Below are 43,968 nucleotides of genomic sequence, written 5' to 3' on the forward strand. Positions count from 1 at the left end.
GTAGCCGTTGTCGGCCACGGAGCGTTGCAGGGCGCGGAAGATCAACGCGAAGCGCTCGGACGGGTCGGCGGGCATGAAAGGCGCGTTCGAGATCATGGGGGGAGATAAACATAGAGGGCGGGGGGTGAGAAAGGGTTTTGTTAGGCAAGGCGTTAGAATTTGGGTTGTTGGGTGTGGCGGGGCTGGATTGCTGCGCTGCGCTCGCGATGACGGGGTGGGGTTGGGGGGTGAGAAAGGAGTTTGTTAGGTGGGGCGTTAGACTTTGGTTTGGTGGTGTGGCGGGGGTGGGATGGTGGGGATCATGGGATACGAATCTCACGCTGGCGCGCTGGATGTGCCGCCGCGCTGATCACGATTGCGTGGGTGGGCAGCCGATGCGGTGAACTTAATGCGACAATCAGCGGGGCTGATTGATATATGGATGATGATTTGTCGTGGCATTGCGCTGGTCTGTTGATCGATCGGCAAAAATCGGCCGATCCAGCGATGATCGAATTCGGTTGACATGATTTTATCCGTTCGTTATCGATAAAACACAATCAAACGACCGCTTCACCAGAAGCGGCAGAACGGAGGAAACAATGGACATCAGAAAGCTATTGCTGGCGACAACTGCTTTGCTCGGTACGACGGCACTGGCGAATGCCGCGGCGGTGCACCCTTCAAAAATCACGCAGGCTCAATCGAAGGCGGTGTGTATCAATCCGTCACCCTCGCATATCGATCTGTCAAAGTTGGTGGTGGGGTTTTCGCAATCTGAGTCGAATGCAAACCCGTTCCGGGCTGGCGAAACCAAGTCGGTGCGCGATGCTGCTGCCAGTTTTCATGTCAAGCACCTGATCTATACCAATGCCCATAGCGACGAAGCCCGGCAGGTCGCGGATGTTGAGAGCATGATCAACCAGGGCGCGCAGGCTCTGGTGATTGCGCCGCTCGATGCCACGGGGCTGCAACCCGCCTTTGCCCAGGCGGCGGCGAAGCATATTCCCATTATCACGCTGGACCGGCACACCGCCGGGACCATGTGCACCGATTATCTCAGTTTCATGGGGTCGAATTTCTACTTCAAGCAGGGCGAGATCGACGCGAAAGAACTGGCCAAGGCGACGGGTGGCCACGCCAAAATTGCTGAAATTCAGGGCGCTTACGGCAACTCCGTATCCGGGGATGAAAATCGTGACCGAGCAGACCGGCAACTGGTTCACCACCGACGCTGAGAAGGTGATGAGCCAGATCCTGCTGGCACATCCGGATGTCAATGCGGTGTATGCGCAGGCGGACACCATGGCGTTCGGGGTGATGACGGCATTGCGCGATGCCGGCAAAAAACCAGGTCAGGTCAAGATCGTTTCGATCGACGGGACCAAACAGGGCGTGCAGGACATTGTGAGCGGCTGGATCTATGCCGATGATGAAACGAATCCACGGTTTGGCCCCCTCGCATTCTATGAGCTCCAGAACTGGTTCGATGGCAAGCCGGTGCCCCAGCACGTGGTTTTGACCGATCATCTCTATACCAAGGCGAACGCCGCAGCGGCATTGAAGGATAACATTCCGTTCTGAAACATGTCGGCCCGGGCCGGTCGAAGCCATTCGACCGGTTCGCTGCGGCGGGTCATTAGAGGCGTGATTGACGATGCAAGAAACTGCGTTTATCTTTCAGTCCAGAACACGGTTCTGAATTATGGAACTATACGGATGGTCTGAGGCTGGGTCGGCGTGATCGTGTTCGCCCCGGCGGTTCAGGTTGTTCGATGCGGTTCGGTCGGGATAATTCTGCCTGTTCTTGCTGCCGCCAATAAACGGAGGAAACCAACAATGACCATCAAGACATCATGGGTCGTCACATCAGTCGCTTGTGCCGCAGCACTCGCGGGCGTGGCGCATGCCCAGTCGCCCTCGACGCACGCCGCGCAGATGATCCGCTCGCGCTCTAAGGCGGTCTGCGTCAATCCGCATCCCAACCATATGAAAATCTCGGCCATTGTCGTCGGGTTTTCGCAATCGCAGGGCAATGAAAATCCGTTCCGCGCGGAGGAGACCAAATCCCTCAAGGATGCGGCTGCATCGTTTCATGCCAAGCGCTACGTTTATACCAACGCACACAGCAACGAGGCCAAGCAGGTCGCCGATGTGGAGAGCATGATCAATCAGGGTGCCCAGGCACTCGTGATCGCGCCGCTGAACTCGACCGGGCTGCAACCGGCGTTCGCTCAGGCGGTCGGCAAGCATATTCCGATCATCACGATCGATCGCCACACCGCCGGCACTGATTGCACCGATTATCTCAGCTTCATGGGCTCGAATTTTTACAAGCAGGGCGAGATCGACGGCGAGCAACTCGCCAAGGCGACCGGCGGCCATGCGGTGATCGCCGAAATCCAGGGTGCGTACGGCAATTCGGTCGAGACCGCGCGCACCAAGGGGTTTGCCGCAGCAATCCATAAATATCCGGGCATGAAGATCATTGCGGCACAGACCGGCAATTGGTCGACGACCGACGCGCAGACCGTGATGAGCCAGATTTTGCTGGCGCATCCGAATGTCAATGCGGTCTACACCCAAAGCGACACGATGGCGTTCGGCGCGATCACGGCGCTGCGGGATGCCGGTAAAAAGCCGGGTCAGGTCAAGATCGTGACGATCGATGGCACCAAGCAGGGCGTGCAGGATATCGTCAGCGGGTGGGTCTATGCCGATGATGAAACCAATCCGCGCTTCGGGCCCATTGCGCTGCACGAGATCCAGAACTGGTTCGACGGCAAGCCCGTGCCGCAGACCATCGTGATCAAGGATCATCTCTACACGCAGGCCGATGCCAAATCGGCCCTCGCGAGCGATGCGCCCTACTAATTACGGAACTGATACGATCTTGTCCGATATCATCCTCGAAACCCGCGCCGTGTCCAAGCGCTTTGGCGCTGTGCAGGCATTATCCGACGTGTCGTTCGCCTTGCGGGCGGGCGAAGTGCATGGGCTGGCTGGCGAAAACGGTGCCGGCAAGTCCACGTTGATCAAGATCCTGACCGGGTTTTATCAGCCCGATGAGGGGGAGATTATCTTGAGCGGCACGGCGGTTCGCCTCGATAGCCCGCGTGCCGCGCAGCGCCAGGGGATTAGTGCGGTGTATCAGGAGATCAACCTGATTCCCGAGCGCAGCGTTGCCGAAAACCTGTTTCTCGGCAACGAGCCGCGCCGGTTCGGCGTGCTGATCGATCGGGCGCGGATGGAGCGATCGGCGGCCGAGCTGCTGGCGCGCTACGATCTCGCGATCGACCCGCGCGCACGGCTTGGCGCGCTGGGTCTTGGTTTGCAGCAGATGGTCTCGATCGCGCGGGGTGTCCGGCTTGGGGCTCGGGTTGCGATTCTCGATGAGCCCAGCTCCGCGTTGACCGGCACCGAGGTGGAAACGCTGTATCGTGTGGTCGACCGGCTGAAGGCCGACGGTATTGCGATTTTGTTCGTCAGCCATCGGCTTTCGGAATCCTATCGGCTATGCGACCGGCTGACGGTGCTGCGCGACGGCCGCGTGGTGGCCAGTGAAGCGGTTGCGGATTTGCCGCGCGCCGCGCTGATCGGCGCGATGCTTGGGCGCAATGCCGAGGCCATTCACGGCAATCGGCCCGCACGAACCCCGCGCGAGGGCGTCGCCGCGTTCGAGGCGAACGGCCTGCGCTGGCGCAACCGGGTGCGCGACGTATCGTTCGCTGTGCGGCCTGGTGAAGTCGTTGGGTTGGCCGGGTTGCTCGGTTCGGGCCGGACCGAGACGATGAAGGCGAGTTTTGGCGCCGAGACCAAAGAGGGCGGGGCAATCCGCGTCGGCGGCAGCTCTGTCCCCTCCCCCACACCCGGACGCTCGATTGCGGCGGGTCTGGCGTTTTTATCCGAGGATCGGCGTGCGGAGGGGATATTTCCCAAGCTGTCGGTCGCTGAAAATCTGACCGCGACCGCCCTGCCCCGCATTGCCCGGTTCGGCTTCGTCTCGCAGCGCAAGCAGGCGGCGATGGTTGCCGAATTCACCAAGGTTCTGGGCATCAAGACCGCCGGGCCGAATGCGCCGATCACCTCGCTCTCGGGCGGCAATCAGCAGAAGGTGCTGCTGGCGCGCTGCCTGGCCACGGCGCCGCGCGCGATCATGCTGGATGACCCGACCCGCGGCATCGATGTCGGCGCGAAGGCCGAGGTGCATGAGGCGATCAATCGGCTGGTCGAGCAAGGTTTGGGTGTGCTGGTGACATCGTCGGAGATGGAGGAATTGATGGCGCTGGCGGATCGGTTGATCGTGCTCACCGAAGGGGCGGTAACCGGTGCGACCAGCACCGACGGGCTGGAGGTGCAGGACGTGCTCGACATGCTGGCCCAGCCGCACGAGGCGGTCGCGCACCCATGAGCACCGGTTTGATGGCGCGGACCGGGCATGACAGCCCGATGGCTCTGCTGCGGGCGCAAAGTGTCTATGTGGCGTTTGCCGCGTTGATCGTGATCGATTTGATTTTCACACCTGGCTTTCGCAACGTGTTCGTGATCCGCAACCTGCTGTTCGAGGCGGCGCCGGTCATTTTGGTGACGCTGGGGCAGAGCCTCGCCATTGGTACGCGCGGCATCGATCTGTCGGTGGGCTCGACCATGGGGCTGGCCGCGGCGGTGATGGCACTGGCGCTGCCCGGCGGCTCATGGCTGGCGGTGGCGGCGGGGGTTGGCGCGGGGCTGGTGGTGGGGATGATCAATGGTGGCCTGATCGCGGCGCTTGACATCAATCCGCTGATATCGAGCCTGGCGCTGCTGGTTGCCGCGCGCGGCACCGCGGAAGCCCTGCTCGATGGTTCGCGCGTGAGCCTGCCGACCGGCGGGTTGTTCGATGCGCTGGGCATCGGCGCCGTTTGGATCGTGCCGACCGTCGCGATCATTGCCCTTGCGATTGCGGGGTTGGTCGCTTTTCTGGTCCGCACCACGATGTTCGGGCGATACGTGCTGTTCATCGGCGCGAACAAGGCGGCGGCGATGATTGCCGGGATCAAGGTGCGGCGCACGTTGTTGCTGGTCTATGCCGCAAGCGGCGTGCTGGCGGGGCTGGCGGGTGTGTTCGCGGCGGCTAGGCTTGGCGCATCCGACCCCAATTACATCGGCGTCAATTACGAACTCGATGCGATCGCCGCGGCGGTGATCGGCGGCACGCCGCTGTCCGGCGGGCGGATTTCGATTCTCGGCGGCGTGTTCGGCGTGCTGCTGTTGCAGGTGCTGGGGGCGAGTTTCATTATGAACGACATCAATTTCAGCTATGCGCAGATCCTCAAGGCGGTGTTTATCGTCGGTGCGCTGTATTTGCAGCGGGCGGGGGGTTGAGCGTGTCGGGCACAAGCGCGGCCGTACGGGCAGAAGGCGCCGCGCCGGAGCGACGGGCGCGGTTGATCGCGCTGATCCAGTCGCGCGGGGCGATTGGCGTGCTGGTGCTGGCGACGATTGTCGCGAGCCTGCGCTTTCCGTTTTTTCCGACGGTTGCGAATTTCGAGAACATCGGTACCGCGGCGAGCTTTCTGGGCCTGGTGGCGATCGGCCAGACCTTCGTGATCATCCTGGGTGGGTTCGATTTATCGGTGGGTTCGCTGATCGGCCTCGGGTCCGTGCTGGCGGCCTATGCGCTGCCCTATGGCTGGTGGGCGGCGTTGCTGGTGCCTGCGCTGGCCGGCGGCGCGGTGGGGTTGGTCGATGGCCTGTTGATCGCGCGCGCCGGGATGGCGCCGTTCATTGTGACGCTGGCGGCCCTGCTCGGCGTGCGCGGCATTGCGCTGGTGTTGGCGAAGAACAGCCTAGTGATTGCCACGCCCGGGGTGTTCGGCCTGATCGCGAACGGGCAGATCCTCGGGATCGATAATCTGATCTGGATTGTATTGATCGGGTTTGCGATCGCCGCCATCGTGCTCAACCGCACCCGGTACGGTGTGGCGGTGTTTGCGATCGGCGGCAACGAGGAAGCGGCGCGGATGCTGGGTGTGCCGGTGGCGCGCATCAAAGTGCTCACCTACGTGGTCTCCGGCACGCTCGCCGGGCTGTCCGGCGCGCTGCTGGCGGCGCATCTGTCATCGGGCATTTCCACCGCCGGTCAGGGTGAGGAATTGAAATCGATCGCGGCGGCGGTGATCGGCGGCGTGCTGTTGACGGGTGGCGTGGGCACCATGGCGGGCGCGCTGTCCGGTGTTCTGCTGCTCGGCCTGATCGAGAACGTGATCGATCAGATCGGGAATTTGAGCTCATATTATCAGAATTTGGCGAGCGGGGTGTTTTTGCTGATCGCCGTGCTGATCCAGACAGTGCTGACCCGGCGGCGCCGATAATCCGGGCCTGACGGCTTTGTGACGGGTTGATCGCGCGCATCCGTTGATCGCCGGTTGCGCCATCCCAATGTGGGCTGAGGCGCCGTGATGGGACCCGCCATGAGCGCCACGCATGCGCGCGGACATTATAGCCGCGCTGACGCAGGGGATGATTGCGATTTTGCAACTGAGGCATCGTGCAGATTTCATGAGGCGGCGATGCGGTTGGTTGCGGCTGTTGCCGCTGGCACTGTTGGCGTTGCTGTCTGGGTGTTCGGGGCATCAGCTCCGGCTGCTGCATCCGGATGGGCCGATTGCGGCGACGTCGTTGCGGTTGAGCGTGATCGATGTGCTGATCATGCTCTGCATCATTCTGCCGACCGGTATTTTCGTTGCGATATCGCTATGGCGTTTCCGGGCCGCGCGCAAGGCAAGCTACGACCCCGGCTTCACGCATTCGGTTCGGCTCGAGGTTTTGATGTGGGGCGTGCCGTTCGCCGCGGTGGCGGCGCTTGCGTATTTTTCGTGGCGGGGTGTGTTTCTGGTGAACCCCTATGCACCGACCGCGCTGGGGCAACGCAAGTCCTTGCTCGCCATGCCGGATCGGCTGGGGACAGCCAATCCGCTGGTGATCGATGTTGTCGCGACCGACTGGCAGTGGCTGTTTATTTATCCCGATCAGCACATCGCGACACTCAATACGCTGAGCCTGCCGGCGGGGCGGAACATTGAGTTTCGACTGACCGCGACCGATGTGGTCAATGATTTCTATATCCCGCAACTGATCGGCATGATCGACGTGATGCCGGGGATGCGGACCAAGGACATGATGCGGGCTGACCGGCCCGGCGTGTGGCAGGGGTTTTCGGCGGATATCAGCGGCGCGGGATTTTCGTGGATGCAGTTTCCGACCCGCGTGATGACGCAAGCTGGCTTTGCGGCCTGGGTTGCGAAAACGCAGGCGGCGCCGCGCCATCTCGACTACGCGGGGTTTCGATCGATCGCGCGTCCCACCATCGATTTACGCGGTGTCACGCGGAATTTTTCGGCGGTTCAGCCGCATTTGTTCAGCCGGATCGTGCACGCGGCGATGAACGGTGCGACCGACACGACGCCGATGTTTCTGACCGAGCATATGCGGCGCGACCTGGCGAGGCGCGCGCCGTATCTGTCGGGCTATCCGCATTCCTGAAAGTATCGAGGTTCAACAGTGCTGGTTCATCTTCAAGGTGCCTGGAACCCCTGGCTGGGGCGGCTGACGCTCTCGCAGATACCCTACGACAGCCCGATCGTGCTCGGTGCGTTTGCCTTTGCGCTGCTGGCGGCGGCGCCGATCGTTGGGCTGATGACCTATTATCAGAAATGGGGCTATCTGATCCGCGAGTGGATCACCACGCTCGACCACAAGAAGATCGGCGTGATGTACATCATCATCGGGCTGGTGATGCTGTTGCGCGGCTTCATCGATGGCATCATGATCCGCACGCAGCAATTATTGGCCGATGGGCCGCGATCGGCGGCGCATCTGCAGGCGGTGCATGGGTATTTGCCGCCGTTCCATTTTGATCAGATCTATAGCTCGCACGGCACCATCATGATCATCTTTGCGGTCACCGTGGTGCTGACCGGGTTTCAGAACATCATTGTGCCGTTACAGATCGGCGCACGGGATATGGCGTTTCCCTACCTCAATGCCGTCAGCCTGTGGCTGACCGCGGCGGGTGCGGCGCTGGTGATGATTTCGCTGTTCATCGGCGATTTCTCGCATGCCGGCTGGGTGGGCATCGTGCCGCTGACCGAACTGCCCTACAGCCCGGGCGTGGGGGTCGATTACTGGGATTGGGCGTTGCAGCTGAGCAGCCTGGGCACCACGCTCGGCGCGCTGAACCTGATCACCACGATCATCATGATGCGCGCCCCGGGCATGCGCTGGTTTCGGATGCCGTTTTTCACCTGGGCGACGCTGAGCACGCAGACCATCGGGCTCACCGCATTTCCGGTGCTGGGGGTGGCGCTCGCGTTGTTGAGCTGTGATCGTTATCTCGGCACGCATTTCTATACTGCGGGTCTGGGTGGCAATTTGATGTTGTATACCGATCTGTTCTGGATCTGGGGGCATCCTGAGGTCTATTTCATCATTCTGCCGGCGTGGGGCATCATGTCCGAGGTGATCCCGACGTTTTCGGAGAAGGCGCTGTTCGGTTATACCGTGATGGTTGCGGCGACCTTGTCGATCGCTGGGCTGTCGTGGGCGGTCTGGCTGCATCATTTTTTCACGATGGGTGCGGGGCCGGGCGTCAATCTGGTGTTCAGTGTCTCGACCATGCTGGTCGGCATTCCGACCGGCGTGAAGGTGTTCAACTGGTCGCTCACGCTGTATCGCGGCCGGCTGCGCTTTGAGACGCCGATGTTATGGGCGATCGGCGCGCTGTTTCTGCTGCTGGTCGGCGGGTTGACCGGGATGATGCTGGCGATTCCGGCGATCAACTACACGGTGCATAACAGCGTGTTTGTGGTGGCGCATTTCCACACCATGTTCCTGGTCAGTGTATTCGGTATTTTTGCAGGGCTGATGTACTGGTTTCCGAAAGTGTTCGGGTTTCGGCTCGATGAGCGGAGCGGCCGGCGGTTTTTCACGTTTTTCTCGCTCGGCACGGTGTTCGTGTTTGCCGCGATGTACACGCTGGGCCTGATGGGCATGACCCGCCGGCTGGATTATCTGTACAATCCGCATTGGCAGGCGTTACTGATCATTCAGGAATTCGGTATTTTTCTGTATTGTGTATCGGTGTTTTATTTCTGCAAGATGATCTACGTCAGTATCCGCGACCGGGCGAAGGAGGCGCATGGCCAGGATGTGTGGCGAACCTCGCGCACGCTGGAGTGGATGACGCGGACCCCGGTGCCGTTCTACAATTTTGCGGTGATCCCGGTGGTTCACGGGCGCGATGCCTGGGCGATGCGGCGCGACAGCGGACTGACCGCGACATCGCCTGGCGACTACGAGGATATCAATCTGCCGAACAACACCATCGTGCCGGCGATGCTGGGCGCTGGCGTTCGGGTTCGGCTTTGGCATGGTCTGGCGCATCTGGTGGCTGGCCGGGTTGAGCCTGCTCGGGATCATCGGCCTCGTCATTCTGCGCTCGTTCACGGATGATAGAGGTTTCACACTGACGGCCGCGACGGTGCGCCGGATGGAACGCAACCATGAGGATACGGGGATCGTGACCGATCATATCAGCCCCCCGGTTGCCGAACTGGCGTTGTTCCAATGAGCCGCACGGCACATCGGCTGATCGGGCCTGAGGAACCGCTCTGGGCGCCGCATCACCCCGAAGCGGACCCGGTTTCGCTGCACACGCTGGGGTTCTGGCTGTATATGATGAGCGATGCGCTGCTTTTCGCGGCATTGTTCGCGGCCTACGCGGTGCTCGATCATCCCTATAACGCGGCGGGCGGACCGCAGATCCGCGATGTGGTGCATCCGGTTGCCGCTTTCATCCAGACCATCATCATATTCACCAGCGTGTTTGCCTACAGCCTTGCGATGGTCGGGCTGAAGGCGGGCAACCGGGCCTTTGTGATCGGCGGGCTGGTCGCCGCGGTGCTGCTGGGCGCTGCCTTTTTGGGGCTCGAATTACGGGACTTTGCCGTGCTCATCGCCGAGGGTGCCACACCGGATCGGAGCGGCCTGCTGTCGGTGTTTTTCGTGCTGGTCGCTACCCATGGCATCCATATGGTGTTCGGCATTTTATGGATGCTGGTGATGATCGTTCAGGTGGCCATGAAGGGCTTTACCACCGCGGTGGTCACCCGGCTGCTCAACCTGCGGATTTTCTGGATGTTCCAGGCCTCGATCTGGGTGTGTGTGTTCGTGTTCGTCTATCTCAACGGAGCCTATCGATGAGCCTGCATCGCGCCGATCCGCTCGATCATCCGGATGTTCGCAACGCCAGTGGGATCGCGTTTGTCGCTGGATATGCGGCATCGGTCGGGTTGATGGCCATCGCGCTGATGGTCACGCTGCGGCATGAGATGTCGTATGTGCGGTTTGTCATCGCTGTCGCCATCCTTGGGGGGTTGGCGTTACTGGCGCAGGCGGTGCTGATGTTCCGGCTGGATTTGTCGGGCGGGCAGCGATGGAAGACCATTTCGCTGTTGCTGGTCGTGCCGCTGTTCGTGCTGTCGATCGGGTTGACAGGCTGGATGTTTCACACGCTGTACCCGCGCACCATGCTCGATTTCATGCAGGTGCAGGGCAGCGGGATGTAGTGGACCCGGGCAGGCTAGCGCCGCCCGGGTTGAAGCCTTGCGATCGATCAGTGCATGCCGACACCGTTTGCGCCCATGCCGCCGACCAGCCAGACGACGATCAGCACGATCAGCACGATGCCGAGGACGCCGCCGAGTCCGCGGCCGCCATAGCGGCTGTAGCCATAATAGCCACCACCGCCGCCAAAGAGAATGACGATCAGGATAATCAGCAGAATGAGACCCATGAAACCTCCAGGTGATTGGCTCGAAGCGGCGACTGACGAACGCTTGAAACCACGCGAACCATGATTTCAGCTGCCAAGTCGATCCGCGAGAGAGCTGTTTTCTAACATTCGCGATGTGGTGATTGGGCATTATCAAACCAAGTGCTCGAAGGGCGATTGCTGAGATATTACTTTATTGTTCGGTAAAATTATATTTTTGACAGAAAACCGATACTCAAGTCTTTGGCCGGTCGCTGTTATACCGCCGAGGCCACGCCGCCGATCGGTAGGATGACCAATCGATAATATCGGCGACATCGACCGGCAGGATCGGCACCATGACAATACGCCTCTCTGCATGTGACCGATCACAATACCGTGATAACTAAATATCAGCGCGCTGAGTATTATGGACCTGGATGTGAGTATTCAATTGACGCCATTACCGGCCGTTGCCGCATCACGCGGGCGGATGGCTGCGGGAAGAGCCGCTGCCACAAGCTTGAATGAGCCCGGTACGCTCGCCATGTCGGCGGCGAAAAACCAGGAACGATCATGTCCCCTGGCGATAAGGCGCTGATTGTGAACGATATCGAACAAACGGGGGTCAAGGTGGTGCCCGCTGCGGCCGGCGCGACACAACCCAGCGAGGCGCAGGGGCCCGCACGCATTTCGACCGGCAGCACCGGGCTCGATGATATTCTGGGCGGCGGGTTTGATGCTGATCGGATCTATCTCTACGAGGGCCGTCCCGGCACCGGCAAGACGACGCTGGCCATGCAATTCCTGCTCGAGGGTGCGCGGCGGGGTGAGCAGACGCTCTACATCACGCTGTCGGAATCGCGGGTGGAACTCGCGGTTGTCGCACAGCGGCATGGCTGGTCGATCGAGGGCATCGATGTGTTCGAACTGCTCTCACCCGAGGCGCTGCTCAATCCCGACCACGAAATGACGGTGCTGCATCCGGCGGAGATGGAGCTGAACGAGACCACGCGGCTGGTGTTCGACCGGGTGGAGGCGACCAACCCGAGCCGCGTGGTGTTCGACAGCCTGTCCGAGATGCGGTTACTGGCGCAGAATCCGCTGCGCTATCGCCGCCAGATCCTGGCCCTGAAGCATTTTTTCGCGGGTCGTCGCTGCACGGTCGTTCTGCTCGATGATCTGTCGTCCGCCCAGAACGATTTGCAGGTGCACTCGATCTCGCACGGCGTCGTCCTGCTCGAACAATGCGCGATCGACTACGGCGCGGAGCGGCGGCGGTTGCGGGTGATCAAGATGCGCGGCATTCGCTTTCGCGGCGGGTTTCATGATTTCACGATCGAAACCGGTGGGCTTGCGATCTATCCGCGCCTGGTGGCCGCGGAACACCACGCCGCATTCACCACCGAACGGACGCCGAGCGGCAATGCCGCGCTCGATGAACTGCTGGGCGGCGGGCTCGAACGCGGCACCAATGCACTGCTGATGGGGGCTGCCGGGGTCGGGAAATCGACGCTCGCGCTGACCTACGCGGTCGCCGCCGCCGCGCGCGGCGAGCGCGCCGTGGTGTTCGCGTTCGATGAGGGGCGGGGCACCATCATCGCCCGCGCCCGTGCCCTCGGCATGGCGCTGGACGCGGCGCTGGACTCCGGCTTGATCCGCATTCGCCAGATCGACCCGGCCGAGTTATCGCCGGGCGAGTTCGCCTATCAGGTGCGTGCCGCGGTCGAAGAGCATCAGGCGCGGGTGGTGATTATCGACAGTCTGAACGGTTATTTGAACGCGATGCCGGATGGCCGCTTCCTGGTGTTGCAGATGCACGAATTGCTGAGCTATCTGAGCCAGATGGGTGTGCTGAGCATCATGATCCTGGCACAGCACGGCATGATCGGGACGACCGAAACACCGCTCGATGTGAGTTACCTGAGCGATGCCGTGGTGATGCTGCGGTATTTCGAAGTTGCCGGCACGATCCGGCGCGCCCTGTCGGTCATGAAAAAGCGCAGCGGCGCGCATGAACATACCATTCGCGAGTTCCGGCTGACCCATGAGGGAATTGCGATCGGCGATCCGCTCGCCGCATTTACCGGCATCCTGTCCGGCAACCCGGTTTACACGGGCAGCCCCGAACCGCTGCTGGCGGGGGGCGGCGCGCGCGATGGATGAGCGCGATGGATGAGACTGGCGCGCCATCGGCCGTGTTGGATCGCAGGGATGAAGACCGGTTTGCGGTGCTGGCGCCGATCGGGCGGGATGCCGCGGCGATTGCCGGGGTGCTGGAGCGCGCGGGCTATGCCAGCGTGATCTGCGGCGATGCGGCGGCGCTGGTTGCGGCGCTCGATGCCGGCGTGGCGGCGGCGTTCATTGCCGAGGAAGGCTTGTTCGGCGCGGGTGAGGCGGTTCTGGCGGCATGGGTGGACGCGCAGGCGCCCTGGTCCGACCTGCCGTTCATTGTGCTGACCAGCCGGCAGGTCCGCCCCGAGGTGGAGCGCTGGCGGCTGCGGATGATCGCGACGCTGCGCAATGCATCGCTGATCGAACGCCCGCTCGATGGGCTGACACTGTCGAGTGCGGCGGGGTCGGCGCTGCGCGCGCGGCGCCGGCAGTATGAGGTGCGCCATCATCTGGCGGCGCGGGCGCAGACCGCGATCATGCTGGAGCATCTGGTCGAGGATCGGACCCGCGAACTCGCCCATGCCAATGCGGCGCTGCATCAGCAGATCGCGGAGCGTGAACGCACCGAGGAGGCGTTGCGCCAGGCCCAGAAGATGGAGGCGGTCGGTCAGCTGACCGGCGGGCTGGCGCATGATTTCAACAATATGCTCGCCGGCATTACCGGCAGCCTGGAAATCATGCGCCGGCGCATCGCTCAGGGCCGCCATGGCGAGCTTGGGCGCTATGTCGATATTGCCACGGTTTCGGCTACGCGCGCGGCCGCGCTGACCCATCGGCTGCTGGCGTTTTCGCGCCGCCAGACGCTCAGCCCGAAGCCGACCGATGCCACCGCGCTGGTGCGCGGCATGGAAGCGCTGATCGGCGGCACGGTCGGCCCGGCGATCCGCGTCGAGACGACCCATGCGCCGGATGTTTGGCCGATCCTGTGCGATCCGCATCAGTTGGAAAGTGCGGTGCTCAACCTGGTGATCAATGCGCGCGATGCGATGCCCGAAGGCGGGCGGCTGAGCATCGAACTCGGCAATACCGTGCTCGACGACGCGTATGTCGCCGATCATGCCGATCTTGAGCCGGGCGATTATGTGGTGCTGAGCATCAGCGATTCGGGCACCGGCATGTCACCCGAAGTGGCATCGCGGGCGTTCGATCCGTTTTTCACCACCAAGCCGCTCGGCGCCGGCACCGGGCTTGGGCTTTCGATGGTTTATGGGTTTACCAAACAATCGAGCGGGCATCTGCGGATTTACAGTGAACTCGGATCGGGGACCACGATCCGGATTTATCTGCCGCGCCATCATGGTGGGGTCGGCAGCGCCGATGCTGCCGGGCTGAGTGCTGAGATACCGCGTGCGCAACCCGGGGAGACGGTGCTGATCGTGGATGATGAAGCAGCGATCCGGATGCTGGTGCGCGAGGTGCTGGATGATCTGGGCTATGCCTCGCTCGAGGCCGAGGATGGCCGTGCGGCGTTGCGCATTCTGCGGTCGGGCAATCCGATCAATCTGCTGATCACCGACGTCGGGCTGCCGAACGGCATGAACGGCCGCCAGTTGGCGGATGCGGCGCGGCAGAACCAGCATGATCTCAGGGTGTTGTTCATTACCGGCTATGCGGAGAAGGCCGCGGTGGGCAATGGTCTGCTCGATCATGGCATGGAGGTTATGACCAAACCCTTCGCGCTGCATGCGCTGGCCAGCAAGATCCGCGAAATGATCCACTGAGGTGCTGTGTTGGCCGTCTGGTCAGTCGTGACCATGCACATGGTGAGCGGCGTTGCGCCTGAGAATATCCAATGCCAGGCGCTCGTGCGCCGCAGACCGCACGCGCACCCATAGCAGCAGACCGCCGGCGTCCTCCTGCGACGCGATGCCGCGCGCCCGTTTGCGCGTCAGCGCGTAGGCGAGCGCACCGCCGACCAGGGCGCCGACGCCGCCGGTGGCGGCGGTAACCGCCGCCGTGGCTGCAATTGCCGCGCCGGCGCCGGCGGTTGCGGCGGCGGCTCCCATGGCGGGGATCAGCGCGAAACCGGCGATCAGGCCGCCCTGGGCATCGCCAACCGATTCCGGCGCGATATAGGGTTTGCGGGGCACGGCAGGATCATCCGCCAAATGATGCGGCGCGGTATCGGGTGCGGCGTCGTGATCGAGCAGGCCGAGTTCGAAGCGTTCGAAACCGGCCAGCATCAACTCGTCGATCGCGGCCTGTAGGGAGGCCTGATCGTCGAAAATACCGACGGCTTCACGCACGGCGACCGGCGTGGCGCTGTCCTGCGGGTCGGTGTCCTGCGGATCGTCATGGGTCGGATTTGTCATGATCGGAGGCTTCCGTTCTGATGGCGGGGGCGTTCTGATGGTGGGGGTTCGTTGTCATGACCGCTTCGGGCGGCCCTTTTTTTCCTCATCGAGTGCCCAGTTCATGATGTGGGCCTGATCTTCCGGGCGCTCGGCCAGCCAATGCCCGTCATCCGTGCGGTCGCGCTCGTTGCACATGCGCTGGATCGCGGCTTGGGCATCCGGGGCGTCCCACAAGCCACCGACGCGTTCGATGACGCCCTCGGCATCCCGGCGAAAGACGATCCATGGCGGCATAGGGGGCATTCTCCGGCAACGTTTCGTTGAGACGAGACGTGGCAAGCCGGCGCGCGATCACAAGCGTTTGCGCGCGCGCCACCATGAAACCTTGGTCATCTGCCCCACAGACGATCACAAACCGTGCCGATCGGCGGCGGTTCATGAGAGTTTACGTTTACGCAAACCGACCGGTGGTTTATAGCGAACCGCATCGAGACGCTGTTGGTCACGGATCGGGCGTAGCGCAACCCAGGGAGACAGCGTGACAGGACGGCAAGCCGACGAAAACTCTTTTGGTGCAGCCGGCGCGATCGCTGTCGGTCAGATGACGGCGGATCGGTTCTACCGTGCGATTTTCCACAGTGCGGTCGATTTTGCGATCGTGGCGCTCGATCGGGACGGCACGATTGTCGATTGGAACAGCGGCGCCATCCAGATTTTCGGATGGTCGGGCGCGGAGGCGGTGGGGCGCGATGTCGCGCTGATCTTTACCCCGGAGGATCGCAAGCAGGGGCGGCCCGGTGTTGAGATGCGCCGGGCGCTGGCCGATGGGCGGGCCAATGACGAGCGGTGGCATCTGCGCAAGGATGGCACCAGCTTCTGGGCCAGCGGCGAGATGATGCCGTTGCGCGACGAGGCGGGTACCCATGTGGGATATCTGAAAATTCTGCGCGACCGGACCGATCAGCGCGCGGCCGACGCGACGCTGCGCGAGGCGCGCGGGCTGAATACGCTGATTCTGCGTTCGGCGCGCGATTGTATTGTTGTGCTCGACCTCGATGGTCACACGCTGTTCGTCAGCCCCGGCGGCATCGAGAGCATGGAAATCACCAATCTCGCCGGCGTGCTGGGGTCGTCATGGCTGCGGGTCTGGCAGGGTGAGGATCTGATCGCCGCGCGCGCGGCGGTGGCCGAAGCCCGTGCCGGCGGGATCGGCCGGTTTCAGGGCTATTGTCCGACCCACAAGGGCACGCCGAAATGGTGGGACGTGGTGATTTCGCCGCTTCCCGGCATCGATGGCAGCCCGGAACGGCTGGTTTCGGTCGGGCGCGACATCACGCAGATTCGCGACGCCCAGCAACGTCAGGCGGCGCTGCTGGCGCTCGGCGATCGGATGCGGGACATGGTATCGATCGATGAGATCGCGCTCTGTGCGGCGGAGACTTTGACGCTGACGCTCGGGGTGAGCCGGGCCGGTTACGGTGTGGTCGATCAAGCGGCCGAGACGATCGATGTGCTGCACGATTATCACGGCGAGACGATCCCCGAGGTGATCGGGCTGCACCGGTTGCGGGATTTCGGCCGCTATGTCGAGGATCTCGGGCGCGGCGAAGTTGTTGCGGTGAGCGATGTGCGGCTGGACGGCCGGACCCGCGAGCGGGCCAGGAACCTCGCTGAGATTCATGTCCGATCCTTCGTTAATCTGCCGATCTTCGAGCGGGGCAGGTTTGTCGCACTCTACTTTGTCGCCGGTGTCGAGCCGCGGGAGTGGTCCGCCGAGGACATCGGCTTCATCCGCGCGATCGCCGATCGGACCCGCATCGTCACGGAACGGTTGCAGGCACAGCAGGCGCTCGAGGCGCTGAATGCCACGCTCGAACAGGAAGTTGAACAGCGCACGCGCGAGCGTGATCGCGCGTGGAAAAACTCGCAGGATCTGCAACTGGTGCTGGACCGGACGGGCAGTATCCGGGCGGTCAACGACGTCTGGACCGATCTGCTCGGCTGGACCCGCGATGACCTGATCGGCCATAGTTTTCTCGAATTCGTCCACCCCGACGACCGGCCGGCGAGCGAGGCGCGGCTGGCCTCGGTTGGGTCCCGCCACCTGCCGTTTCATGAGAACCGCTACCGGCACAAGGATGGCTCGTGGCGCTGGCTCGCCTGGGTTACCGCCGTCGAAGAGGGGCTGATCTATTCCAGTGGCCGGCACACCACGATCGAACGCCAACAGGCCGAGGCGCTGGAACATTCCGCAGCGCGCCTGCGGACGATTTTCAGCGCGAGTTCGCAGGCGCAAGGGTTGCTGACCCCGGATGGCATTCTGCTCGAAGCCAATGCTGCATCGCTGAGCCTGGCGGCCACGACGTTGGATCAGATTGCCGGGTTGCGGTTCTGGGAGACGCCGTGGTTTGCCGGCACGCCGGGCATGCCTGAATTGATGCGGGCCGCGGTCGCGACTGCCGCCCGCGGGGAAACCTTTGTCCGGGAAATCAGCGTCGCTTTGCCCGTCGGCCAGCGGGTGTTCGAACTGTCGATCCGACCGGTGCTGAATGTCGCCGGCGAGGTGATCGCCCTGGTGCCCGAGGCGACCGATCTGACAGATCGCCGGCAGGTGGAGGAGCAGTTGCGCCAAGCGCAGAAGATGCAGGCGATCGGTCAGCTGACCGGCGGCATCGCGCATGATTTCAACAATCTGCTGACCGGCATTTCAGGCAATCTGGAATTGCTGCACCGCCGGCTTGGCCAGCAACGCTATGATTCGCTTGAGACCTATGTCACCGGCGCGCAGGGTGCGGCATCGCGCGCGGCGGCGCTGACGCACCGGTTGCTGGCGTTTTCGCGCCGCCAGACGCTGGCGCCGAAACCGACCGACATCAACCTGCTGGCCTCCAGCATGGCCGATCTGATCGAGCGGACGGTGGGGCCGGGCATCGATGTCGAGTTCGCCTTGACGAAAGAGTTGTGGCCGACGCTGTGCGACCCCAACCAGCTGGAAAACGCCCTGCTCAACCTGTGCATCAACGGCCGCGACGCGATGCCGGACGGCGGGCGCCTGACGGTGGAGACGCGCAATCGGCGGCTCGATGACCATGCCGCGCGCGCCTGCGACCTCGCACCCGGCCATTACGTGTCGCTCTGCGTCAGTGACAACGGCACCGGCATGACGCCGGAGGTGATTGCGCGCGCGTTCGATCCGTTTTTCACCACCAAGCCGATCGGGTTGGGCACCGGGCTGGGCCTGTCGATGATCTATGGGTTTGCCCGCCAATCAGGCGGGCAGGTCAGGATCTATTCCGAGCCGGGTGAGGGTTCGATGGTGTGTTTGTATCTGCCGCGGCATCGTGGTGCTGCCGCCGGGCCGGAAGTTGCGGTAGCGCCCAGCGATGCGGTGCAGGCCGGTGCGGGTGAAACGGTGCTGATCGTCGATGATGAACCCGCGGTGCGTAGTTTGGTGACGGAGGCTCTGAGCGATCTGGGGTATCGCGCGATCGAGGCGGAGGATGGCGCGGGCGGGCTCGCGATCCTGCAATCGCCGGTGCGGGTCGATCTGCTGATTACCGATGTCGGTCTGCCGGGCGGCATGAACGGGCGGCAGATGGCGGATGCCGCGCGGGCGCAACGGCCGGCGCTGAAAGTGCTGTTCATTACGGGATATGCGGAGACCGCGGTGATCAGCCATGGTCATCTGGATGCCGGGATGCATGTGCTGACCAAGCCGTTTTCGATCGATGCGCTCGCCGGGCAGATCAGCCGGTTGATCGCCGGCCACTGAAGGCGATCAACCCCTGGCAGGGTTGATCGCCTTCAGGGTCGGCGTGGTGGGTCAGGCGGCCTTGGCCATGTTCCGCAGCACGTAGTGCAGGATGCCGCCGTTTTCGTAATACATCACCTCGTCCTTGGTATCGACGCGGCAGAGCAGGCTGGCCTTGTCGGTCGAGCCGTTGGCGCGGTGGATCAGCATTTCGATGTCCATCCGCGGTGACAGATGTTCGAGGCCGAGAATGTCGATCGTCTCGTCGCCCTTCAATTCGAGCGTCTTGCGGGTCATGCCGTCTTTGAACACCAGCGGCAGGATGCCCATGCCGACCAGATTCGAGCGATGGATGCGCTCGAAGCTTTCGGCGATCACCGCGCGGATGCCGAGCAGCATGGTGCCCTTGGCCGCCCAGTCACGCGAGGAGCCGGTGCCGTATTCGCGGCCGACGAAGGCGACCAGGGGCACGGCTTCGGCCTTGTAGCGCATCGCCGCATCGTAGATCGGCAGTTGATCGCCGGAGGGGTAGTGCCGTGTGTAGCCGCCTTCGACGTTATCCAGCATCTCGTTGCGAATGCGGATGTTGGCGAAAGTGCCGCGCATCATGATCTCATGATTGCCGCGCCGCGAACCATACGAGTTGAAATCCTTCGGCAAAATCTGGCGATCGGCCAGATATTCACCGGCGGGCGTCGCCTTCTTGAAGCTGCCGGCGGGCGAGATGTGATCGGTTGTGATCGAATCGCCGAGCAGGGCCAGAATGCGCGCACCCGTGATATCGGTGACCGGCGCGGGCTCCATCGTCATGCCCTCGAAATACGGCGGGTTCTTCACATAGGTCGAGGACCCCGACCAGCGATAGGTCTCGGCATCGCCCTCGACCTCGATCGCCTGCCACTGGGGCCCGCCCTTGAATACGTCGCCGTAGCGATCGAGGAACATCGCGCGCGTCAGGGTCGCCTTGACGATATCGGCGATTTCCTTGGTGGTCGGCCAGATGTCCTTGAGGAAGACGTCGCGGCCGGTCTGGTCCTGACCGATCGCGACCGTGGTGATGTCCTTGGTCATGGTGCCGAGCAGCGCGTAGGCGACCACCAGCGGCGGCGAGGCGAGGTAGTTCGCCCGCACGTTCGGGTGCACCCGGCCTTCGAAATTGCGGTTGCCGGACAGGACCGAGACGGCGACCAGCTTGTTGTCCTCGATCGCATCGGCGATCGCATCGTCGAGCGGGCCGGAATTGCCGATGCAGGTAGTGCAGCCGTAGCCGACGGTCTCGAAGCCGAGCGCGTCCAGATCGGCCGACAGGCCGGATTTGTCGAGATATTCGGTGACCACCTGCGAGCCCGGCGCGAGCGAGGTTTTCACCCAGGGCTTCGGCTTGAGGCCAAGTGCACGCGCCTTGCGGGCCACCAGACCGGCGGCGACCAGCACGGAGGGGTTGGAGGTATTGGTGCAGGAGGTGATCGCCGCGATCACCACATCGCCATGGGTGATCGAGAAATTCTTGCCGGTGACCTCGGCCTTCACGCCGACATCGTTGGCGGGCACGCCGAGGCTTTTGGTCAGTTCGGTCGCGAAGGCCGACGCCGCTTTGGACAGGGCGACGCGGTCCTGCGGGCGTTTCGGGCCGGCGAGCGAGGGTTCGACGCTCGACATGTCGAGCTCCAGCGTGTCGGAAAATACCGGTTCGGTACCATCGCGCCAGAGACCCTGGGCTTTCGCATAGGCCTCGACCAGCTTGATGCGGTGCTCGTCACGCCCGGAGAGGGTCAGGTAGTCGAGCGTGATCTGATCGACCGGGAAAAACCCGCAGGTCGCGCCGTATTCGGGCGCCATGTTGGCGATCGTCGCGCGGTCGGCCAGCGGCAGATGGTCCAGCCCCTCGCCGTAGAACTCGACGAATTTGCCGACCACGCCTTTTTTGCGCAGCATTTGTGTCACGGTGAGCACCAGATCGGTCGCGGTGATGCCTTCGCGCATCGAGCCGGTCAGTTTGAAGCCGATCACATCGGGGATCAGCATGGCGATCGGCTGGCCGAGCATCGCCGCCTCGGCCTCGATGCCGCCGACGCCCCAACCCAGCACGCCCATGCCGTTGACCATGGTGGTGTGGCTGTCGGTGCCGAACAGCGTGTCCGGATAGGCGATGGTCTTGCCCGCGGCTTCCGCGGTCCAGACCGCCTGGGCGAGGTATTCGAGATTGACCTGATGGCAGATGCCGGTGCCGGGCGGTACGACGCGAAAATTATCGAACGCCTCCTGGCCCCAGCGCAGGAATTCGTAGCGTTCGCCGTTGCGCTCGAATTCGAGATCGACGTTGCGTTCCAGCGCATCCTTGCGGCCTGAAACGTCGACCATCACCGAATGGTCGATCACCAGGTCGACCGGCACCAGCGGGTTGACCTTGTCGGCATTGCCGCCGAGCTTGACGATACCATCGCGCATCGCGGCCAGATCGACCACGGCGGGCACGCCGGTGAAATCCTGCATCAGAATTCGCGCCGGGCGGAACGGCACGTCCTTGTCGGAATGGGCGGCATTCACCCACTCGACGATCGCCTTGGCGTCATCGACCGTGTAGGCCGCGCCGTCTTCGAAGCGGAGCACATTTTCGAGCAGGATTTTCAGCGTGCGCGGCAGGCGGGAAATGTCGCCCAGCTTTTCAGCGGCGGCATTGAGTGCGAAATAGGTGTACTCCTTGCCCTCGACGCTGAGCGTCGTCTCCACTTTCAGACTGTCCTGACCGATCATGTTCATGGTGCTTGTTCCTCTTCGCAGCGTTCGGCGTGTCGCGCCGCAGCAAAATCGATTTGTGATCCGCTTTAATCACGGTGACCGCCGCGCGTCCATCGCCACCAGGGCGATTTAGCCATGCTTGAAGCACGGTCCCTGGCCGCGATTCGCGGCGAGCGCCTGGTGTTCCGGGATGTTTCGTTCAGCCTCGCTTCGGGCGGTGCCTTGCTCCTGATCGGGCCGAACGGGGCGGGCAAATCTGGCAGGGCGACAACGCGCTCGATGATCCGCCTTTGCATGCGACGCGGCTGTGCTTCGTCGGGCATATGGACGCGATCAAGCCGGGCCTGACGGTCGCCGATAATCTTGGCCTCGCGCGCAAACGGACGCGCGGTGATATTCTAGCCGCACTCGCCACGGTCGATCTCGATCGGTTTGCCGATCTGCCGGCGCGGCTGCTCTCGTCCGGGCAACGCCGCCGCCTTGCGTTATCGCGCCTCGCGCTGAGCGACGCGCCGCTCTGGCTGCTCGATGAACCGACCACCGGGCTCGATGCCGCATCGGTCCGGCGCCTGGAACGGAATTTCGCCGGCCACCGTGCGCGCGGCGGCATGGTGATCGCCGCCACCCATCTGCCGCTCGACCTGCCGGGCGCGGTCCCGTTCGATCTGAGCCGGATGGCAGCGTGAGCCGGTTTTTGGCGCTGATCCGGCGCGAACTGATCCTCGCCCTACGCCATGCGGGCGATTCGGTGGCTTCGTTGCTGTTTTTCATTATCGCGGCCAGCCTGTTTGCCTTCGCGGTCGGCCCCTCGCCCGCCGTGCTCTCCGGCATCGCGCCGGGTGTGATCTGGGTGATCGCCCTGCTCGCCGCGTTGCTGCCGCTGAACCGGCTGTTCGCCGCCGATTATGAAGACGGCGGGCTCGATCAATTGATGGTCTCCGGCCTGCCGGCCAGCGCGGTCGCGTTCGGCAAGATTATCGGCCATTGGCTGACCACCGGGCTGCCGCTGCTGATTATCGCCGGTCCGGTCGCGATCATGCTGCGGCTCGACGCCGGCGGCGTGCCGCAATTGCTGCTGACCTTGCTGCCGGGCACCATCCTGCTCTCGCTGGTCGGCGGCATGAGTGCGGCGATCACGCTCGGCGCGCGGGGCGGCACCGTTTTGTTGCCGCTCATCGCGCTCCCTTTGATGATCCCGGCGTTGATTTTCGGGGCGGCCGGTGCGGTGACACCGCATCCGATCGCGGAATTCGCGATGCTGCTGGGGCTGTTGGCGCTGTTTCTGCCGCTGGCGCCGTTGGCGGCCGGTGCGGCGTTGCGGGCCGCGGTATCCTGATTTGGGAAGATAGCGAACGGTGCGTCGCGCCGGGCGTGCGCGGCTGCGTCGATCATCCAGCCGCGGCGGCATCGCTGCCCAGCGCCTGAGCGAGGGCCGCATCGACCTGGGCCATCGACCAATCCCGCTTGATCAGCGCCCTTCCCGCCAGCACCGATTGCCGGTGCAGCGCGGCATCGGAGCACAGCGCCAGAATGGCGTCGGCCAGGCCTGCGTCGTCATCGGCGACGCAATGCGCCAGTTTGGTCGGCCAATCGAGCCCCTCGATGGCAATTGGTGTGGCGACGCAGGGCACGCCGGCGGCCAGGCTGTCGAGCAGCTTGCCTTTGATGCCGGCACCGAACCGCATGGGGGCGACCGTCAGGGTCAGGCGCGCGAAAAACGCTGGCAGATCATCGACCGCGCCGAGCAGTTGAACGCCGGGGGCGGCCCATTGGCGCATTGCCGGCGGCATCGCCGAGCCGGCGATCAGGCAGGTGATTGCGGGTATGCCGGCGCGCAGGCGCGGCATGATCTCGAACGCCAGCCGGTGCGCGGCGGCCAGATTGGGCGCGTGACCGAAATGGCCGATGAACCCGATGGTCGCTTGCGGCACCACAGCGCGGGGCTTGGCCGAGGTGACCAGCCATGGTGCGACGACCACGCGTTCGGCCGGCAGGGTGCGGCGCAGGATGGCGGCTTCGGCGTGCGAATGGGTCAGGACTGCGTCCGCCGCGCCGGCAACCGCCAGTTCGGTATCGCGCACCTTGCGGGCATGGGCGATCAGCGCCGGTTCGCGCTCGCTGTAGCCGCGCCGGGCGAGGCGCAGATGATGCAGATCGGCTACGCTGTAGATCACCCGGGCGCGCGGCTGATGCAGGCGGACCAGCGGCATGTAGCCCGCCGCCGCATCGAGCCGGTGCAGATAGACCAGGTCGAAGCGCCCGGCCTCCCGCGTCAAAACCTCCTCCACCGAGCGATGGACCGGCCGGCTGCGCCAGTCGATGCCGGGGTGGCGGGGCGGCGCCGAGCCGTCGGCCGCGGCGAAACTCACGGCGTAGCCGAGCCTGATCAGCGCTTCGACATGCGAGAGGATGGCGTTCGACCCGGCATCCCGTCCGGGGGCGGGCATCGTGGTGTCGATCACCAAAGCGCGCGGCTTGGAACCGGCGGGGGCGAGCCGGCGGGCCGCGAGGCGATCGATCTGGGCGGAGAGGGCGATGATTGCCGCATCGATCGCCGTGGTCGTGGCCAGACCGTCCAGCACCGATTGCAGGAGCGAGGTTTCATGCGCATCGAACGCATTGGCCGGGGCGATCACGGCGGGAGAGGCGGCGAGCTCCGCGCCATCACGCTCACGCACCACCCGGATCAGATGTTGGCCGAGGCCGGGCAAGCCGCCTTCGAAGCGCAGATCGAACCCGTGCCGGCCATCGCCGATGCCGCCGGCCGCCAGATCCGGCCGAAGCCGGTTGGCGACCACACGATCGAGCAGAACGTCATTGTCGATCACCAGCAGCGCGATCGGCTGGTGGGGCAGGCGCTCGTCCTGGGCCCAGCCCGAGATATGGGTTCGCGTGGCGACATCCAGCCGGCCGCGCAGCATGACTAGGCTGCCGCGAAGGCTGCCGCACTCGATAGCACGGCGCGGTCGGCAACACGGCGCACCGCAATATCCTCAAGCCTGGCGCCGTCCGGCAGCCTGGCGCGAAAGCCGCAGCGCCCGCTGCCAAACCCGGCATCCTCGACATCGGGCCGGTGCAGATTGGCCAGACCACGATGGATCACCCGGCCGCGATGGAGCAATTCGAAACAGACCGGGACCGCCGCATATTGCGGGCAGACCGCCCAGCCGACGGCATGGGTGCCATCGCGGTCGGTCTCGACGCGTTCGAGCCAGCCGGCCAGATCGCCCTGCCCTGCTTCGGCCGCGACCGGGCCGGCCAACGCCGCGAGCCGGGCCTGGATCGCGGCCAGGACCGGGCCATCCTCGATCCGCGCGGCGCAATAGCGGTGATCGATCGCATCCGCGCCGTAGAGGGCGGCATACTCGGCCGCGTTGTGGAACATCAGTCGATTGTCGTCGTTGATATAGGTTTCGGAGGCCGCACCCTCGGCGAAGATCACGTCGTGCCGATCGAGTTCGACGTGGACGTATTCGATCCGCTCGACCGCGGTTTCCTGCACGATCGAGACGCCGTTGACGAGGCAGATCGCGGGGATCAGCGCGCCATCGACCAGCATGGCGTGCTGCGGACTGACCCAGAGCGGGCGGAGCGGGCGGCCGTTGCCGAGCGCGCCGGCGGCAAAATGGACCGGCAGCAGATGCGGCTTGCCGGCGGCGAAGCGGCCTGAATAGGCCCGGCGCCCCAGCCATTTGACCGGCTTGTGCGACCCATCGGCCGTCAGCACGCGATCGCCGATCGCCAAAGCTTCGACCGGGACATCGCCGACTGCCGTGGCGATCCGGGTGCCGGCGCGATAGCAGGCCACGGTGATGGCCGAGCCGCCGAGCCCATCGGTCGTGATGCTGAACTGGCTGCTGGTGAAACTGCCGGTCGACAGCGTGATATCGGCAAGATCGGTCTGGGTCGCCGACTCCAGCGTCAGGACGCCGCCCGCCGTGCCGGAATTCTGGGTCCAGACCGCGCTGGCAACACCGGTCACGCCCCGCAGGTCGATCGTGTCGGTGTAGGCGAAGCCCGAAATTGCACTCAGCGAACTGCTGGAAACGCCGGAATCGACGATCAACTCGTTGTTGGTGCCCGAGAATTTGAGCGGTGGTGGCGCGGCGGCATTCGCTATATTGTTGCCGAGCTCAAGAGTGCCGAAGCCCGGGGCGCTCGCAGCGCCCGGCGCGAAGCCGATTTCGAGGAACGGAACGATATTACCCAGGGTTGTCGGGTTGAACGTCTCGTACGCGCCGCCGCTGACCTCGTCGGTGAAGAGAAAGCCGGTGCCACTCACCGAAACGATGTCGATGACCAGATTGGACTGGACGGAACCCGAAATGTCGAGAATGCCCTGAGTGCCATCGACGACGAGGTCGACGGTACCGCTGGTCGTTACCCCGGTGTAGGACCCGACCGTGCCTGTACCCACGGTAATCGTCGTCGTGCTCATATAATGGCCCCACTATAAAACGCGATCCGCAGAATTCGATTGCAAAACGACACTTAAGGTTGCATAATATGGCAAATAGGGACACTGTCAACAAAAAATTAGTATTTTATTCAATTTATAGTAGATGTCCCTGAAAATTCATCATCGTTCGTAACCGTGCGGGCGGCTTCGTCGGGTTCAATGCGCTGGCCTGGGATCGCCATGGCGGCACGCCGCAAGGCACGCAACGCAGCGACCTTGTCGGGATGAAGGGGCGGTGTTTCGTCCGCAAGGACATATGCGTAACGGTTCGCCCCCGATGGAAACGGATGATCCGGGCCCAACCCGATGCGGTCCGGCGGTACCTGCGGCCGCAATCCCATGTCGAACCGCGCGTTCATCGCCCGGAGCGCGGCCCCCTCAAGCGGCCGGATCCCGAGCATCGGCCCGATGCGTGCGATGATGCGCCCCACCGCCGGGGCGGCGACATAGCCGCCGGTCGTGAAACCATAGGAAAAATGGCGCATCTTTTGCGTCGGCTTCGGGTGGACGACCAGCACGTACACCACGTAGCGCGGATGATTGGCCGGAAACATCGCCATGAACGAGGCGTTGTTCAGATGGTTGCGATACCGCCCATCCGCCGCGACGACCTGCGAGGTGCCGGTCTTGCCGCCGACCCGATAGCCCTTGACCCGCGCATAGACGCCGGTGCCCGACAGCACGACGCCGCGCATCATTTTGCGCATCAGAACGGAAACATGGTGGCGCATGACCCGCACACCGGTGCGCGGCGGCGCGCCCGGCCTTCGCGCGAGCAGGGTGGGCCGGAACAGAATCCCGCCATTGACATCGGCCACCACCGCATTGACCAGAATGATCGGCGCCATCGCAATCCCGTTGCCGAAACTCACCGTCATCGTGGTGAGCAGGTTCCAGGTATCCTTCGGATGCCAGATCGGCGGTTGCGCGCCGGGCATCTGCACCGGCGAGGGGCGGAAAAATCCCATTTTCCGCAGCCATGCCCGCTGGATTTTTCGGCCGAGGATGGTTGCGATGCGCGAGGCACCGATGTTCGATGAATAGGCCAGCACCGCCGGCATCGCGAGCCAATGATGCACCGGTTCGAAATCGGTTACCGAAAACCCATCGACGAACAGCGGGTGGGTGGTGTCGAACCGGTCCCAATAATGCAGCAGCCCCGATTGCAGGGCCGCCGGCAGGGTCATTAGTTTCATCACGCTGCCCGGTTCGTAATCGCCGGAAATGCAGCGATCGAACAGCGTGTTGCCGGGTGCGTCGTGCAGATCGTTGGCGTTATAGTCGGGCAGGCTGACCATGGCGACGATGCGCCCGGTCATGCTCTCGACGATGCTGCACGCGCCGCGCGCCTGATAATCGTGCATGGCGCGCGCAACCGCGCGGTGCACGATCGCCTCGATCCGCAGATCGATCGACAGGCGCAGCGGCCGGTTCGGCGCGCTGATCAGGCGCCGGTCGAAATAGGCCTCGATTCCGGCAATGCCGCGCTGGTCCGGCGTGACGCCGCCCAGAATATGTGCGGCAAGATCGCCCTGCGGGTAATGGCGGACCCAGATCGGCTGGAAATAGACCCCGGGGATCCCGAGCCGGTTGACGGCGATTTCCTGCGCCGCGGTCAGTGAGCGATCGAGGTAGACGAAGCGCTCGTGAACCAGACCCAGCCGATGCGCGAGCATGGCGCGGTTCAGCATCGGCAATACCGTTGCAAGCCTTGCGGCGTCGCGGTTTGGGTGCGTGATCTGTGTTGGATCGGCGTATAACGCGGCACCCGGCAGCGACACCGCCAGCAAACGGCCCCGCCGATCGAGAATCCGCGCGCGATCGGGTGCGTGGAGCATCGTCCGGAAGTCGGGCCGCTGGGCCGCCAGGACCGCCGGGTTTGGCAGGATCGGCGCGATCACGGTGGCATCGATCAGCTTGACCGCCAGCACGCTGTAGAGCGCCGCAAATCCAACGAGTCCCAGCACCGCCCGCGCGCGAAATCGGCGCCACCACCGGTGAGCACCGGCATCGGTGATCGTTCGGGTAGGCGTGCGAAGCGGATTGTGGTCTAGAGCCATCACGTTGAATTAACACGAAGTCTTCACGCCTTTGTATAAGCCGCTGAAAAACTTTATGTTACCACAATTCTCGCCTATATATTATGCCAGCGGTTGTCCAAGCCGTTCATCAAGGGAGCCGGTCATGTCGAGATCGAAACTGCATCTGATCAAGCCTTCACTTTTGCTGCTCGGGCTTTCTGCTGCGCTTGCCGGCTGCGGCACCAGTGCGCCGCACCGCATGGGCACCGGCGCTGCCAGCGGGGCTGCGACCGGTGCTGCGTTCGGGCTGATCGGCGGGCCGATCGGCGTGGTGATCGGCGGGGCGATCGGCGGTGGGATCGGGGCGCTCACCGCTTCGACCACGACGCCGCAGCAGATCAATCTCGATAACGTCGGCAAAACCGGCACCGGACCGGCGGCCGCCCCCTCGCAGCCAAACACCGCCTACGCCCAGCCGGGGTTGCGCAACCAGATCAATTCATATCAGTCGCAACCGCAATCGCTCACCACGGCCGCGCCGCCCGCCGGCTATGGCCAAAGCGTTCAGGCGCAACCGCTGCCGCCGCCCAATACGCAATAGGGTTTGTCCTGCATTCGGCGCAGAACGCGCCGAATCCGCACCAGATGAGCGGGGCTTTAAACTTCGTCCATACGGTAGGTGAGCCGGGTTGATCGCCCGGATTGCGATGCCCACCATATCGGTCCGTCAACGGTCCTGCACTACGGGACGACGAAGTTTGGCTCAATACGATCTCGGAAAGGAATACCGATATGACATTCAAGAAGACCATCATCGCGGCCCCCGTCGCCTTAGGCATGGCTCTGGCCCTGGCAGGATGCGGCACGTCGCAGCCGGAGCGCGCCCAGGGTGGCGCTGCCGGTGGTGCTGCGGCCGGTGCCGCGGTGGGTGCGGTCGGCGGCCCGATCGGCGCGCTGGCAGGGGCGGGTATCGGTGCTGTTGGTGGAGCGGTCGCAGGTTCGCAGACCACGCCGCAGCAGGTTAACTTGGGCGCGCCGCCGAAGGTGAAACTGCCGGGCACGACCTCGGATAGCTCAAGCAGCCAGTAACGCGATCGCGCGGACTCGCAGGCGGATCCGGCTCCGCCTGCGGTCTGGTTTCAGCCCGGGCTGATCGGCTTAGACGGCGCCGCCGGTCACGTAGTCGCGCAGGCTGCGGACTTCCTGGGCCTGCTCATCCATCAACCCGGCAACCACGTCGCCGATGCTGACCACGCCGATCAGCTTGCCGCCATCCACGATCGGCAGATGGCGGAAGCGGCCTTCGGTCATCAGGGTTTCGGCTTCGAAAATCGATGTGGCCGGCGTCGCCGTGGTCGGGGCGCGGGTCATCAGCTGGCTTGCCAGCATGTCGATTGTGCCGATGCCGTTCGCGGCGAGGCTGCGCACCACGTCGCGTTCCGACAGAATGCCCAGCAGATCGTTGTCGGATGATTGTACGACCACGGCACCGATCCGCTTTTCGGCCAGCACCACCACCACGTCGCGGATCCTGGTATCGGGCGATACGGAAATCAGCGCAGCCGGTTTCCGTTTCAACAAAGCAGCCATCGTCGTCATCATAATCCTCCCGAGGATTCTGGGCCCGTTGATCCGGGCCGGCGCCTGGGCGTTCGCCTCAGGCAAACATCAGATGACGATCATATGTCATCGAACGATCTCAAATCAATAAAATTACCAGCTGTGACCGGATTTCATCGCGCCGTTGCGCCCGACGCTGCCGCCACCCATGCAGCCTGGCCCGTCACGATGGCGAGTTCGTCACCACCCGCCTGCGCCGTGGCGGCGAGCAGCGCCGCACTCGCCGCACAGGCGGTGTTCAGCGCCGCTACCGCATCGTGATCGCGCAGGTAACGCGCCATGAACAATGCGGCGAACGCATCCCCCGCGCCGGAGAACGCGCGATCGAGCTTCGACACCGGGACGAAATGCCGCGCCTCGGGCGTCAGCAACAGAACATCGAGCATCCTGGGTGCGGTGTCCGCGCCGGTGAACCCGGTGAGCACCACGATCGGCGGGCCGAGCGCCGCCATCGCGGCGAAGGCGCTCGCGCGATCCGCCAGCGCCCGGCCGGTCAGAATTTCGAGTTCGAACGGGTTGGGAAACGCGATATCGGCCAGCGGCAGCAGGACATCGCGGAACGCGGCGACCAGCGCCGCCGGCACATAGACCCGCCCGGCATCGCCGATCACCGGATCGCACGCATAGAGCGCAGCCGGATGCGCCGCGCGTGCGCGTGCCACCGCATCGCACACGACCGGCACCGCCGCCGCCGCGCCGAGATAGCCCGATGCCACCGCGGCACAGCGCGCGAACGCACCGCGCGCGGCAAGGCCCTGGATCAGGGCCGCCATCGACGCCGGCGCCACGGGGCCACCTTCGGCGCCGCCGTGGCCCGGATGGTGGGAGAGCAGCGTGGTCGGCAGGGGCCAGACCTCATGACCGAGCCGCGCGTAGATGAACGCAGCCCCCGCATTGCCGACGCTGCCGTTCAGGACCTGGGACTGGATCGATAAAATCGCCATCGCGGCACTTGGCGCGATTGGCCTTCCGCTGGCAAGCTGGGGCATCGCCGCTACTGGCACGCTGCGGCATCGCCGCGGTTCGAACCCAAGGAGAGTTCCCCTGTCACGCATTCCGAAATTGTTGCAGCCGATCACCTTTCGCGCGGTCACCGCGAAGAACCGGATCGTCGTCTCGCCGATGTGTCAATACAGCGCGATCGACGGGCTGGGTCAGGACTGGCACATCCAGACACTCGGCGCCAAGGCGATGGGCGGTGCCGGCATCGTGTTCACCGAAGCGACGCATATAGCGCCCGAAGCGCGCATCACGCCCTATTGCCTCGGCCTGTGGAACGATGCGCAGGAGGCGTTCATGACCAGGCTCGCCACCTTGATCAGCTATGGCGGCGCCATCCCGGCGATCCAGATCGCCCATGCCGGGCGCAAGGCCAGCACGGTCGCCCCATGGGAGGGTGAACGGCACATCGCGCCCGATGCGCAAGGCGGCTGGCTGCCCGCCGCACCCAGCGCGATCCCCTACGCGCCGGATCGGCCGAACCCGCACGCCATGACCGAGAGCGATATCGCGACCACCATCCGCCAGTTTGCCGAGACCGCCGCGCGGGCTTACCGCGCCGGGTTCAAGATCGTCGAACTTCATGCCGCCCACGGCTATCTGCTGCATGAATTTCTTTCACCGATCAGCAATCACCGCACCGATCGCTACGGTGGCGACCTGGCAGCGCGTGCGCGCCTGTTGATGGAGGTGCTGGATGCGGTCCGCGCGGCCTGGCCGGTCGACCTGCCGGTATTCGTCCGCCTGTCCTGCACGGACTGGATCGAGGGCGGCCACACGATCGAGGATTCCGTGACGCTGGCGCGCTGGCTGCGCGAGCGTGGCGACGTCGACCTGATCGATTGTTCGAGCGCGGGCATCGCGCCGCAGCAGAAGATCGCCTCGGTCCATCCCGGCTATCAGGTTCCGTTCGCCGAGCGCATCCGCCGCGAAGCCGGCATTGCGACCGGGGCGGTCGGCATGATTCGCGAACCGGAACTTGCCGCCGAAATCATCGCCAACGAGCGGGCGGACCTCGTGTTCCTCGCCCGCGCGCTGCTGGCGGACCCGGCCTGGCCCAACCGTGCCGCCAGCCACTTCGGGCTCAAACCCGAGTTGGTGCCACAATATCAGCGCGCGCTGATCTAGCGCATGACGATTTGACGCCGCGCGCCAAAACAGGAACAAAACGCGATTATTCCGGCAATACCCCCTTGACGCGGCGCGGAATCGCTACCTAGAACATCGTGTTAGCGTTTTGTTCCAGAACGCGTCAGACCGAAACGAGGGATCGATGCTTACCCGCAAGCAACACGAACTGCTGGTGTTTATCGACCAGCATCTGCGCCGCACCGGTTGTTCGCCGAGTTTCGAGGAGATGAAGGACGGGCTCGATCTGAAGTCGAAATCCGGCATTCATCGTCTGATCGGTGCGCTGGAGGAACGCGGCTTCCTGCGCCGGCACAAGCATCGTGCGCGTGCGCTTGAAGTGATCCGGCTGCCGGCGGACAGCGTGCCAAACGAACGTGCGCCCGAACGCGCCTCGGAGCGCGCACCCGAGCGTGTCATCGACCAGAAATTCGCACCCAACGTTATCCGCGGCGATTTTTCCGGCCGCTTTCAGGGTGCGCGCGCCGCCGCCGAAGTCGCGGCGATCAGCCTGCCGCTTTATGGCCGGATCGCCGCCGGCCAGCCGATCGAGGCCTTGCGCGAGCATCAGATGGAAATCGAGGTTCCGATCGCGCTGATCGGCCAGGGCGATCATTACGCGCTGGAGGTGGCTGGCGATTCGATGATCGAGGCCGGCATTCTCGACGGCGACACCGCGATTATCCGCAAGGGCGAAACCGCCGAAAACGGGCAGATCGTGGTGGCGCTGGTCGATGACAACGAAGTGACGCTGAAGCGTCTGCGCCGGCGCGGCAACTCGACCGCGTTGGAACCGGCCAACGCACGGCATGAAACCCGCATTTTTCCCGCCGAACGGGTCAAGGTGCAGGGCTGCCTGGTTGCGCTGATGCGCCGATATTAGTCGGGCAGGGCCGGTCCCCCCTTTGACCTGACGGGCCTGCCACCCGATATGGGACGAATGGCGGTATGGGGTAAGGTTATCGGCGGCGTCGCCGGCTTCGCGTTCGGCGGGCCGATCGGTGCGATTGCGGGCGCGGCGCTTGGCCATGCGGCCGACACCGGCGATCTCGGTTCGCTGGGCGCGCGGGTCGGCCGGGTATTGCCGCTCGACTCCGCCCGGTTTGCCGCCATGCTGGGGCGGCGTGAGCAGGTGTTCGCGATCGCGGTGACCGTGCTTGCCGCCAAGCTTGCCAAATGCGACGGCCCGGTCAATCGCGCCGAGATCGATGCGTTCAAGCGCCAGTTCCGCATCGAAGACGCTGCGGTGCCGATGATCGGGCGGCTGTTCGATCAGGCGCGGGACGATGCCTCCGGCTTTGAGCCCTATGCGCGGCAGTTGGCCGAAAGCTTCGCGGACAATCGGCTCGCACTTGAACAGGTGTTCGGCGCCCTGCACGCGATCGCCCGCGCCGATGCGCCGCTCAACGGCCGCGAGGCGGACGTGCTGACCCGGATCGGGGTGGCTTTCGGCCTCGACGAAGCCGCCCGCAATCGGGCCGCCAACCCCTCATCCTTCGCGCAATCCGACGGCGATCCCTACGAGGTGCTCGGCATCGCCAGGACCGCGAGCAACGAAACCATCCGCGCCCATTGGAAGCAGCTGATGCGCGAAAACCACCCCGACCAGTTGGCTGCCCGCGGCGTTCCGGCGGAATTCGCCGCGCGCGCGACCGATCGCGTTGCCCGGATCAATGCCGCCTGGGACGACATCAAGCGCGAGCGGGGTCTGTGACCTCACCCAACCAGGACGACCGTCCGCCCGGCGCGCCGATCGATCATCTGGTACTCCACTACACCGGGATGCGCAGTGCCGCGGATGCCATTGCGCGGCTCTGCGACCCTGCCGCCAAGGTTTCGTCGCATTACGTCATCGAGGAAGATGGCACGGTCCATCAACTCGTGCCGGAAACACGCCGCGCCTGGCACGCCGGCATCAGTTTCTGGCGCGGGCGGCGCACTCTGAACGATTGCTCGATCGGCCTCGAAATCGTCAACCCGGGCCATGAGTGGGGCTATCGCGCCTTTCCGCCCGCGCAGATCGCCGCCGTCATCACGCTCGCCCAGGGCATCCTGGCGCGCCACCCGATTCCGGGCGCGCACGTCGTCGCGCATTCCGACATCGCGGCCGATCGCAAGCAGGACCCTGGTGAATTGTTCCCCTGGCGGCACCTCGCCACGCACGGGATCGGCCTGTGGACCGACGAATTCGCCGCGCCGTCCGACCCGCTCGGGGCACTGACCGCGATCGGGTATGATCCGGGGCTTGATCCGGTTGTTTCGATCACCGCGTTTCAACGGCGATTCTGGCCGTCATGCTGCGATGGCGTGATGGATGAGGCGACGGCCGGGCGGATTGGGGCGGTTGCTGGAGTGTTTGCTAAGGGGAGGTAAGGAAGCGCTTCTTTTTTGAAAAAAAGAAGCAAAAAACTTTCTGACTCGGGGGCACGGGCGTTTTCAAGGGCACGGGCCCAAATTAACAAAGTTTTTTTTGCTTCTTTTTTGTTCACAAAAAAGAAGATCCTTCCCTGTCCTTCCCTACCCTCCCATCCCCCCGAACCTTGCATTTCTATATAAAAACTATATAAAAATCCCCGAAACCCGGAGCACAGCCATGGCCGTTACCAGTTTCGAAGTCGACCAGCATACCGCCGAAGCGATATCGGAACTGCGCGGGCTGTTCGGGGTCAAGACCAATGCCGCGGTGATCCGGCGGGCGCTCGCTCTGGCCCAGGTGATCAGCCGTGAGGCGGCGGCGGACCATACCATCACAGTCAGCGGCAGGGCTGAGCCGGTCCGCATCGTGCTCAACGGGTAGGCACGGCGCCGGCGATGAGCGGCACGTCGCCAGGATTGTCGCCGGCGGTCCAGCTCGAGGATGTCGAACGCGGCCTGTCGGTCAAGGATCGGATCGCGCTCGGCGATGCTTCGATCCGGCGGCAGATCGCGATCGTGATCATGGCGCTGTTCGCGATCACCAACGTGCTTTCGGTCATCTTCATCGGCGTGCTTTATTATTTCGATCAGCGCGACATCGCTGATCACCTGATTCCGGCGACCGCGCGGGTGATTACGCCATCGGTCGTGATGAGCCTGCTCGGTGCCACGACCGTGCAGCTCGGCGCCATCGCGGTGATCATGGCGCGCGGCATTTTCAACGTGCCCATTGACCAGCCTTACCCGATCGTCGAAGAGACCTGAGCCAGACGGTTGGACGGCCGCCGTTCCGGGCAACCGGGGCGGAGGAAAGTCCGGGCTCCACGGAAACACGGTGCCGGTTAACGACCGGCGGGGGCGACCCCAGGGACAGTGCCACAGAAAACAAACCGCCCGCGCGTGCAAACCCGCGGGCAAGGGTGAAACGGTGCGGTAAGAGCGCACCGCGCCTCCGGTAACGTAGGCGGCAGGGTAAACCCCACCGGGAGCAAGACCGAATAGGGGTGGCCGGCGGCGTGAGCGATCATGGCCGCAGGGATGTTTTCGACCCGTCACCCGGGTTGGTCGCGCGAGGCGCGCAGCAATGCGCGTCCCAGACGAATGGCCGTCCACCATCCGCGAGGATGCGGACAGAACCCGGCTTACAGACCGTCTGGCATCTATATCAATAAGAGGAAGTGGGCGCGTGGTGCCGGGTGAGGGATTTGAACCCCCGACCTTCGGTTTACAAAACCGCTGCACTACCACTGTGCTAACCCGGCCGCGCCAGTGACCTCTTATCACGACCACGCCGGGTTTCCACCCCTTGCCTGCCCCCGCCACCCGGTTTATACGCCGCCCACGACCGGTGGGGCCATAGCTCAGTTGGGAGAGCGCCTGAATGGCATTCAGGAGGTCGGCGGTTCGATTCCGCTTGGCTCCACCAAATCAATCCTCCACGATGAAGAACCAGGTAGCGCAAGGCGCCAGGTCGCAACGTCCGGAAACCGATCGTGCCGGAATCGCTGACGATGCGCGTCCCCGCATCGCCATCGATCACCCGTGACAGATCAGCGAGCGCCCCGATCGCCGCTGGCCTGCCGGTGGCGGCCACGAACGATACGGCAGCCGCAACCTTCGGCCCCATCGAGCCTGCCTTGAACGCCTCGCCGTGGCGCCTCAATGCATCGGGGTCGGCCCGCCCGATCAAGCGCGCGTGTTCCGTGCCATAGTCGAGATAGACGCCAGACACGTCGGTCAGCATCACGAACAGGTCGGCCGCCACCTGTTGCGCCAGCAAGGCGCTGGCCGCGTCCTTATCGATCACGGCCTCGACTCCGTCCATTCGCCCGTCGACGCCGGCGGCGACGGGAATTCCCCCGCCACCCGCACAGATCACGATGACACCCGCCTCGATCAGCCGTTGGATGGGGCCGATTTCGACAATGGCTTGCGGCCGTGGCGAGGCGACCACGCGGCGCCATCCCTCACCATCGGGCGCGATCGACCAGTGATGCGTCGCCGCGATCAGGCGCGCGGCCGCTTCGTCCAGCATCGGGCCGATCGGCTTGGCCGGCGCGGCAAAAGCCGGATCATCCCGAGCGACGACAATCTGGGTCAACAGGGTTGCCACCTCGGTGCCAACCGGCAGCGCGTTGCGCAATTCGCGCTCGATCGCAAAGCCGATCCAGCCTTCGCTTTCCGCATCCAGCACATCCAGCGGCAACGCCGACTCAGCCGGCCCGGCCGCCGATTGCAGCGCGAGCAGCCCAACTTGCGGACCGTTGCCGTGCGTCAGGATCAATTGATGGCCGGCCGCGACCAATGCTGCGAGCGCGCGCGCCGCACCCCGCAGCGTATCCAACTGATTGGCGGCGGTCAGTGGCTGGCCGCGCTTGAGCAACGCGTTGCCGCCGAGTGCGATCACGATGCGCATGGCACTCAGCCCAACGTCGCGACCAGGATCGCCTTGATGGTGTGCATCCGGTTCTCCGCCTGATCGAACACGATCGATGCCGGGGATTCGAAAACATCATCGGCCACCTCCATCGCGGTGATGCCGAATTTCGCTTCGATATCGCGTCCGGTCGTCGTCTCTGCGTTATGGAACGATGGCAGGCAGTGCATGAATCTGGTCAGCGGATTGCCGGTTGCGGCCATCAACGCCGCGTTGACCTGATAGGGTTTCAGAAGATCGATCCGTTTCTGCCAGATCGATGGATCTTCGCCCATCGATACCCAGACGTCGGTATAGATGAAATCGGCGGCCGCGACCGCCTTGAGCGGATCGGTCTCGTACAGCACGGAGGCACCGCTTGTCGCCTCGAGCGCGCCGATATGACCGATGAACGCTGCCTCCGGCCGGAGTGCGGGCGGCGCGCCGATGGTTAGACGCATGCCCAGTTTTGCCGCCCCGGTCGCCAGCGAGCGCGCCATATTGTTGCGCCCATCACCCATGAAAGCGAACCGAACGTCCGACAGATTCTTGTGGGTGAATTCACGCATGGTCATGAAGTCCGCCAAGATCTGGGTCGGGTGCGATTGATCGGTCAAACCATTGTACACCGGCACGCCGGCATATTGCGCCAGTGTGACCGCGTCCGCCTGGCCGAAGCCGCGAAACTCGATCGCATCGAACATCCGCCCCAGCACGCGCGCGGTATCGCGCACGGTCTCGGCCTGACCGATATGGCTGCCGCCGGGCCCCATATACGTCACATGCGCGCCCTGATCGTGGGCCGCGACCTCAAAGCCGCTGCGTGTGCGGGTCGAATCCTTCTCGAAAATCAAGGCGATATTCTTGCCGGTCAGTGCCGCGCGCTCGAATCCGCCACGCTTGGCGGATTTCAGATCTTTTGCCATGTCCAGCAGGTAGCGGATTTCATCGGCGGCGAGATCATCAAGATCGATCACGCTTCTGCCGTGCAGATTGATGGCCATCGGATTGTCCTGTCTTTGGTTGATCAGATCGGGGGGTTGATCAGATCGGGTCGCGTACCAGCGGACACGTCATGCAATGGCCGCCACCGCGGCCGCGCCCGAGTTCCGAACCCGCAATGGTGATCACCTCGACGCCCGATTTGCGGAGTTGCGTGTTGGTATAAACATTGCGGTCGTAGGCGATCACCACACCGGGCGCGACCGCGACGACATTATTGCCGTCGTCCCATTGTTCCCGTTCCGCCTCGAACGCATCGCCGCCGGTCACGACCCGCCGCAGCGTCGCAACGCCGACCGCCTGCGCGACCACATCAACGAACGGTCCAACCTCGGCGACCACGCGGATCGCACCGGTGTCATCGCCCGGATAGAGCGAAAACGCCCTGATGTGATCGACGATGTCGGGAAACACCGTCACCAGATCCCGATCGCAGAAGGTGAACACGGTATCGAGATGCATATAGCTGCGGTCGCGCGGCATCAGCGCTGCGATCACCCGCCGCGCCGCCCCGTGTGCGAACAGACGACTGGCATATTCGGTCACGGCCTGCGGCGTCGATCGCTCGCCCATGCCGATCAGCACCACACCCTCGGCCAGCGGCATCACGTCGCCGCCTTCCAGGCTCAGCGGGCTGAAATCCTGGTCCGCAGCATCGAGGTAGCGGACGAAATCGGCATTCCTGAAGCGCGGGTGAAACCGATACACGCACGCCACATTGATCGCCTCCGGCCGGCGCGCCGGCCAGAACATCGGGTTGATGAACACCCCCTTGTTGACCCAACAAGAGCTGTCACGGGTAAATAACTGGTTCGGCAGCGGCGGCAGCACGAATTGATGATCCGCCTGGGTCAGGGCGAACAGGCCCCTGGCTGCAAATGGCAGCTCGGCCCGCGCAATCCCGCCGATCAGAAACCTCGCGAGCTGCGCGGCCGGCAATTCATCGAGCCAGGCGCGCATCTCCCCCATCGTACCATGACCGAGATGTTTCAGATCGACCCGCCGATCGAGCAGCCACGCCCGGGCTGACGCATCGGCCATCGCCTCGGCGAGCATTGCGCCGAATTCGTGCACGATCACCCCCCGTTCGCGCAGGGTATCGACAAACGCATCATGTTCCTGGCGCGCCTTCTTGACCCACAGGACATCGTCAAACAGAAACGCGTGGCAGTTGCCCGGCGTCAGCCGCTCAAGGCCAAGGTCGGGCCGGTGCACCAATACTTCGCGCAATATCCCAACCTCGGAATGAACGCCCAAAACGGCGGTCATGACTCGATCCGATCCGGCGAATGGTCCCGCCTGGCGGTCTTTACGATCGCGGCCGGCCGGGTGTGCGCGCAACAAGGTATCGTTCGACTCATCGAATAATCTCCGTCATGGCGGGGAGCCCCGGTGATGCAAAGTCCACCGGACGATGCGCGATCAACCAGCCCCCGGCAGGTTTCCAGCGTTTAAATGCCGACAGGTCCCGCCTCGCATTGATCTGAATCAAGGCACGCTTGGACGGTGTCCGCCACTTTGAGGAACGATCGGATCAAGCGCTGCATCGGGTGATGTCCGGAGGCGTCCACCGCTTCATCGCCCACCGACCCGATATCCCACGCCGCGTGTGACCGACCATTTCGTGAAGGATAACAATTTGCGATGCCCAGATCCCCCGGACTTATGCCGCTCGAACCCTCGTTCGACATCTTTCTGTTTGCCGTGGTCGGGGAAGACAGGCGCGGCGTGCCCGTCAGCGTGCTATCGATCCTGGCGCGCTCGAACATCGATCCGTGGGAGGAGGCCGCATCCCTCGCCCGACTGCCCCGCACGACCGCTGCCGATCGGCTGACCGGCCTGATCACGGCCGTGCCAGACGGGATCGAGGGTAGCGCATGCCCGGAGACCACCGCTTCACGCCTGGTCAAACTCCTGCCGCACGCCAGCATCGCCATCGATCATCCGTTCACGACCATGGCGCGCACCACCACCATGCAATTTCCAGCCGTCAGTGCGCGCTCCCGCGTCGCCGCCATCCTGCTCTGTGCCGCCCTGATCGCATCGCTCGTCTATGTCGTCTCAAGCAGCGAGCCCGACACGCAAACCGGCCATACGGCCGAAGCCGCCATCACGAGCCCGACCGACCGCTGAAACCGCCCGCACATCCGCGCCGTCTTTGAACAGGAATTATGCATGACAGCGCCCGCCATCGCCACAGCCGGGGCACCACCGGGCCTGACCAGCAACGAAGCCGCCAGCCGGCTGAAATCCAACGGTCCGAACGCGATGCCGGACGCGACCGAACATGTGCTGCGCCGCGCCATCGGTAAATTCTGGGCGCCGGTTCCCTGGATGCTCGAAGCCGCGATCGGGCTGGAATTGCTGCGCGGCAGCATCATCGAAGCCGCCGTCATCGCGCTGCTGCTTCTGTTCAACGCTGTCCTCGGCCTGGTCCAGGAGGGCCGGGCGCAGGCGACGCTCGATGCGCTGAAATCCCGCCTCGCCTTGAACGCCTCGGTCCGGCGCGACGGCGCTTGGCGGACCGTGCCCGCCACCGATCTGGTGCCCGGCGATGTCGTGAAACTATCGCTCGGTGGTGTCGTCGTGGCCGATGTCACGCTCATCAGCGGCGAAATCCTGCTCGATCAATCGATGCTGACCGGCGAATCCGTCCCGATCGAAGGCACCGCTGGCCAGAAAACCTTCGCCGGCGCGCTGGTGCGGCGCGGCGAAGCCATCGCCGAAGTGACCGCGACGGGTGCGCGCACCAAATTCGGCCGGACCGCCGAACTCGTGCGGATCGCCCACAACGTCAGCTCCCAGCAAACCGCGGTGCTGCGCGTCGTGCGCAATCTCGCCGGTTTTAACGGCGTGATCACGGTTCTGCTGGTCGGATACGCGGTTCATCTCGGCATGACGACCGACCAGATCATCGCCCTCGCGCTCACCGCCGTGCTGGCGAGCATTCCGGTCGCGCTGCCCGCCACCTTCACCCTCGCCGCCGCACTCGGCGCCCGCGCGCTGGCGGCGCGCGGCGTGCTACCGACCCGGCTGTCCGCGGTCGATGAAGCGGCCACCATGGATGTGCTCTGCGCCGACAAAACCGGCACGCTGACCCGCAACGCGCTCAAAGTAACCGATGTCCACGCCCTGCCCGGCTTCGATGTTGCCCATATCCTCGCGTGCGCCGCCCTCGCCAGCTCGGATGGCGGGCAAGACCCGGTGGATCGCGCGATTACCACCGCCGCCAAGGCCAAGCCGATCTCCGACGCCCCCCGGCTGATCGGCTTCACGCCGTTCGATCCGGCGACCAAAATGTCCGCAGCCACGGTGACCGCCACGAGCGGTGAAACCCAGCGCGTCGTCAAAGGCGCGTTCGCGGCGATTGCGCATCTCGCCGCCGCGTCGCCCGATGCCGCATCGACCGCCGAAGCCCTCCAGGCCAAGGGGTTTCGTGTGCTCGCCGTTGCCGTCGGGCCGGCGCAAGGCCTGAAATTGGCCGGTCTGATCGCCCTGAGCGATCCGCCGCGCGATGATTCCGCCGATCTGATCCGCGCGCTGAAGACCCTCGGCGTCCACACCATCATGGTCACCGGCGACGCCGCCGCCACCGCCGCGATCGTCGCCCACGCCGTCGGGCTCGATGGCGCGATCTGCCCGGCCGGCGCGATCCCGGACAGCATCAGCCCGGGCCGTTTTGCCGTGTTCGCCGGCGTGCTGCCTGAGGACAAATTCAAGCTGGTCAAGGCGTTCCAGAGCCAGCACCATATCGTCGGCATGTGCGGCGACGGGGCGAACGATGCCCCGGCGCTGCGCCAGGCGCAGATCGGCATCGCCGTGGCAACCGCCACCGATGTCGCCAAATCGGCCGCCGGCATGGTGCTGACCGGCGCGGGGCTCGGCGGCGTGGTCGCCGCGGTCAAGGAAGGGCGCGTGATTTTCCAGCGCATCCAGACCTACACGATCAATACCATCATCCGGAAACTGGTGACGGTGCTGTTCCTCGCCGTCGGTCTGCTGATAACCGGCCATGCGATTCTATCGCCCATGCTGATGGTCATTTTCATGATCAGCGGCGATTTCCTGTCGATGTCGCTCTCGACCGACAATGTTAGCTGGTCCCCCCAGCCGAATGTCTGGCGCATCGGCCGGCTGACCATCGCCTGCGCCATCATCGCAGCCGGTCTGCTGGTGTTTTGCAGCGTGACGCTCGCCATCGGGCATTTCGCACTCGGCCTGAGCGCCGCCGCGCAAGAGACGCTCGCCTTCGTCGCTCTGGTGTTTTCCACCCAGACCACGATCTACGCGATCCGCGACCGGCGCCATCGCTGGGCCTCGCGCCCGAGCGGCTGGCTGCTGGCATCGTCGGCCGCAGGCATCGGCGGTGTCGCCTGTCTCGCCATCAGCGGCATTGCCATGCCCGCGCTGGGCGCACCGGTGGTGCTCGGCGTCTTCGTGGCGTCAGTTCTGTTCGCGCTCATGCTCGATCTGGTGAAACTGCCGGTGTTCGCCCGACTCGGTCTTGCATGACGCGTCCAACGTGAGCCGCCCGCTGGTATCAGAAGCAATCGAACAAAAAAACAGCGCCCGCTTTCGATCGACAATAGCCGCGGCCCCGCCGATTCATGCCATTCGCGGCCACGCCCCTCTTGTTGTCACGTGACCTTCACTGATATGTCATCGCCCTGTCATCAAGCCGCGCTAAGCGGCACGGGTCGTCAACAAGGGAATTTTTCATGAAACGCCGCCTCCTGATCGCCGCAGCGCCGGTAACCGCGCTCGCCGCCGCCACCGCCCGCGCCGCCGCACCCGTGACCATCACGCTCTGGCACGCCATGGCCGGCGCGCTCGGGCAGAAACTCCAGGCGACCGTCGATGCATTCAACAAAAGCCAGACGGCCTATCAGGTCGATGCCGTCTATAAAGGCACCTACCCGCAGGTGCTGACCGCGACCATCGCCGCCTGGCGCGCCGGCAAAGCCCCCTCGATTGCGCAGGTGTTCGACGTTGGCACCGCCGACATGCTCGGCGCCGGGCGTGCCGTGGTCGATGTCTATAAACTCGCCGCCATGACGGGCGTCGCCATCGACCCCGCCACCTACATCCCCGCCGTGCGGGGCTACTACAGCCTCAATGACGGCAAGATGGGCGCAGCACCCTTTAATTCCTCCACCGCAACCATGTGGATCAACGAAGACGTCTTCGAGAAAGCCGGGCTCGACCCGAAAATGTCGCTGGCCACCTGGGACGATGTGATCAAGGCCGCCCGCGCCATCAAAGCCAAGAACGCCGCACCCATCCCGGTGATGACCTCCTGGCCTACCTGGGTGCATTTCGAGCAGTTCGCCGCCATCCACAATGTGGAATACGCAACGCTGAACGATGGCTTCGGCGGCCCGAAACCCACCCTCAAAATCGACACCGCCCCTTTCGTCAAAAACCTCGGCACCATCCTGTCGATGCAGAAGGAAGGCCTGTTCAAATACCAGGGTCGCGACGGCGCCCCCAGCCCGATCTTCTACGCCGGCAAAGCCGGTATCACCTTCGACAGTTCCTCGATCTACGGGCAGCTCAAACAGAGCGCAAAATTCAAATTCAACGATACCTACCTGCCCTACCACCCCTCGATCATCAAATCGCCGATCAACTCGATCATCGGCGGCGCCGCCTTCTGGGCCATGACGGCACCCGATCGCAGCAAACCCGAATACACGGCAGTCGCAAAATTCTTCAATTTCATCAGCCAGCCCGAAAACGACTCCGGCTGGTCCGAAGCCACCGGCTATATTCCCGTCACCACCGCCGGTAACGCACTGATCACCAAACAAGGCTTCTACACCGCCAACCCCGGCACCAATATCGCGGTCGAACAACTCACCCGCACCCAACCCACCAACTTCTCGCGCGGCATCCGCCTCGGTGGCATGCCCGAAGTGCGCGTCATCATCGAAGAAGAATGGGAACGCGCCATCCAGAATAACACACCAGCCAAAACCGCCCTCGCCGCCGCCCAACACCGCGCCCAAGCCGTGATCAACCGGTTCGCCCAATCCATCCACGCCTGATGCCGGGGGGTGGGGGTGACGTGCTGGAAGGAAAGCAAGGCCAGGGGCTCTGCCCCTGGACCCCGTTAAAGGCGGAGCCTTTAAAATCCATTAGTTTTAGGCAAGGGGAGGGCGACCCAGGCCAGATCGAC

35 protein-coding genes, 2 tRNA genes, 1 other RNA gene and 3 pseudogenes are annotated in these 43,968 nt (G+C 64.0%); 28 read left to right on the top strand and 13 right to left on the bottom strand.

All coding sequences use genetic code 11. From position 1 onward, the window contains the following. Positions 1-581 precede the first annotated feature (581 nt). The 9 genes and pseudogenes from B7X49_RS09815 (at position 582) to B7X49_RS09855 (ending at position 10,586) form a co-directional block, all read left to right on the top strand. Positions 582-1,563 (top strand): annotated as a pseudogene (locus tag B7X49_RS09815) (substrate-binding domain-containing protein). Positions 1,564-1,818: 255 nt separating this feature from the next. Continuing rightward, positions 1,819-2,853, top strand: a complete 1,035-nt coding sequence (locus B7X49_RS09820; RefSeq protein WP_029312940.1) for an ABC transporter substrate-binding protein — start codon at positions 1,819-1,821, stop codon at positions 2,851-2,853. A 19-nt stretch (positions 2,854-2,872) separates the two neighbouring features. Further along, positions 2,873-4,390 (top strand): sugar ABC transporter ATP-binding protein, encoded by a 1,518-nt coding sequence (locus tag B7X49_RS09825; RefSeq protein WP_286703155.1) that lies wholly within the window; start codon positions 2,873-2,875, stop codon positions 4,388-4,390. Continuing rightward, the gene (locus B7X49_RS09830; protein WP_029312938.1) at positions 4,387-5,343 is read left to right on the top strand and encodes an ABC transporter permease; all 957 of its coding nucleotides are present in this window, start codon (positions 4,387-4,389) and stop codon (positions 5,341-5,343) included. The genes B7X49_RS09825 and B7X49_RS09830 overlap by 4 nt, the downstream gene beginning before the upstream one ends. Positions 5,344-5,345: 2 nt before the next feature. Beyond that, positions 5,346-6,332, top strand: a complete 987-nt coding sequence (locus B7X49_RS09835) for an ABC transporter permease (RefSeq protein ID WP_265634778.1) — start codon at positions 5,346-5,348, stop codon at positions 6,330-6,332. 187 nt (positions 6,333-6,519) lie between these two features. Next, positions 6,520-7,503, top strand: coding sequence for a ubiquinol oxidase subunit II (locus B7X49_RS09840; protein ID WP_286703156.1), 984 nt, complete (start codon positions 6,520-6,522; stop codon positions 7,501-7,503). Positions 7,504-7,521: 18 nt separating this feature from the next. After that, positions 7,522-9,589, top strand: a pseudogene (locus tag B7X49_RS09845) (cbb3-type cytochrome c oxidase subunit I). Further along, positions 9,586-10,221, top strand: coding sequence for a cytochrome c oxidase subunit 3 (locus tag B7X49_RS09850; RefSeq protein WP_286703157.1), 636 nt, complete (start codon positions 9,586-9,588; stop codon positions 10,219-10,221). Before B7X49_RS09845 ends, B7X49_RS09850 begins: the two are co-directional and overlap by 4 nt. After that, positions 10,218-10,586: a hypothetical protein gene (locus B7X49_RS09855; RefSeq protein WP_029312933.1), complete on the top strand. Its 369-nt coding sequence runs from the start codon at positions 10,218-10,220 to the stop codon at positions 10,584-10,586. Before B7X49_RS09850 ends, B7X49_RS09855 begins: the two co-directional genes overlap by 4 nt. A 47-nt stretch (positions 10,587-10,633) precedes the next feature. On the opposite strand, the gene B7X49_RS09860 is transcribed toward B7X49_RS09855, so the two are convergent. Further along, positions 10,634-10,813: a DUF3309 family protein gene (locus B7X49_RS09860; protein WP_029312932.1), complete on the bottom strand. Its 180-nt coding sequence runs from the start codon at positions 10,811-10,813 to the stop codon at positions 10,634-10,636. Between the two features lie 534 nt (positions 10,814-11,347). Here B7X49_RS09860 and B7X49_RS09865 point away from each other — a divergent pair. Continuing rightward, the gene (locus B7X49_RS09865; protein ID WP_286703158.1) at positions 11,348-12,937 is read left to right on the top strand and encodes an ATPase domain-containing protein; all 1,590 of its coding nucleotides are present in this window, start codon (positions 11,348-11,350) and stop codon (positions 12,935-12,937) included. A gap of 5 nt (positions 12,938-12,942) precedes the next feature. After that, entirely contained in the window at positions 12,943-14,667 is a 1,725-nt protein-coding gene (locus B7X49_RS09870; protein WP_286703159.1) for an ATP-binding protein, read from the top strand. Positions 14,668-14,688: 21 nt separating this feature from the next. On the opposite strand, the gene B7X49_RS09875 is transcribed toward B7X49_RS09870, so the two are convergent. Both B7X49_RS09875 and B7X49_RS09880 read right to left on the bottom strand, forming a co-directional pair. Then, entirely contained in the window at positions 14,689-15,258 is a 570-nt protein-coding gene (locus B7X49_RS09875) for a hypothetical protein (protein ID WP_286703160.1), read from the bottom strand. Positions 15,259-15,312: 54 nt separating this feature from the next. Next, the gene (locus tag B7X49_RS09880) at positions 15,313-15,543 is read right to left on the bottom strand and encodes a hypothetical protein (RefSeq protein ID WP_286839167.1); all 231 of its coding nucleotides are present in this window, start codon (positions 15,541-15,543) and stop codon (positions 15,313-15,315) included. A 235-nt stretch (positions 15,544-15,778) separates the two neighbouring features. Here B7X49_RS09880 and B7X49_RS09885 point away from each other — a divergent pair, with 235 nt between their 5' ends. Beyond that, positions 15,779-19,012 carry a PAS domain S-box protein gene (locus B7X49_RS09885; protein WP_286703162.1) on the top strand — a complete coding sequence of 1,078 codons (3,234 nt, stop codon included), beginning with the start codon at positions 15,779-15,781 and terminating at the stop codon, positions 19,010-19,012. Between the two features lie 51 nt (positions 19,013-19,063). On the opposite strand, the gene acnA is transcribed toward B7X49_RS09885, so the two are convergent. Further along, positions 19,064-21,751: an aconitate hydratase AcnA gene (gene acnA, locus B7X49_RS09890; RefSeq protein ID WP_286703163.1), complete on the bottom strand. Its 2,688-nt coding sequence runs from the start codon at positions 21,749-21,751 to the stop codon at positions 19,064-19,066. Positions 21,752-21,865: 114 nt separating this feature from the next. On the opposite strand from acnA, the gene B7X49_RS09895 reads away from it, so the two are divergent. The 3 genes from B7X49_RS09895 to ccmB are packed head-to-tail and all read left to right on the top strand — an operon-like array spanning position 21,866 to position 23,066. Beyond that, entirely contained in the window at positions 21,866-22,078 is a 213-nt protein-coding gene (locus B7X49_RS09895) for a hypothetical protein (protein ID WP_286839194.1), read from the top strand. Continuing rightward, positions 22,021-22,416: an ATP-binding cassette domain-containing protein gene (locus B7X49_RS09900; protein WP_286839172.1), complete on the top strand. Its 396-nt coding sequence runs from the start codon at positions 22,021-22,023 to the stop codon at positions 22,414-22,416. Before B7X49_RS09895 ends, B7X49_RS09900 begins: the two co-directional genes overlap by 58 nt. Then, the gene (ccmB, locus tag B7X49_RS09905; RefSeq protein WP_265634799.1) at positions 22,413-23,066 is read left to right on the top strand and encodes a heme exporter protein CcmB; all 654 of its coding nucleotides are present in this window, start codon (positions 22,413-22,415) and stop codon (positions 23,064-23,066) included. The genes B7X49_RS09900 and ccmB overlap by 4 nt, the downstream gene beginning before the upstream one ends. A gap of 52 nt (positions 23,067-23,118) precedes the next feature. Here ccmB and B7X49_RS09910 read toward each other — a convergent pair whose 3' ends face one another. The 3 genes from B7X49_RS09910 to B7X49_RS09920 all read right to left on the bottom strand — a co-directional run bounded on the left by B7X49_RS09910 (position 23,119) and on the right by B7X49_RS09920 (position 28,156). Beyond that, the gene (locus tag B7X49_RS09910) at positions 23,119-24,651 is read right to left on the bottom strand and encodes a glycosyltransferase (protein WP_286703165.1); all 1,533 of its coding nucleotides are present in this window, start codon (positions 24,649-24,651) and stop codon (positions 23,119-23,121) included. Between the two features lie 2 nt (positions 24,652-24,653). Continuing rightward, on the bottom strand, positions 24,654-26,168 hold the full coding sequence (locus B7X49_RS09915) for a Hint domain-containing protein (RefSeq protein WP_286703166.1): 1,515 nt from the start codon (positions 26,166-26,168) through the stop codon (positions 24,654-24,656). A gap of 110 nt (positions 26,169-26,278) precedes the next feature. Beyond that, complete coding sequence (locus tag B7X49_RS09920) at positions 26,279-28,156, bottom strand: penicillin-binding protein 2 (protein WP_286703167.1); 1,878 nt, start codon at positions 28,154-28,156, stop codon at positions 26,279-26,281. A 217-nt stretch (positions 28,157-28,373) separates the two neighbouring features. Between B7X49_RS09920 and B7X49_RS09925 the strand changes: the two genes are divergently transcribed. Next, positions 28,374-28,811, top strand: a complete 438-nt coding sequence (locus B7X49_RS09925; RefSeq protein WP_286703168.1) for a hypothetical protein — start codon at positions 28,374-28,376, stop codon at positions 28,809-28,811. Positions 28,812-29,002: 191 nt separating this feature from the next. Then, a complete protein-coding gene (locus B7X49_RS09930; protein WP_286703169.1) occupies positions 29,003-29,299 on the top strand; it encodes a hypothetical protein in 297 nt (98 codons plus the stop codon). A gap of 69 nt (positions 29,300-29,368) precedes the next feature. Here the strand turns inward: B7X49_RS09930 and B7X49_RS09935 are convergent, their stop codons facing one another. Beyond that, positions 29,369-29,809 (bottom strand): CBS domain-containing protein, encoded by a 441-nt coding sequence (locus B7X49_RS09935; RefSeq protein WP_286703170.1) that lies wholly within the window; start codon positions 29,807-29,809, stop codon positions 29,369-29,371. A gap of 134 nt (positions 29,810-29,943) precedes the next feature. Next, positions 29,944-30,774 (bottom strand): pyridoxal kinase, encoded by an 831-nt coding sequence (gene pdxY / locus B7X49_RS09940; RefSeq protein ID WP_286703171.1) that lies wholly within the window; start codon positions 30,772-30,774, stop codon positions 29,944-29,946. Between pdxY and B7X49_RS09945 the strand changes: the two genes are divergently transcribed. The 7 genes from B7X49_RS09945 (at position 30,707) to rnpB (ending at position 35,533) form a co-directional block, all read left to right on the top strand. Further along, complete coding sequence (locus tag B7X49_RS09945; protein WP_286703172.1) at positions 30,707-31,957, top strand: NADH:flavin oxidoreductase/NADH oxidase; 1,251 nt, start codon at positions 30,707-30,709, stop codon at positions 31,955-31,957. The two genes, pdxY and B7X49_RS09945, sit on opposite strands and share 68 nt — an antisense overlap. A gap of 145 nt (positions 31,958-32,102) precedes the next feature. Then, complete coding sequence (lexA, locus tag B7X49_RS09950) at positions 32,103-32,840, top strand: transcriptional repressor LexA (RefSeq protein ID WP_286703173.1); 738 nt, start codon at positions 32,103-32,105, stop codon at positions 32,838-32,840. Positions 32,841-32,897: 57 nt separating this feature from the next. Next, positions 32,898-33,671 carry a TerB family tellurite resistance protein gene (locus B7X49_RS09955; RefSeq protein WP_286703174.1) on the top strand — a complete coding sequence of 258 codons (774 nt, stop codon included), beginning with the start codon at positions 32,898-32,900 and terminating at the stop codon, positions 33,669-33,671. Further along, the gene (locus B7X49_RS09960) at positions 33,668-34,330 is read left to right on the top strand and encodes an N-acetylmuramoyl-L-alanine amidase (RefSeq protein ID WP_286703175.1); all 663 of its coding nucleotides are present in this window, start codon (positions 33,668-33,670) and stop codon (positions 34,328-34,330) included. The genes B7X49_RS09955 and B7X49_RS09960 overlap by 4 nt, the downstream gene beginning before the upstream one ends. A gap of 220 nt (positions 34,331-34,550) precedes the next feature. Beyond that, positions 34,551-34,754 (top strand): hypothetical protein, encoded by a 204-nt coding sequence (locus tag B7X49_RS09965; RefSeq protein WP_029312915.1) that lies wholly within the window; start codon positions 34,551-34,553, stop codon positions 34,752-34,754. Between the two features lie 14 nt (positions 34,755-34,768). Continuing rightward, the gene (locus B7X49_RS09970) at positions 34,769-35,137 is read left to right on the top strand and encodes a hypothetical protein (protein WP_029312914.1); all 369 of its coding nucleotides are present in this window, start codon (positions 34,769-34,771) and stop codon (positions 35,135-35,137) included. Position 35,138: 1 nt separating this feature from the next. Further along, an RNA gene (gene rnpB / locus B7X49_RS09975) (RNase P RNA component class A) lies at positions 35,139-35,533 on the top strand. A 26-nt stretch (positions 35,534-35,559) separates the two neighbouring features. Here the strand turns inward: rnpB and B7X49_RS09980 are convergent. Then, a tRNA-Thr gene (locus tag B7X49_RS09980) sits at positions 35,560-35,634 on the bottom strand. A gap of 88 nt (positions 35,635-35,722) precedes the next feature. Here B7X49_RS09980 and B7X49_RS09985 point away from each other — a divergent pair. Beyond that, positions 35,723-35,798: transfer RNA gene (locus tag B7X49_RS09985), tRNA-Ala, on the top strand. Positions 35,799-35,930: 132 nt separating this feature from the next. Here B7X49_RS09985 and B7X49_RS18785 read toward each other — a convergent pair. The 3 genes and pseudogenes from B7X49_RS18785 to B7X49_RS10005 all read right to left on the bottom strand — a co-directional run. Continuing rightward, a pseudogene (locus B7X49_RS18785) lies at positions 35,931-36,788 on the bottom strand (carbamate kinase); the annotation flags it as partial. Positions 36,789-36,793: 5 nt separating this feature from the next. Then, positions 36,794-37,792 (bottom strand): ornithine carbamoyltransferase, encoded by a 999-nt coding sequence (argF, locus tag B7X49_RS10000; protein WP_286703177.1) that lies wholly within the window; start codon positions 37,790-37,792, stop codon positions 36,794-36,796. A gap of 40 nt (positions 37,793-37,832) precedes the next feature. Beyond that, on the bottom strand, positions 37,833-39,059 hold the full coding sequence (locus B7X49_RS10005) for an arginine deiminase (RefSeq protein ID WP_286703178.1): 1,227 nt from the start codon (positions 39,057-39,059) through the stop codon (positions 37,833-37,835). 375 nt (positions 39,060-39,434) lie between these two features. Here B7X49_RS10005 and B7X49_RS10010 point away from each other — a divergent pair, with 375 nt between their 5' ends. From B7X49_RS10010 to B7X49_RS10020, 3 genes are all read left to right on the top strand, one after another. Then, positions 39,435-39,923, top strand: a complete 489-nt coding sequence (locus tag B7X49_RS10010) for a hypothetical protein (RefSeq protein WP_286703179.1) — start codon at positions 39,435-39,437, stop codon at positions 39,921-39,923. 42 nt (positions 39,924-39,965) lie between these two features. Continuing rightward, positions 39,966-42,302, top strand: a complete 2,337-nt coding sequence (locus tag B7X49_RS10015) for an HAD-IC family P-type ATPase (protein ID WP_286703180.1) — start codon at positions 39,966-39,968, stop codon at positions 42,300-42,302. 206 nt (positions 42,303-42,508) lie between these two features. Then, positions 42,509-43,837: an extracellular solute-binding protein gene (locus tag B7X49_RS10020; protein WP_286703181.1), complete on the top strand. Its 1,329-nt coding sequence runs from the start codon at positions 42,509-42,511 to the stop codon at positions 43,835-43,837. The last annotated feature ends 131 nt before the right edge of the window (positions 43,838-43,968 follow it).

The sequence above is a fragment of the Acidiphilium sp. 34-64-41 genome (assembly GCF_002282635.1).
Classification (GTDB): domain Bacteria; phylum Pseudomonadota; class Alphaproteobacteria; order Acetobacterales; family Acetobacteraceae; genus Acidiphilium; species Acidiphilium rubrum.

What these genes read in the sequence shown, in the direction of transcription:
- B7X49_RS09820 (WP_029312940.1), top strand. Translation starts at nt 1,819, where the DNA reads ATGACCATCAAGACATCATGGGTCGTCACATCAGTCGCTTGTGCCGCA.
- B7X49_RS09830 (WP_029312938.1), top strand. Translation starts at nt 4,387, where the DNA reads ATGAGCACCGGTTTGATGGCGCGGACCGGGCATGACAGCCCGATGGCT.
- B7X49_RS09840 (WP_286703156.1), top strand. Translation starts at nt 6,520, where the DNA reads ATGAGGCGGCGATGCGGTTGGTTGCGGCTGTTGCCGCTGGCACTGTTG.
- B7X49_RS09850 (WP_286703157.1), top strand. Translation starts at nt 9,586, where the DNA reads ATGAGCCGCACGGCACATCGGCTGATCGGGCCTGAGGAACCGCTCTGG.
- B7X49_RS09855 (WP_029312933.1), top strand. Translation starts at nt 10,218, where the DNA reads ATGAGCCTGCATCGCGCCGATCCGCTCGATCATCCGGATGTTCGCAAC.
- B7X49_RS09860 (WP_029312932.1), bottom strand. Translation starts at nt 10,813, where the DNA reads ATGGGTCTCATTCTGCTGATTATCCTGATCGTCATTCTCTTTGGCGGC.
- B7X49_RS09865 (WP_286703158.1), top strand. Translation starts at nt 11,348, where the DNA reads ATGTCCCCTGGCGATAAGGCGCTGATTGTGAACGATATCGAACAAACG.
- B7X49_RS09870 (WP_286703159.1), top strand. Translation starts at nt 12,943, where the DNA reads ATGGATGAGACTGGCGCGCCATCGGCCGTGTTGGATCGCAGGGATGAA.
- B7X49_RS09875 (WP_286703160.1), bottom strand. Translation starts at nt 15,258, where the DNA reads ATGACAAATCCGACCCATGACGATCCGCAGGACACCGACCCGCAGGAC.
- B7X49_RS09880 (WP_286839167.1), bottom strand. Translation starts at nt 15,543, where the DNA reads ATGCCCCCTATGCCGCCATGGATCGTCTTTCGCCGGGATGCCGAGGGC.
- acnA (WP_286703163.1), bottom strand. Translation starts at nt 21,751, where the DNA reads ATGAACATGATCGGTCAGGACAGTCTGAAAGTGGAGACGACGCTCAGC.
- B7X49_RS09895 (WP_286839194.1), top strand. Translation starts at nt 21,866, where the DNA reads ATGCTTGAAGCACGGTCCCTGGCCGCGATTCGCGGCGAGCGCCTGGTG.
- B7X49_RS09910 (WP_286703165.1), bottom strand. Translation starts at nt 24,651, where the DNA reads ATGCTGCGCGGCCGGCTGGATGTCGCCACGCGAACCCATATCTCGGGC.
- B7X49_RS09915 (WP_286703166.1), bottom strand. Translation starts at nt 26,168, where the DNA reads ATGAGCACGACGACGATTACCGTGGGTACAGGCACGGTCGGGTCCTAC.
- B7X49_RS09925 (WP_286703168.1), top strand. Translation starts at nt 28,374, where the DNA reads ATGTCGAGATCGAAACTGCATCTGATCAAGCCTTCACTTTTGCTGCTC.
- B7X49_RS09930 (WP_286703169.1), top strand. Translation starts at nt 29,003, where the DNA reads ATGACATTCAAGAAGACCATCATCGCGGCCCCCGTCGCCTTAGGCATG.
- B7X49_RS09935 (WP_286703170.1), bottom strand. Translation starts at nt 29,809, where the DNA reads ATGACGACGATGGCTGCTTTGTTGAAACGGAAACCGGCTGCGCTGATT.
- B7X49_RS09945 (WP_286703172.1), top strand. Translation starts at nt 30,707, where the DNA reads ATGAACGCAGCCCCCGCATTGCCGACGCTGCCGTTCAGGACCTGGGAC.
- pdxY (WP_286703171.1), bottom strand. Translation starts at nt 30,774, where the DNA reads ATGGCGATTTTATCGATCCAGTCCCAGGTCCTGAACGGCAGCGTCGGC.
- lexA (WP_286703173.1), top strand. Translation starts at nt 32,103, where the DNA reads ATGCTTACCCGCAAGCAACACGAACTGCTGGTGTTTATCGACCAGCAT.
- B7X49_RS09955 (WP_286703174.1), top strand. Translation starts at nt 32,898, where the DNA reads ATGGCGGTATGGGGTAAGGTTATCGGCGGCGTCGCCGGCTTCGCGTTC.
- B7X49_RS09965 (WP_029312915.1), top strand. Translation starts at nt 34,551, where the DNA reads ATGGCCGTTACCAGTTTCGAAGTCGACCAGCATACCGCCGAAGCGATA.
- B7X49_RS09970 (WP_029312914.1), top strand. Translation starts at nt 34,769, where the DNA reads ATGAGCGGCACGTCGCCAGGATTGTCGCCGGCGGTCCAGCTCGAGGAT.
- argF (WP_286703177.1), bottom strand. Translation starts at nt 37,792, where the DNA reads ATGGCCATCAATCTGCACGGCAGAAGCGTGATCGATCTTGATGATCTC.
- B7X49_RS10005 (WP_286703178.1), bottom strand. Translation starts at nt 39,059, where the DNA reads ATGACCGCCGTTTTGGGCGTTCATTCCGAGGTTGGGATATTGCGCGAA.
- B7X49_RS10010 (WP_286703179.1), top strand. Translation starts at nt 39,435, where the DNA reads ATGCCCAGATCCCCCGGACTTATGCCGCTCGAACCCTCGTTCGACATC.
- B7X49_RS10015 (WP_286703180.1), top strand. Translation starts at nt 39,966, where the DNA reads ATGACAGCGCCCGCCATCGCCACAGCCGGGGCACCACCGGGCCTGACC.
- B7X49_RS10020 (WP_286703181.1), top strand. Translation starts at nt 42,509, where the DNA reads ATGAAACGCCGCCTCCTGATCGCCGCAGCGCCGGTAACCGCGCTCGCC.